This window comes from Antarctobacter jejuensis (genome assembly GCF_052266595.1).
Lineage (GTDB): Bacteria > Pseudomonadota > Alphaproteobacteria > Rhodobacterales > Rhodobacteraceae > Antarctobacter > Antarctobacter jejuensis.
Genome location: NZ_JBQQXJ010000007.1, coordinates 54,071 through 111,741, shown reverse-complemented (window position 1 = coordinate 111,741; position 57,671 = coordinate 54,071). Strand labels below are relative to the sequence as shown.

The 57,671-nt window shown below is 64.5% G+C and carries 26 protein-coding genes (2 of these 26 running past the window's edge); 20 read left to right on the top strand and 6 right to left on the bottom strand.

Features of this window, described 5'->3' with window-relative positions; all coding sequences use genetic code 11:
- On the top strand, positions 1–314 hold the 3' portion of the coding sequence (locus tag ACTXGA_RS11820; RefSeq protein WP_443393862.1) for a replication-associated recombination protein A. It extends 1,018 nt beyond the left edge of the window; 314 of the gene's 1,332 nt are visible here — the last part of the coding sequence; the start codon falls outside the window, past its left edge; its stop codon occupies positions 312–314.
- A 31-nt stretch (positions 315–345) separates the two neighbouring features.
- Here the strand turns inward: ACTXGA_RS11820 and ACTXGA_RS11815 are convergent, their stop codons facing one another.
- Positions 346–1,149 carry an alpha/beta fold hydrolase gene (locus ACTXGA_RS11815; RefSeq protein WP_443393861.1) on the bottom strand — a complete coding sequence of 268 codons (804 nt, stop codon included), beginning with the start codon at positions 1,147–1,149 and terminating at the stop codon, positions 346–348.
- A 112-nt stretch (positions 1,150–1,261) separates the two neighbouring features.
- Here ACTXGA_RS11815 and crcB point away from each other — a divergent pair, with 112 nt between their 5' ends.
- The 5 genes from crcB to ACTXGA_RS11790 all read left to right on the top strand — a co-directional run bounded on the left by crcB (position 1,262) and on the right by ACTXGA_RS11790 (position 5,257).
- Positions 1,262–1,636 carry a fluoride efflux transporter CrcB gene (crcB, locus tag ACTXGA_RS11810; protein WP_443393859.1) on the top strand — a complete coding sequence of 125 codons (375 nt, stop codon included), beginning with the start codon at positions 1,262–1,264 and terminating at the stop codon, positions 1,634–1,636.
- Entirely contained in the window at positions 1,633–2,685 is a 1,053-nt protein-coding gene (locus ACTXGA_RS11805; RefSeq protein ID WP_443393857.1) for an RluA family pseudouridine synthase, read from the top strand. The genes crcB and ACTXGA_RS11805 overlap by 4 nt, the downstream gene beginning before the upstream one ends.
- A complete protein-coding gene (locus ACTXGA_RS11800; RefSeq protein WP_443393855.1) occupies positions 2,682–3,356 on the top strand; it encodes an HAD-IA family hydrolase in 675 nt (224 codons plus the stop codon). The genes ACTXGA_RS11805 and ACTXGA_RS11800 overlap by 4 nt, the downstream gene beginning before the upstream one ends.
- Positions 3,353–4,063: an ATP12 family chaperone protein gene (locus ACTXGA_RS11795; RefSeq protein ID WP_443393853.1), complete on the top strand. Its 711-nt coding sequence runs from the start codon at positions 3,353–3,355 to the stop codon at positions 4,061–4,063. The genes ACTXGA_RS11800 and ACTXGA_RS11795 overlap by 4 nt, the downstream gene beginning before the upstream one ends.
- A gap of 180 nt (positions 4,064–4,243) precedes the next feature.
- Positions 4,244–5,257 (top strand): amino acid ABC transporter substrate-binding protein, encoded by a 1,014-nt coding sequence (locus ACTXGA_RS11790; RefSeq protein ID WP_443393851.1) that lies wholly within the window; start codon positions 4,244–4,246, stop codon positions 5,255–5,257.
- Between the two features lie 4 nt (positions 5,258–5,261).
- Here ACTXGA_RS11790 and ACTXGA_RS11785 read toward each other — a convergent pair whose 3' ends face one another.
- Positions 5,262–6,539, bottom strand: coding sequence for a DUF2330 domain-containing protein (locus tag ACTXGA_RS11785; RefSeq protein ID WP_443393849.1), 1,278 nt, complete (start codon positions 6,537–6,539; stop codon positions 5,262–5,264).
- A gap of 159 nt (positions 6,540–6,698) precedes the next feature.
- Positions 6,699–7,829 (bottom strand): class I SAM-dependent methyltransferase, encoded by a 1,131-nt coding sequence (locus ACTXGA_RS11780; protein WP_443393847.1) that lies wholly within the window; start codon positions 7,827–7,829, stop codon positions 6,699–6,701.
- A 458-nt stretch (positions 7,830–8,287) separates the two neighbouring features.
- On the opposite strand from ACTXGA_RS11780, the gene fabD reads away from it, so the two are divergent.
- The 11 genes from fabD to ACTXGA_RS11725 all read left to right on the top strand — a co-directional run bounded on the left by fabD (position 8,288) and on the right by ACTXGA_RS11725 (position 51,364).
- Positions 8,288–11,677 (top strand): ACP S-malonyltransferase, encoded by a 3,390-nt coding sequence (gene fabD / locus ACTXGA_RS11775; protein ID WP_443393845.1) that lies wholly within the window; start codon positions 8,288–8,290, stop codon positions 11,675–11,677.
- Positions 11,674–11,946, top strand: a complete 273-nt coding sequence (locus tag ACTXGA_RS11770) for an acyl carrier protein (RefSeq protein ID WP_443393843.1) — start codon at positions 11,674–11,676, stop codon at positions 11,944–11,946. The genes fabD and ACTXGA_RS11770 overlap by 4 nt, the downstream gene beginning before the upstream one ends.
- Before the next feature lie 3 nt (positions 11,947–11,949).
- On the top strand, positions 11,950–13,920 hold the full coding sequence (asnB, locus tag ACTXGA_RS11765; RefSeq protein WP_443393841.1) for an asparagine synthase (glutamine-hydrolyzing): 1,971 nt from the start codon (positions 11,950–11,952) through the stop codon (positions 13,918–13,920).
- Complete coding sequence (locus ACTXGA_RS11760; RefSeq protein ID WP_443393839.1) at positions 13,917–23,135, top strand: SDR family NAD(P)-dependent oxidoreductase; 9,219 nt, start codon at positions 13,917–13,919, stop codon at positions 23,133–23,135. Before asnB ends, ACTXGA_RS11760 begins: the two co-directional genes overlap by 4 nt.
- The gene (locus tag ACTXGA_RS11755; protein ID WP_443393837.1) at positions 23,132–45,733 is read left to right on the top strand and encodes an SDR family NAD(P)-dependent oxidoreductase; all 22,602 of its coding nucleotides are present in this window, start codon (positions 23,132–23,134) and stop codon (positions 45,731–45,733) included. Before ACTXGA_RS11760 ends, ACTXGA_RS11755 begins: the two co-directional genes overlap by 4 nt.
- Positions 45,734–45,749: 16 nt before the next feature.
- Complete coding sequence (locus ACTXGA_RS11750) at positions 45,750–46,457, top strand: HAD family hydrolase (RefSeq protein ID WP_443393835.1); 708 nt, start codon at positions 45,750–45,752, stop codon at positions 46,455–46,457.
- A 52-nt stretch (positions 46,458–46,509) separates the two neighbouring features.
- Positions 46,510–48,144: a cyclic peptide export ABC transporter gene (locus ACTXGA_RS11745; protein WP_443393833.1), complete on the top strand. Its 1,635-nt coding sequence runs from the start codon at positions 46,510–46,512 to the stop codon at positions 48,142–48,144.
- 118 nt (positions 48,145–48,262) lie between these two features.
- The gene (locus ACTXGA_RS11740) at positions 48,263–48,853 is read left to right on the top strand and encodes a YcjF family protein (RefSeq protein WP_443393831.1); all 591 of its coding nucleotides are present in this window, start codon (positions 48,263–48,265) and stop codon (positions 48,851–48,853) included.
- A gap of 121 nt (positions 48,854–48,974) precedes the next feature.
- Complete coding sequence (locus tag ACTXGA_RS11735; RefSeq protein ID WP_443393829.1) at positions 48,975–49,787, top strand: prohibitin family protein; 813 nt, start codon at positions 48,975–48,977, stop codon at positions 49,785–49,787.
- A 72-nt stretch (positions 49,788–49,859) separates the two neighbouring features.
- A complete protein-coding gene (locus ACTXGA_RS11730; protein ID WP_443393827.1) occupies positions 49,860–51,155 on the top strand; it encodes an ABC transporter substrate-binding protein in 1,296 nt (431 codons plus the stop codon).
- Between the two features lie 35 nt (positions 51,156–51,190).
- Positions 51,191–51,364, top strand: coding sequence for a hypothetical protein (locus ACTXGA_RS11725; protein WP_443393826.1), 174 nt, complete (start codon positions 51,191–51,193; stop codon positions 51,362–51,364).
- Here the strand turns inward: ACTXGA_RS11725 and ACTXGA_RS11720 are convergent.
- Positions 51,361–52,044, bottom strand: a complete 684-nt coding sequence (locus ACTXGA_RS11720; protein ID WP_443393824.1) for a 4'-phosphopantetheinyl transferase family protein — start codon at positions 52,042–52,044, stop codon at positions 51,361–51,363. The two genes, ACTXGA_RS11725 and ACTXGA_RS11720, sit on opposite strands and share 4 nt — an antisense overlap.
- A gap of 475 nt (positions 52,045–52,519) precedes the next feature.
- On the opposite strand from ACTXGA_RS11720, the gene ACTXGA_RS11715 reads away from it, so the two are divergent.
- Positions 52,520–53,674: a phosphoserine transaminase gene (locus ACTXGA_RS11715; protein WP_443393822.1), complete on the top strand. Its 1,155-nt coding sequence runs from the start codon at positions 52,520–52,522 to the stop codon at positions 53,672–53,674.
- 103 nt (positions 53,675–53,777) lie between these two features.
- Entirely contained in the window at positions 53,778–55,379 is a 1,602-nt protein-coding gene (gene serA / locus ACTXGA_RS11710) for a phosphoglycerate dehydrogenase (RefSeq protein ID WP_443393820.1), read from the top strand.
- A 60-nt stretch (positions 55,380–55,439) separates the two neighbouring features.
- Here the strand turns inward: serA and ACTXGA_RS11705 are convergent, their stop codons facing one another.
- Positions 55,440–55,895, bottom strand: a complete 456-nt coding sequence (locus tag ACTXGA_RS11705) for a GFA family protein (protein WP_443393818.1) — start codon at positions 55,893–55,895, stop codon at positions 55,440–55,442.
- Positions 55,896–56,076: 181 nt separating this feature from the next.
- Here ACTXGA_RS11705 and ACTXGA_RS11700 point away from each other — a divergent pair, with 181 nt between their 5' ends.
- Positions 56,077–56,856, top strand: a complete 780-nt coding sequence (locus tag ACTXGA_RS11700; RefSeq protein ID WP_443393816.1) for a metallophosphoesterase family protein — start codon at positions 56,077–56,079, stop codon at positions 56,854–56,856.
- On the opposite strand, the gene ACTXGA_RS11695 is transcribed toward ACTXGA_RS11700, so the two are convergent.
- Positions 56,833–57,671 carry the final stretch of a SulP family inorganic anion transporter gene (locus ACTXGA_RS11695; protein WP_443393814.1) on the bottom strand. 910 nt of this gene lie beyond the right edge of the window, so the window shows 839 of its 1,749 coding nt (coding positions 911–1,749); its start codon lies beyond the right edge, outside the window; it ends in the stop codon at positions 56,833–56,835. The two genes, ACTXGA_RS11700 and ACTXGA_RS11695, sit on opposite strands and share 24 nt — an antisense overlap.

Here is a 57,671-nt window from a genome sequence, read left to right as displayed (position 1 = left end):
TCGCGCTGGCGCCGAAATCGAACGCGGCCTACGCGGCCTACAAGGCCGCGCGCCGCTCCGCGAAACAGACCGGCAGCCTGATGCCGCCCAAACATATCCTGAACGCGCCCACCGGGCTGATGAAGGATCAGGGCTATGGCGCGGGCTATGCCTATGACCACGACGCCGAAGACGGCTTTTCCGGGCAGGACTATTTCCCGGAAAGCATGGAGCGCCCTGCATTCTACGAGCCGGTTGAACGCGGGTTCGAGCGGGATCTGCGCAAGCGGGTCGATTACTTCGCGCGTTTGCGCAAGCAACGCGGACAAGGCTGAGCGGCGTTTTTTCCGGGCGCACAGCTCCCGGTCAGGCGCTGTGCCATCCGTGATCCAGCCGCGCCAGCCAGTCGCGCAGCAGGGCCTGCAACAGCGCCGGGCGTTCAAAGGCCAGCCCGTGACCGGCGGCGTCCAGCACCGACAGGGTGGCGCGGGGGAACTGGTCGATCAGGTCGATGGCGTCACGATAACCTGACATGCTGTCCTGCCGTCCGGCCACGATAAGGCTTGGCCCGTCAAAGACTGGTGCCTCGCCGCGCTGGTGAAAGCTGAAATCGAAGGCCTGCATGACCCTCTTTTCCTGCGCCTCGTCCCACAGGGCGCGCGCGGGACCGGCGGTGCGGCGGGCCTTTTCGAGGATGTCGCGCCGTTGGACCACCATGAAATTCTCGAATCGCCAGACGTCTTCCTCTGCCAGTTCGGCCCGCATCGAGGGGTCTGGTTCGATCACCTGGTGGGGCGGCAGGCGGGACGGATCGCTGGACGGGCTGCCGCCGGGCAGCAACAGCGCGGTGCCCTTGATCCAGTCGGGGCGCAGATGGACCATGCCGCGCGCGATATAGCTGCCGCGAGACAATCCGATCAGGCCAAAGGGAGTGTCGGGCAGGCGCTGGGCGGCGAAATCCATTACGGCGGCCAGCAGGTCGTCCTGACTGCGAATTGTGTCGCGCGCCGGGCTTTGGCCATAGCCGGGCATGTCGGGATAGATCCGTTGCCAGCCGTCCAGACCGTCAAAAACCGGCTCGATCGCCTCCATCATGTAGCGATGGTCCAGCGGGGTGCCATGCAGGATCAGCAGCGGCTTGCCCTGACCGACGGTGACGTGATGCAGCATGGAGCGTTCCCTTGGGTTTGCCCGGTCGGCATTGCGCCAAAGCCGTGGCGCGGCGGACCGTCGTTTCCTGCGCCGCTTGACATCGCAAGCCCACACAGCCACATCCGCGCGCATGACACCCATTATACAGGTCGCCCTTGGCGGCGCCATCGGCGCTTCGGCCCGCTACATGACGGGCATTGCCGCCGCACGCCTTCTGGGCAAGGGGTTTCCCTGGGGGACCCTGATCGTCAATGTCCTTGGCTCATTCCTGATGGGCGTTCTGGTCGTGGCGTTGCTGCATCTGAACGGCAACCGCTATGCGCCGCTGTTGATGACCGGCCTGCTGGGCGGGTTCACCACCTTTTCGGCCTTCTCGCTGGATGCGGTAACACTGTACGAACGGGGCGAAATTGCGCCGGCGGTGCTGTATGTCGGGGCCTCGGTCCTATTGTCGATTGCCGCGCTCTTTGCCGGTCTCACGTTTGCTAGGGGAATGACATCATGAGCCGGGTTCAAACCGTAACCGTCGGGCCGGGTGACGGCGATCAGCGGCTGGACCGCTGGTTCAAACGGCATTTCCCGCATGTGCCGCAGGGGCGCATCGAAAAGATGTGCCGCAAGGGCGAGGTACGGGTGGATGGCGCCCGGGCAAAGGCCTCGACCCGGCTGGAGGTGGGCCAGCAGGTGCGTGTGCCCCCGCTGCCCGAGCCGGGCGAGGCGGGTAAGGCCGAGGTTGTGGCCAAGCCGCGTGTGTCGGCGCAGGATGCCGAGATGATCCGCGCCTGCGTGATCTACAAGGATGACCATATCATCGCGCTGAACAAGCCGCCGGGCCTTGCCACGCAGGGCGGCAGCAAGCAGACGCGCCATGTCGACGGGTTGGCCGAGGCGCTGAAGTTCGATCTGGAGGAAAAACCGCGCCTTGTGCACCGTCTGGACAAGGACACATCCGGTGTTCTGCTGCTGGCGCGCACCCGCGCCGCCGCACAAGGGCTGACCGCCGCGATCCGCCACAAGATGACGCGCAAGATCTACTGGGCTCTGGTGGCGGGCGTGCCGACGCCGTACCTTGGCGAAATCCGTTATGGTCTGGTCAAGGCGCCGGGCCATGGGCATCACGGCGAGGGCGAAAAGATGCTTTGCGTGCATCCCCGCGACGTTGCCCAGACCGAAGGCGCGAAACGCGCGCATACGCTATATGCCACGCTCTACCGCGTGGCCGGGCGCGCGTCCTGGGTCGCGCTGGAGCCGATCACCGGCCGCACGCATCAGCTGCGGGCGCACATGGCCGAGATCGGGCACCCGATCATCGGGGATGGCAAATACGGCGGGTCCGGGCAGGAAAACCTTGGCGATGGCTGGGGCGCGCAGCTGGGCGGGGATATCTCTCGCAAGCTGCACCTGCACGCCCGGATGATGCGTTTCGAACATCCCCAGACCGGCAAGATGCTGACCATCACCGCGCCTCTGCCCGAACACATGGCGCACAGCTGGAACACGCTGGGCTGGGAAGAGAGCTTTGCCGACGAAGACCCCTTTGAGAGCCTGCTATGAGCTTGCGGCTGGTGATTTTTGACGTCGATGGCACGCTGGTCGACAGTCAGGGCGATATCCTTGGCGCGATGTCGGCCGCGTTCGAGTCCGAAGGGATGGAGCGGCCCGCGCGGGAAACGATCCTGAGCATTGTCGGGCTGTCACTGCCGCAGGCGTTTACACTGCTGACGCCGGATGCGGATGCGGTGGTGCGCACGCGCCTTGTTGAAACCTACAAGAACGCCTACGCCGATCTGCGTCTGCGCGGCGGACCAGAGGCCTCGCCGCTGTATCCCGGCATTCCGGAACTGCTGGACCGGCTGTCGGCGGAGGACGAGACGCTGTTGGCTGTGGCAACGGGCAAATCGCGGCGCGGTCTGACGGCGCTGTTGCAGAGCCACGGGCTGACCAAACGCTTTGTCACCACGCAGGTGGCCGATGACAACCCGTCGAAACCGCATCCTGCCATGCTGTTCAACGCCCTGCAGGATGCGGGCGTCGAGGCCGAGCGCGCGGTGATGATCGGCGATACAAGCTTTGACATGGAGATGGCGCGCGCCGCCGGTGTCGCCCGGATCGGCGTCACATGGGGATATCATCCGCGCGAGGCGCTTACCGATGCGCAGGTCGTGGTGGACGATGCCACGGCGCTTGGCCGCGCTATCGATGATCTGGTGAGGAGAGAAACATGAGCGAATGGGCGCTCAAGCGGTTCTGGAAAAACGCCGAAGTGGCGCAGCGGGATGACGGATACACCGTCACGCTGGACGGGCGCGGGATCAAGACCCCGGCCAAATCGACGCTGATCGTGCCGTCCGAGGCGCTGGCGCAGGAGATCGCCACCGAATGGGCCGCGCAGCAGGAAAAGGTCGATCCGACGACCATGCCCTTTACCCGCATGGCCAATTCCGCGCTGGACAAGGTGACGCCGCAGCACGCGGCCGTGGCGGACATGCTGGCCGCCTATGGGGACAGCGATCTGCTGTGTTATCGCGCCGAAATGCCCGAAGGGCTGGTCGAGCGGCAGCGCGAGAGCTGGGATCCGCTGCTGGATTGGGCGCATACGCGTTATGGGGCACGACTGTTGCCCAGGGCCGGGGTGATGCATGTGGCGCAGGACAAGGCGGCGCTGGACCGTCTGTCGACAGAGGTCCATGGCCAGTCGCCCTTTCAACTGGCCGCCTTTCATGACCTTGTTTCCATGTCCGGATCGCTTGTTCTGGCGCTGGCCGTCGTCGAGGGACAGCGCAGTTCAGACGATGCCTGGATGCTGTCGCGCATCGACGAGACATGGCAGGAAGAGCAGTGGGGTGAGGATGAAGAGGCCGCGGAAATCGCCGCACGAAAACGCGCCGAGTTCCTGCACGCGGCGGTTTTTTTCGAACTGACAGGCGCTTAAGTCTCACCGTTCGGGAGGAAGGATTGCCGCCTTCGGGGCATCCTTGCTTGACCTTTGCGCAGGAATCCGCCCAAATTGGGGCCGAGTGGTGGGGCGGCGCTGTTGATCGTCCGGCTTTCGAAGCCCGTCACAGGAAAACGGGCCGTTGGCAAGAAAAGTGACCGAAAGTCAGAGGAAGGCATGCACAGGCTAATCTATTGCGCGGCGATCCTGCTTGCCTGTGTTGTCACGGCGGCCACGGCCGGCACGCTTGACGAGGTCAAGAAGCGTGGAACGCTGGAATGCGGCGTGAACTCTGGCCTGATCGGCTTTGCCTCCAAGGATTCGCGCGATCAGTGGTCGGGGTTCGACGTCGATCTGTGCCGCGCTGTTGCTGCCGCAGTTCTGGGCGACCCGACGGCGGTGAACTTCATCGAGACGACCAACCGCTCGCGCTTTACCCTGCTTCTGGGCGGTGAGGTCGATCTGCTGTCCCGCAATACGACGTGGAGCTTTTCCACTGATGTCGGGGTAAAGGTCGATTTCGCAGGTATCAACTATTACGACGGTCAGCGTTTCATGGTGCCCAAGGCGCTGGGCGTGACCTCGGCCACGGAACTGGACGGCAAATCGATCTGCGTGCAGCCGGATACCAAGGCGGCCATGAACCTGTCCGAATATTTCGGACGCAAGAACATCACCTTTGAACGGATCGAGGTTGAAAGCACCGCGCAGGCGCAGACCTTCTACCTTGAAGGGGCCTGTGAGGTCTTTACCGCCGATGCGTCGGAACTGGCGGCGATCCGCGCCACCTTTCAGGCGCCCGGCGATCACCTGCTTCTCAGCGACGTGATCTCCAAGGAACCGCTGGGCCCGGTGGTGCGTCAGGGCGATGACGATTGGGCCGATGTGGTGCGCTGGGTGCTGAACGCGCTCATTTCCGCCGAGGAACTAGGCGTCACTTCGGTGAACATCGACGAAATGCGTGAACGCACCGACAACCCCGAGATTGCCCGGCTGTTGGGCACCGAGGGGCTGATGGGCGAAATGCTGGGCCTTGACCCCGATTGGGCCGTGCGCGCCATCAAGGCGGGTGGCAATTATGGTGAATTGTTCGCCCGCAACATCGGTGAGACTACGCCGATCGGCCTGTCGCGGGGGCTGAACCTGCAATGGACCGAAGGCGGACTGCTGTACAGTCCGCCGTTCCGCTGACCCCTCAGCGAAACATTTCCGGGATCGTATCGCGGACCTTTTCCAGAACTTCGGCCTCATCCCACCCGGTCAGGCGTGCGATGGTGCGCGCCTCATCCCTAAAACGGTTGCGGGTCTGCAGCACATAGCCTTCGGCGGCATCACATGTCATGTCGCCCTCGAAGGGGTGGTTCATGACATAGCGGCCTTGGAAATTGCGGCGGTCACGCGTTTCCACGAACATCACGTCCTCGGGCATCTGGTCTTTGGTGTATCGCGCATGCAGGCGGGTGACGTAGACGTTCTGGCCCTGCTGGTTGTCGCCGTCGGGCAGCCAGTCGATCCCCAGTTCGGCCAATTCGCCATTGGTCAGCGGATCGGCGGCGCAGGGATCACACCATGCCATGTCCCACGCATATTCGGTGACGATGCCGCCCTCCTCCGGAGCGGCCTGCGCAAACAGCGCCTTGTAGAAGGGACCGAATTCCGCCTCGATATACAGCGGCACGTCCAGGTTGCTGGGCAGTTGCACGGGCGTGTAATTCTGCGGCTCCACCCGGCCGCTGCGCGACAGCATGAAGAACAGTGCATCCTGCGGGCCGTCGGCGTTCAGCTTGCCCAGTTGGATGGGCAGCATGAAATGGTCGGAGGTAAATGAAATCTGCAGGGGCGGCAGTTCCTTGGTTTCGGACGCGGCGTGACGTTCGAGGTTCACGCCGGCGACAAAGAACTTCATGCCGCCATCGATATAGTCCTTCAGCACGGGTTCCGCCCCTTCGGGGAGTTGATACCCCTCTGACGTCAGGAAATTGGCGAGGCCATCCGACTGCTCGGCCCCGAGGATCAGGATGTCATAGGTGCCGACGGCGTATTGCGCCTCGATGGTCACGCCGAGCGCCTTTGCCCGATCCTCGATATCGAGGACCCGGCCTTCGTTCACCACCGCACTCAGCGACAGCGTGGGCGACATCAGCATCGGCGGGTTGCAGGGATCGTGATCGAAGTATTCGACAAGACGCGGCGCGGTGTAGGCGTCCAGATGCTGCACGGTTTCAGCCTCGACCGTGCGGATTTCCTCCCGCAGCAAGACCCGTGGGGTGGGCACCACAAGGGCGAAATCCCGTGGTTCACCGCGATAGTCCGAGGACATGGTGATGACCGACCGGGTGCCATCCCGGACAAAGACCACCTTCGAGCTTTCGTTGAACAGTTCACCGTCGGCCTTGGCCACGTAAAAGCCGCAGAAAGCCTGCGCCGAGGCTGCGAAAAGGGAGAAGAAAAGGAAGAAGAATAACCGCGTCATGAAGGACTCCTGACAATGTGTCGTCCTTCAGACTAACACAGGGGGCGTTCAGACAAAGGAGTTTGCCCGCCGCCCGCACGGGGTGTCAGGGGCCTGACCCGTTCGGGGCCCGCTGCAGACCGGGTTGCTGTGAGGAGCGAAAGCGCCCGCCTTGATCCGTCAGGACGCGCGCGCCCGATCGGGAACATTCTGTTGCCTGTGCTCGGCCGGCAATGGCCGCAGCTTGTCGGCGCGCAGGATGTAGTAGGAACTTCCGGCTTGAACGACCTTCAGGTTCCCGGCCTCGGGCGGCAGGTAATTCACCGGCGCTTCGTCCAGCATCCACGAATTGGAGCTGGTCGAGGTGATGGTGCGGTAGAAATGCTGCCGTTCGATCCATGAACTGCCGCGCGCCAGTTGTTCATCCAGCAGAAAAACCGTTCCGCCGGTCTTGCAGACCCGGAACAGCTCGGCCAGCGCCTTGCTGCCCATGGCCTGTTGATTGACGCCGCCAAAGCTGGTCACCACGTCAAAACTTTCGTCGGCAAAGGGCAGGGCAACCGCATCACCCACGCGCAGGTCCAGCTTGGGGAATTGCGCCTGACCTGCCGCGACGCCGTTGGGGTTTGAATCGATCCCCGTCACGGTGCCGCCCGCGTCAACGATCCGGTCGGCAATATGCGCCAGAAAGGAACTCCCGTCGCCACAGGCGACATCCAGAACAGCGGGCTGTGGATCAAGCTCCAGCGCCGTGTCGGCGATTGCATGGCTGAGCGGTCGGCGGCTGAAGCCCTTGATGATCCCCGGGTTGACGTGCTGCCGGGCGCGGAACCAGCGGTCTACTTCGAAATCCATCAGAAAGGCATAGATCAGGCCCAGCCCCAATGCCTTGAGCCAGATGCCATCGGCGAGGAGCAAGAGTGCAAGCCCGCCCAGCAACATCCCGAATTGCAGCGCCTTTTGTGTCCACGCCACAAGAAGCATGCCCATGAACACCACGGGCATCATCACGTTGGAGCCATAGGTGCGCGACACGGTCATCCGGACGACCTGATAGATTGTCGGCAGGAAATGCAGCGCCAGTACTGCGGCCACGGCCAGCCAATGCCCCCAGAGCACAACCGTCAGCGCCAGCGCGACAAGGCTGCGCAGGATCCAGAATTCCAGGGCCCAGGTGCGGTGCGGGAAACACTGCCACAGCCATCCCTCATCGTGAAAGCCTTGCGGTCTTGAACCGCCGCCAAGCCGGGTTCGGATCGCGTCTTTCAGATTGGCGCGGAATTCGGCTGCTTTGCTTTCGGCTGCGTTCATCTGATTTCCTTTTCATCGGCAGAACGCGCCATCGACAAAAAAAGGCGGCACATCGGAGCGTAGGCGATACGGCAAGACGGGCCATCGGCTGGCCCGAAATCCGGCATCCCCGGTGCGCCCTCAGCTAAAGATGGATTCGCTTGGGTGTCAAACGAAATGACTCAATTTTTTGGTGAGTTAAATAGCAGGCAATACGCGCAATGCGATTGCAAATATAAATTGTTTTTGGTGAACCTTATTGACCGAATGGTTGAGCGGGTGCTACCTCAGTCTGAGGCTTTCCGTTGCGGCAGGGGGACGTGCTATCATGATATTTCAAGGTGTTGATGGCGGATGACGCAAGGTAACTCAGCCAGATGCATCCAGTCAGGCCGTGACCGCGAAACCGGTTGTCGTGCCGCTGTCCGGGCATTCAGTTCAAGGTACGATGGCAGGCCTGCAGGGGGTCGGCAAGCACGATGAATGCCCTTCCCTCCCGCGCGACAAAGGTGACCGATAGCGGCACCGCTTTCCTGTTTCCCGGGCAGGGATCCCAATATCCTCAGATGGGCCGGATGCTATTCGAAGGCGATCCGGTTTTTCGCGCCGCGATGACGCGGCTGGACCGGCACCTGATGTCCTTGGGAGAACCGTCCGTTCTTGATCGGCTGTATGCCCCGGGCGTGTCAAAGGAAGTGCGTCTGGACGATACCGTCCTGACACATCCGGCGATCTTCATGGTCGAGGTGGCGCTGGCCGAACGACTGATTGCCGGAGGGGTGCGCCCCGACTGCGTGCTGGGCAGTTCGCTGGGCGAATATGCGGCTGCCGTGGTGGCCGGCGTCCTGCCTGCCGAAGAGATGCTGGAATGCGTGCTGGGATCGGCGCGGGCAATAGCCGACACTTGCCCGCCGGGGGCGATGCTGGCGGCGATGGCCTCTATCGACAGGGTGATGCCGCTGGCCGAAGGGCTGACGGTCGCCGGTGTCTACGGTCCGGAAAACACGGTCCTTTCCGGCGCGCCGGACAGGGTCGCGGCGGCGCGCGCCCGTTTGTCCGAACAGCGCATTCTGGCTGTCGATCTGCCTGTCGGCCACGCCTTTCACGCGCCGGAACTGGACCCTGCGGCGGCCCGTGTTTCGGCGGTGTTTAAGGGGCGCAACCTGTCCGAGCCGACCATTCCGATGATTTCCTGCCGCACCGGAGCCGTGGTGCGCAGCCTGTCGCCCGAACATTTCGCGACCATCGGACGTGCGCCGATCCTGTTCCGCGAGGCGGTGCAGGCGCTGGGTGAAAAGACGCGGATCACCGCTGTTGTCGACGTTGGCCCCTCTGGCAGTCAGGCGACGCTGGTCCGACAGGCCGCCGGGCGCGATCCGGGCTGGAACGGGCATGCGATCCTGTCGCCCTATGCCGGTGCGGAGGCCGAATTGCGCCAGTTGCAAAAGGTCGAGCAAGCCTGCGCCCGGCCCGAGGCGCGGGCCGCCCGTCCGGTGGCGGTGTCCCTGCCAAAGACCGCAGTGGTTTTTGCCGGACAGGGATCGCAGTTCAAGGGGATGGGGCAGGCGCTTTTCGAACGCTTCCCAGAGCAGGTCGCGCAGGCCGACGCGATCCTCGGCTATTCGATTTCGGACCTTTGTCTGCAGGATCCCGAAGGGCGGCTGCGCGACACGCGTTACACCCAGCCCGCCATCTTTGTGGTCAATGACCTTGCCTGGCAGGCGCATCTGGAAGAGGGCGACGCGCCCGATATTCTGGCCGGGCATTCTCTGGGAGAGATGAATGCCCTGGTGGCCGGCGGGGCGATGGATTTCGCCACCGGACTGCGCGTGGTGCAAGAGCGGGCTGCCCGGATGGGCGAGGCGCAGGCCGGTGGCATGTCTGCGGTGCTGGGGCTGGGACGAGAGACCATCGCGAAGACGCTCGCCCAAGCCGGGCTGGATCAGGTCGATATCGCCAACATCAACACGCCCTCGCAGATCGTGATTTCGGGCGACGCCGCGCAGGTGAAGGCCGCCGCCGCGCCGCTGGAGGCGGCGGGCGCGAAGGCCGTGCTGCCCTTGCCGGTTGGCGGGGCGTTTCATTCGCGGCTGATGCAACCGGCGGAACAGGCCTTTGCCGCCTTCGTCAACGGTGTCGACCTGTCGGATCCCGGCATACCCGTCTTGTCCAACATTTCCGCCTGCCCCTACGGTGCCGGAGAGGTGGCCAGCGGCATGGTCCGCCTGCTGTCGCGTCCCGTCGACTGGGTCGGTTGCGTGACCTACATGCTGGAGGCTGGTGTCGACCGGTTTGTCGAGATCGCGCCCAAACCGGTGCTTGCGAACATGATCGCCGAGACGCGCAAGGGCTGGACCGGCGGCGGCGTTCCGGTGGCCGAGTTGCCCAGACCCGTTCCACGGCCGACACGCGCCGAGCCCATCGCCCCTGCGCCCGCCGAGCCTGTCAGCAGGGCTGTTCCGCGCGCCCCAGAGCCCCTGCGCGCCAAGACACAAACGCGCACGGCGCCAGCCCTGAACCTGCGGCTGGGCTTTGCGCCGGAAACGCTTGGCTCTGCGGCCTTTCGCAACGCGCACGGCACGCGCTATGCCCATATTTGCGGCGCCATGGTCCACGGCATTGCCAGCGTTGATCTGGTGTTGGCCTGCGGTCGGGCGGGTATCCTGTCGTTCTTTGGCAGCGGTGGGCTGCCGCCGGACCGGGTCGAGGCAGCGATCAAGCAGATTTCGAATGCGCTGGGTCAGGGCGCGCCGTGGGGCATCAACCTGCTGAACGGGTCGAACGAGGCGCAGAACGTGGCGCTGTTCCTGCGCCACGGTGTCCGCCGGATCGAAGCCTCTGCCTATATCAAGATCACCAAGGAACTGGTGCGTTACCGGCTCTCCGGGCTGTCGCGTGACGGTGACGGGGTGCGCATCGACAACATGATCGTGGCCAAGCTGTCGCGCCCCGAAGTCGCGCGCAATTTCCTTGACCCGGCGCCAGAGGCCTTGGTTTCTGAATTGCTGGCCGAGGGCGCGGTGACGCCGGAAATGGCCGAACTGGCCCGCCGCGTGCCGATGGCGGATGACATTTGCGTCGAGGCGGACTCTGGCGGCCATACCGATCAGGGAGTCGCCGCCGTGCTGGTCCCGGCGATCTGCCGTTTGCGCGACGCGGTGCAGGACGAACGCGGTTACGCCACGCCGGTCCGCATCGGCGCGGGCGGCGGGATCGCCACGCCAGAGGCAGCGGTTTCGGCCCTGATGCTGGGGGCCGAGTTCCTTGTGACCGGATCGATCAACCAATGCACGGTCGAGGCCGGGACATCGGATCTGGTCAAGCAGATGCTGTCCGAAGCCGAGGTGCAGGACACCGCCTATGCCCCCGCAGGCGACATGTTCGAGATCGGCGCCAAGGTGCAGGTCCTGCGCCGGGGGGTATTCTTTCCGGCGCGCGCCAACCGGCTGTTCGAATTGTATTCCCGCCACGACAGCCTTGACGAGATCGACAGCCGATCTCGTGCGCAGGTCGAGGAAAAATACTTTCGAAAGAGTTTCGGCGAGGTCTGGGAGGCCTGTTGCGACTACTGGCCCGCCGAGGCGGTGGCCCATGCCGAACGCACGCCCAAACAGAAGATGGCCTATGTCTTTCGCTGGTACTTTGGCCTGTCCGGGCGGATGGCCCTGCAGGGCAATGCCGAGCGCAAGCTTGATTTCCAGATCCATTGCGGACGGTCGATGGGGGCCTTCAACCAGTGGGTCGCGGGAACCTCCCTCTCGGACTGGCGCGCGCGCCAGGTCGCCAACGTTACGCTGCACCTGCTGGATGGCACCGCCAGACAGCTTGAAACCGCGATCACCCGCCTAATACCGGAGCACGCACAATGACCCAGACCTCTTCCCGGCGCGACGCCATCCGCAGCTATATCGAAGAGCAGTTTCTCGTGACCTACGGCGAGGATTTCGAAGGGGACACGAACCTGTTCCAGGCCGGTATCATGGACAGCTTTGGCTATGTTCAACTGGTGGGATTCCTGACAGACGAATTCGGCGTGACCTTCGACGACGATGCGATTTTCGGTGATGTCATGGTCAGCCTCGACCGCATGGTCGCGGCGGTCAACGATTCCGCCAGCCCGCTGGCCCAGGCCGGCTGAGCGATGTGCGGAATTGCCGGTGGGATCGGGGTGACGCAGACGCCCCCCGATCCGGAAACCATTGTCGCCATGCTGGGCCGGATTGGCCACCGCGGACCGGATGAGGCGGGCTATTACGTCGATGATCGTGTGGCGCTTGGCAATGTGCGGCTGAGCATTCTCGATCTTGCATCGGGTCAGCAGCCGATGGCGGACCCCGCCGAGCGTTTCTGGATCACCTACAACGGCGAAATCTACAACTATGTCGAACTGCGCGATGAGCTGATCGCGGCGGGTGTGCGGTTCCGCACGACCTGCGACACCGAGGTTCTGCTGGCGGCTTGGCGGCACTGGGGGGCGGACTGTCTGCCACGATTGAACGGCGCCTTCGCCTTTGCTATCTGGGACCGGGAAAAGCGCGAGTTGGTGCTGGCGCGCGACCGTTTTGGAAAGCGCCCTCTGTTCTGGATGCGCCATGGCGGCCGGATCTGGTTCGCGTCCGAAATGAAGGCCTTTCTCGAAGTGCCTGGCTTCGACTTTGTGCCGGACCGGGCGCAGGTCGCATCGATCCTTGCCGGATGGACGCCGTTGCCTGCGCAAAGTGCATGGCAGGGCATCGAGTCCCTGCCCATGGCGCAGCTGATGCGGGTCAGCGGGGATGGCAGCATCCAAACCAACACCTACGCGTCGCTGGACTTCGCCGACGACGGCATCGTGCGCAGCCGGGCCGAGGCCGTGGGACGCATCCGCGACGCGGTGACCGAGGCGGTGCGGCTGCGGATGCGCAGCGATGTGCCGGTTGGTGTCTACCTGAGCGGCGGGCTGGACAGTTCCATCGTGACCGAGGTGGCCTCCCGCTATTCTGACAGGCGGCTGTCGACCTTTTCGGTCGAATTCGAAGAGGCCTCGCTGGACGAGTCGCCCTACCAGCGGATGATGTCCGATCAGGTGGGCACCGACCACACCGCCTTGCGCATCACCGCAGCAGACCTGTGCGAGGCGTTTCCCCAAGCGCTGTACCACGCCGAGGTGCCGGTCTTTCGCACCGCATTCGTGCCGATGTTCCTGCTGTCGCAGGCGGTGCGCAACGCCGGCATCAAGACCGTGCTGAGCGGCGAGGGCGCAGACGAGGTTTTTCTGGGTTACAGCCTGTTCCGCGAGGTGATGTTGCGGAACGGCTGGCATGACATGACCCCGGCAGAGCGGAAGGCGCGCATTGCCGACCTGAACCCCTATCTTGGCCATTTCACCGAAGAAACCCACGGCCCGCTGATGGGGCTTTACAAGAATTACCTGACCGAAACGCAGCCCGGTCTGTTTTCGCACGAAATCCGTTTTCAGAACGGCCGCTTCGCGCTGCGCCTGCTGGCGGGGGACACGTCAGACGCCTTCGCTCCCTTGCAGGGGTTGGTGGCCGACGCACCGGAATACGCCGGGTTGAACCCGGTCGCGCGGGCGCAGTGGCTGGAGTTCCGCACGCTTTTGGCGGGGTATCTGCTGTCCACACAAGGAGAGCGGATGGGGCTTGCCCACGGGGTGGAGAACCGCTGCCCGTTCCTTGATCCCTCTGTTGTCGCGCTGGCGGGGTCGGTGAACCTCAAGCACGATGGCGGCTGGACGGAAAAGGGGCTGTTGAAAGAGGCGTTCCCGGAACTGCCTGAGCCCGTGCGAACCCGTCACAAGCACCCCTACCGCGCGCCGGATTCCGCGTCGTTCATGGCCGAACGGCCCGATTACATGGAGCTTTTGCTGTCAGATGCAGAGCTGGAAAAGGATGACCTGATCGACGCCCGTTTTGCTTCGGCGCTGGTGCGCAAGATTTCCAACCAGCCGCCTGAGCGGATCAGCGTCCGGGAAAATCAGGCTTTTGTCTACCTGCTGTCCCTGCGTCTGTTGCAGCAGCAATTCGCGTCTCGTCCGGTTCGGCGCGCGCCTCTGCCGCAGGATGTGCGGGATCGCATGACTGTCGCCCGCGATGAACGGTGCATGGCATGAGTCCCCGCGCCCAGCCTGTTGCCATTGTTGGCCTCGCTCTGCGGGTTCCGGGGGCCGAGACACCGGATCAACTGTGGCAGATTCTCTCCGAGGGCCGCTCTGCCATCACACCCCTGCCCGAAGCCCGGCGGACCGCCGGTTTCCCGCCTGATCTGGACTGCTGGGGCGGTTTTATTGAGGACGCAGATGGGTTCGAGCCCGGCTTCTTTGGGATCTCGCCCCGTGAGGCGAGCAGCATGGACCCGCAACAGCGTTTCCTGCTGGAACTGTCGTGGAACGCCATCGAAAACGCCGGTCTGACGCCGGATGCGCTGGCCGGACCCCGGACCGGCGTTTTCATGGGGGCCTGCCACTGGGACTACATGGAGATGATGGGCCGTTCTGGCGACCCACCGGACGCCTACATGCCCACCGGCGTTGCGCCGTCGATCCTGGCGAACCGGATATCCTACCAGTTCGATTTTTCGGGCCCCAGCGTGTCCAATGACACCGCCTGTTCCAGCGCGCTGGTCGCCGTTCATCAGGCGGTTCAGGCCCTGCGCGAGGGCACTTGCGATGCGGCGCTGGCGGGGGCTGCGAACCTGATCTGGTCCCCCGACCATTTTCAGGCCTTCACCCGCAACGGCATGCTGTCCAAGACCGGGCAATCCCGCGCGTTCGACGCCGGGGCCAACGGCTATGTGCGCGGCGAAGGCGGCGTGGTCGTTCTGCTCAAGACACTGGACCGGGCCGAGGCCGATGGCGACCCGATCCACGCGGTGATCCGCGCCGTGGGCACCAACCACGGAGGCCGTTCCAGCGGGCTGACCGTGACCAATCCACGGGCGCAGGCTGATCTGATTGTCGCGGTGATGACAGAGGCCGGTGTCCGTCCCGACAGATTGGACTACGTCGAGGCGCATGGCACCGGGACGCCGGTGGGGGACCCGATCGAAATCGTGGGGCTCAAGCGCGCGTTGACGGAACTCGCCGCGCGCAGCGGACATGCGCCGGGCGAAGGCCGTGTCGCTGTCGGTTCGGTCAAGACCAACATTGGACATCTTGAAGGGGCGGCGGGACTGGCGGGCATTGCCAAGATCCTTTGTGCCATGCGCGCAGGGACTTTGCCGGCCAATGCCGAGTTCGAGCGCCCCAACCCGCTGTTGCGCATTGACGGATCGCCGCTGCGCATTGCCTCGGAACCGAAATCCTGGGTGCCGGGCAAGCGACCTAGGATCGCGGCTGTCAGTTCGTTCGGATTTGGCGGGACCAATGCGCACGCGGTTCTGCAGGATTACCGCGACAGTCGCAAATCGCCCAAGGTAAACGACCTGCAGATCGTTCCGCTGTCGGCGCGGGATGAACGCGGTTTGCAGGCGCGGGCGCGGGCGCTGCTGGCCGATCTGGATGCAATGCCGGATGTGTCGCTGTCCGCCATCGCCTGGACCCTGCAGATGGGCCGTGTGCCGATGACGACCCGTGCTGCCATCCTGTGTCGGGACGTGGCAACTCTGCGCACCTGTCTGCTGGCATGCGCCGAAGGACGCCCTGCCGAGGGCCTGCTGACCGCCGCGTCGGAGCAGGAGGCGGCCGAAACCGCGCCGGATCTGAAAAAGCTGCGCAAGTGGGTCAGGAAAGCGGCGCTGCCAAAGATCGCCAAGGCATGGGTAGCCGGAGCCGACGTCGACTGGGATGAATTGGGTGACCCGGTACCGCGCCAGCACCTGACCGGCTATGGCTTTGCCCGTGAGAGGCACTGGTTCCCGTCGGCCACGCCGGTTCTGGAATTCGAAGTGCGCAACCGCTCTACACTGGATCGGACCGTCTTTACCCTGACGTTGCCGATCTCCCATCCCTTGCTGCGCGACCATATCATCGGTGGGCGGCCTATCTTGCCGGGCACTGCGATTCTGGAGGCTGTCCGCCAGGCGGGCGAACAGGCCTTGCCGGGCGAAGGGGCGGTTGCGCTGACCGATGTGGTTTGGTTGCGCGCGGCAGAACCCGCCGAGGATGGCGTGACATTGACGGTCAGCCTGATCCCAGATCCAGAGACTGGCCAGATCGCATTTCGGGTGGAAACAGCCGCGCAAGAAGTCTGTGGCAAGGGCCATGTGTCGCGTGCGGCGATGCCGGAAAGCGCTGCAGTGCCTGATCCCGCCGGGTCGGCGCAGGGGACGGAGGATAGCTATAAACGTCTTGCAGCAGCCGGGATCCAGCATGGCGCAGTGTTCCGTGCGCTGACAGCCTGCTGGGCTGAGGGCGAGAGCATCGTTGCAGACCTGACCTTGCCAGAGGTCGCGGGGCGGACGACGGACCAGCCGGGCCATCCGGTCCTGTTGGATGCGGCCTTGCAGGCCATCGCGGCGCTGCCCGGGGAAGAGACACCCGGCATTCCCTTCGCGGCGGATCGAGTTGTCTATGGCGCGCCTGTCACGGACAAGATGCGCGCACAGGTTCGCCGTACTGGTCCGCGTCGGTTCGACGTGGACCTGTGGCGTGAGGACGGGACCCTTGCGGTCGCCATGCGCGGCCTTGTCACCCGTGCCATCGGCGGCACCTCGGCAACGCAGGCGGGCAGCGCGGATGCTGTGCAATTGGCCGCACCGGGCTGGGGCGCGGAGACGCCGGATCCCTTGGCGCAATCTGTTCCCTTCGACCTGATCCTGTGCGTCGACACCGGCGATGCCTCGCAGCGCCCGGCGGCACTGCAGGCGGCGGGCTATCCCATCCATGCGCTGACAGCCGATAGGACGTCCGACCCGGCCTTGGCGGCGCGCAGACTTGCCACCGATCTTACGGCAGTTCTGGGCAAGATCCCGTCGGCGGGTGCGCCGATGCGGATTCTGGCGGCCCTGCCGCTGAACGATAGGCTGGGCCGGATGGTATCGCCCCTTCTGCATAGTCTGGCCTTGGAAAACCCGCGCTTGTACCCGCGGGTGATCGAAACGGATGAGCGCGACCTTGCACCACGTATTGCGCGCGAAGCCGCGTTTGGCGGTGCCGAGGACGTCCGGATTAGTCCGGACGGTCTGCGCCTGCAGCGCAGTTTTGCCCCGCTGGCGGCACCGGCCATCAGCGAAAACCCCTGGACCGCGCGCGGGGTCTACTGGATCACCGGCGGCAGCGGTGGTTTGGGGCGGATCATGGCCCGCCACCTGCTGGACCGGGGCGCCAGTACGGTCGTTTTGAGCGGGCGGCGTAAACCTGATGCGCCTGATCTGCCGGGATGTGTCTCTTTGCCATGTGACGTGACGGACCCGGTGGCGCTGGCTGCGGCGCGTGCGCGGATCGAGCAAACCCATGGTCCCCTGCACGGGGTGATCCATGCTGCGGGCATCTTGCGGGATGGGCTGGCCGCGACCAAACGGCCCGATGACATTGCCGCGGTCTTTGCGCCCAAGGTCGAGGGGCTGGTGGCGCTGGATGCGGCAACATCGGACTGTGACCTTGAACTGTTTGCGGTGTTCTCCTCGATTGCCGCAGTTCATGGCGCGGTGGGTCAGTCGGACTATGCCGCCGCCAACGGCTTTATGGACGGTTTTCTGGAACGGCGGCGGGCCGCCGTGGCACAAGGCAGGCGCAAAGGCCGCAGCCTGTGCATGAACTGGCCGCTATGGTCCGAGGGCGGCATGCAGGTTGACGACCGTGCGGCGGGGGCGATGACCGCACGGATGGGCGTCCGTCCCCTGCCCACGACGGTCGGACTGTCGATCTTCGATGATATGGCGCGGGGCGCCCTGCCGGAACATCTGGCGATTGGATACGGCGATGCCGCCCGGATCGGCGCATTTCTGAGTGTTGGCGATCGCAACGCCGCCGTACCTCCGGCGCATGGTCAGCCAGACACAAACGATACGACCGCAGGACAACAGTTGGTCAATGAGGGCGACCTGCGCGCGCCCCTGCTGGACCGGTTGCGCGGTTTCTTTGCCGAGGTTCTTGCGCTGTCACCGGACAAGGTCCGGACCGATACGCCCTTTGACACCTACGGGTTCGACTCCATCATTGCGGTGGACATGATCGAGCGCATAGAGGTCTGGCTGTCGGTCAGCCTACCCAAGACACTGTTCTTTGAACATGTGGATCTGAACGGGATTGCCGATGCCTTGCTGGCCTCCGAAGGGTCGGCGCTCACGGCCGTCCTGGTGCCGCCACAGGCACCCGTGCCGACCGTGGCAGAGGGGCCCGCTGCCCCCTCTCATCCGGTCGTCGAAGCGGCTGCGGTCGAAGGTGCGCCGCAGTCCCCCGTTGCGGCATCAGCCATGGCCGCGCCACAGGTCCAGACGGGGCGGGACCGGCATGAGATTGCCGTGATCGGGATCGGCGGACGCTATCCCGGCGCCAAGGATCTGGATGGGTTCTGGCAGATGATCCGTCGCGGCGACCATGCCTTTGGTCCGATCCCGGGAGACCGTTGGCCGCATGAGGAAATCTATTATCCCGAACGGTCGGTTCTGGGAAAATCCACCATGCTCACGGGCAGCTTTCTGGAGGGAATAGACCAGTTCGACCCGCGCTATTTCAACATGTCGCAGGCAGACGCCGAGGTCATGTCACCCGAGGTGCGGCTGTTGCTGGAATCGGCTGTCCAGACGTTCGAGGATGCGGGCTATTCCCGCGAAGCCCTGCACCAGCAGATGGATGCAGACGTGGGCGTGCTGGTGGGCACGATGAGCAACCACTACAACCTGTACGGCGTGCAGAACATGCTGACACGTGGGTCGCGGGCGTCGGGCAGCTATACCGGGACCATGCCCAACATGATCTCGTATTTCTACGGGTTGACCGGGCCGTCCCTGTTTCTGGATACGATGTGCTCTGCCTCGTTGACGGCGCTGGATCTGGCGGTGCGGCTTCTGCGCGAGGGGCAATGCCGCATGGCGCTGGCGGGTGGCGTGAACCTGCTGTTGCACCCCTTCAACATGATCTCTTCCTCGCAGGAACATTTCACCACCAACCGCGCTGAGGTGATCCGCAGCTTTGGCGAAGGGGCCGATGGCACGATCCTTGGCGAAGGGGTGGGCACGGCGCTGCTGAAACCCCTGCGCGAGGCAGAGCGTGACGGCGACAATATCCAGGCGGTGATCCTGGGCACGGCCATGACAAATGCCGGAACACGCAACGGGTTCACCGTGCCGCGTCCGGGCATGCAGGCCAAGGCGGTGCGCGACGCGCTGACCGACGCGGGCGTTGCGCCCGAAACCATCAGCTATATCGAAACCCACGGTTCAGGCACCAAGCTGGGCGACCCGATAGAGATTGCCGGTCTGCACGAGGTCTTTGGCCGTACGGGTAAATGCGCGATCGGCTCGGTCAAGTCGAATATCGCGCATCTGCTGGCGGCGGCGGGCATCGTCGGATTCACCAAGGTCCTGATGCAGATGCGTCATGGCGAGATTGCGCCCTCGCTTCATTCGCAATCGCTGAACCCGGCGATTCCGTTCGACCAATCGCCGTTTGCCGTCCAGCAGGAACTGACGAGTTGGGAACGTCCCGTCGATGCGGCCGGGCAGCCGATCCCGCGCCGTGCGGGCCTGACCTCGATCGGGGCAGGCGGCATGAACGGTCATATGATCCTGCAGGAATATCGCGCCCCCGCATCGCCCCGCCGGGCATTGCAGGCGCGTCCGGTCGTCCTGTCCGCCTTCAACCCGAAGGCCATGCCGGATGTTGTCGCCGGGTTGCTGGACTGGATCGGGGCGAACCCCGACGCCGATCTGGATGCCGTGGCCCATACGCTTGCGGTCGGGCGCACGGCGCTGCGCTGTCGCTTCGCGTGTGTCGCGACCGATCTGGAGGAACTGGCCGCTATCCTGCGTCGATGGCAAGACGGGGAACCCGGTGGCTGGCGCCTGACAGAGGACGTTCTGGCAGTGGCCGAACAGGGTGCCGCGCCCGCGCCAACCGATGCAGAAACCGCCTGCGCCGCTTTCCTTGATGGGCAAAAGGTGGATTGGTCGCAGATCTGGCCTGATCCTCCGGCGCGGATTTCGCTGCCAACCTACCCGTTCCAGCGCGTGCGCTGCTGGGTCGAAGTCTTCGATGATGCGCCCAGCGTGTTGCGCCCCGAGGCGTTTCGCCGTCGGTTGCATCCCTTGATCGGGCAGAACGTGTCCGACCTTGACGGGGTCGGCTTTCGGACCCGGGTGCTGGTTGACGATCTTCTGGACTACACCAGACGCGTCGGCGGTCGATCGGTGCTGGAACCCTTGGCGCTGCTCGATGCGGCGATGGCGGCGTTCGATCTGGCCAAGGCCGGGACGCAGGGGGTGTCTGAGGCCCTGTGGCACGGGCAGGACTTGGCACAGGTGGAGACGCTGGAGGTCCGCGTCGCCGAACACGGCGCGGACCACCGGGTGACGTTTTCAGCCGATGGCGCACCACTCTTTTCCGCAGGATCGTCGTTGGCCAGTGCTGCGCCCGCTGCGCTTCCGGTCTGCCAAGGCGATGCCGGGGCTGTTGATCCAGCGGCTGTCTTCGCAGAGGCGGCGGTGGAATTCCTGCCCTATGGCCAACCGCTGGCCTCCTTCGCCTGCGACGCCCAAGGCCTGTGTCAGGCCCGCCTTGGCGAACCGGGTCTTTTGCAGGATCACGCCGCGCGCAATGTGACCCTGAAACCCGAAGTGTTGCTGGCTCTTTCGCAACTGGTGCAACTGTCAGCGCGCCAATGCGGGCTGCAGGAGTGGACCGAGGTCGCGCTTCACCGGGTGGCGGAGCTTGGCGTTGCGGGCCAGCATGGACCGGTGACGGAACTGCGCGGCCAACTGGACCTGCGGGACGGGCGATTGACTGGACAGGTCCAACTGCTGGACGGGCAGGGGCGTGTCGCGGGCTGGTTGCATGGAATCGAAACTTTTCTGCCCGCCGGAACCGAAGCGGAGGACACCACGGGCGGCGCGGACACCGTGTTGGTGCTTCGCGAAATGGTCGCCGGAATGCAGAAGTTCGACCTTGCGGAGGTAGACACGCAGACCAGCTTTCAGGCGCTTGGATTTGACAGCATCGGGTTGGCCGCGTTGACCGACGCGGTGAACACGCGGTTTGGCGTGAACCTGACACCGGCGGTGTTCTATGACGTGGAAACCATCGCGGCGCTTGCCGGGGCCCTCGGACCGGCGCAGCCGAGGCGGCTGAACATTGATCCGCCAAGGCAGGCGGGGACCAGCGTTCCGGAGCCATCCGGTGTGGCCACGGCCTCCGGCGCCACGGCGGAGGGGCCGACAGCACGGCGAACCCCGGGGGAGAGTGCAGCCGCGCCTGACCGTGCTGCAGCCGCGCCAGTGGTCTCGCCACACATGACGGCCTTGGCGGGGCCCGATCCAGAGGCCATGCCAATCGCGATCACAGGCATGTCGGGCCGCTATGCGCGCGCCGCCGATCTGGAGGCGTTTGCCACGTTGCTGCGTGGTGGCGGGCTTGGGCTGTCGCCCTTGCCGCTGCACCGTTATTCGCCGCGCTACGCAGAGCGTCTGCGCGCCGCCGGGTTGCCCCAGGAAGGCGGGTTTCTGGAGGATATCGCCGGCTTTGACGCCGAGTTCTTTCAGATGTCCCGAGCCGAGGCTGAAGTTACCGATCCGCAGCACCGGATGATGCTGGAATGCGTCTGGCAAGTGCTGGAGGACGCGGCCCGCCCGCCTGCTGCGCTGGACCCGCGTACCGGCGTGTTTCTTGGCGTGTCCGCACAGGATTACAAGGACCTCATGCTGGCCGAGAGTGTGCCGCCGGGCGGCTACATGGCCACCGGCACGTCGCATGCGATGCTGGCGAACCGGGTTTCGCATCTGCTGGACCTGAATGGCCCAAGCGAGGCGATCGATACCGCCTGCTCCAGTTCGCTTGTGGCGGTCGACCGCGCGGTGCGTGCCCTGCGCGGGGGCGAATGCACGATGGCAATTGCGGGCGGCGCCAACCTTGCGCTCAGCCTCGAACCCTTTGCCGGGCCGTTGGGGGCGGGAATGCTGAGCCCGACATCACGTTGCCACACCTTTTCCGCCGAAGCGGACGGCTATGTCCGGGGCGAAGGCGTGGGGGCGGTGCTGTTGCGACCGCTGGCGGATGCGGTGCGGGACGGCGACGTGATCCACGCGGTGATCCTGCACAGCGCAACCAACCATGGCGGGCGCGCCAGTTCGCTGACGGCGCCGCGCACCGGTGCGCAGGCCGCGCTGATAGAGGCGGCCATGGACGGGATCGATCCGGCCTCGATCCAGTATGTCGAAGCGCATGGCACGGGAACCCCGCTTGGCGATCCGGTCGAGGTAGATGCCTTGAAGCGCGCCTATGGTCGGCTTGCGCAGGCGCAGGGTCGGACGCTGAACCCGGGCAGTATTGCGTTGGGGTCGGTCAAGACGTCGATTGGCCACCTTGAGGCGGCGGCCGGCATCGCCGGGTTGCAGCGAGTGGTTCTGGCGATGCGCGAAAAGGCCCTGCCCGTCAGCCGTCTGGACGGGGCCGTCAATCCCTATCTCGGCTTGGAAAACACTCCTTTCCGCCTGAACACCCGGCCAGAGGCATGGCCTGACCCCGGTACCGGACACCGGCGGCGGGGGGCTGTCAGCAGTTTTGGATTTGGTGGCGCCAATGCGCATGTCGTGCTTGATGCGGCACCAGAGCGGTCCGCCGCTGTGCCACTGCCGGAGGTCGATCAAGTGATCGTGCTGTCCGCGCGCAGCGGGGCGGCCTTGCGTTCCCGGGCGCGTGCCTTGCTGGACGCCTGCGCGGATTTGGACGGACCCGGGCACCTGTCACAGATCGCGTGGACGCTGCAATCCGGGCGTGAGGCGATGGAACACCGCGCCGCATTCATCGCCCGATCCATGGAGGACCTGCGTCACAACCTTCTGGCCCTGTCCGAGAGTGAGACGGACCGGCCCGGTGTTTGGCGCGGCACGATGCGCCGCAGTGGCGGCTTTGCGCAGCAACGCGACGCCGTTTTGGCGGATCCCGCCGCAGATATCGAGACGCTGGCCCGCGATTGGACAGCCGGGGCGACGGTGGATTGGTCGCGATTGCATACGGTTCGCCCGCCCCGCTGCGTGCTGCCCGGCTATCCGTTTGAGCGACAGCCGCACTGGTTCAGCGCGGCCCAGCCTGATCCCGGTGACGCGCTTTTGCCCCGGCCTGCCTCAACCGGCGGCACCAGCAAGGCGCTGGCCGTGCTGGGCGATCTGGTGGCGGGGCGCACCGATGTCGCCGAGGCCGGCCGACGGCTGGCAAAAGAAAGGTCTGAGACGTGAGGGAACATAACCTGCAACTTTTCGCACCTCTCTGGCAGCGGATCGAGGCCGATGTCGCGCGACCATCGACCCGCGAACGTGAAATCCTGATCTGTGGCGGACTAGGTCACGCCGTCCCGTCAGCGGCGCAAGTTATCCGGTTGTCGGGCCGTTCCGCGCGGGAGCTGGGCTATGACCTGCTGCGCCGCTGCCAGATGCGCGCCACCAACGTGCAGGCCGGGCCAGAATGGCAGATTGCGACCTGTGACCCGGTTTTTGCCCAAGGGGCTGCGGCGCTTTTGCGCAGCGTTGCCCAAGAGGGAACGGACCTGCGTGCTCAGGTTATCCTGATCTCACCGGATTGCGCCAACGTGATGGAGCGTCTTGCCACTTGCCCAACAGGCGCGTTTGTCGATCTTCGCGGGGCATTCCCGCTGGTTCGGCGCTTTGTTCCCATCACGCCACAGACCGGTCCGCTCTGGCGGTCGGGCGGGCGCTATGTGGTCTCTGGCGCGCCCGGAGGTGTGGGGCGGTTGCTGCTTGCCGATATGGCGGCACGCGGGACCGATGTGCAGGTGCTTGGGATGGGCCGGTCTGAACCGGACCCGACCGAAATTGCGGCGTGGCGCGCCAAGGGGCTGCGCCTCGACCACGTGCTTTGCGACGTTGCGGACGGTTCTCAGGTGGCCCGCGCGGTTGGGGATTGGCGTGATCAGGGTGGCCCCGTGACCGGGGTGTTGCACCTTGCCGGCGTCACCCGCGACGCGCTGTTGCACAATAAGCGCGAGGCCGACGTGCAGGCGGTTCTGGCGCCCAAGCTGGACGGATTTGCGGCCCTTGATGCCGCGACGACCGAGGACCGTCTGGACTTCTTCGTCGCCTTTTCCTCGCTGGCCGGGATCACCGGCAACGAAGGGCAAAGCGACTATGCGCTGGCCAATGCGTTGATGGACGCCGAGGTCGGGCTGCGGGCCGAGGCGGTTCGGCGGGGGCAGCGGCACGGTCGGACACTTAGCGTCAACTGGCCGTTCTGGGCGGATGGCGGCATGACGATTGCCGCAACCGGACAGGCCGCCTTGCAGAGCGCGGGACTGTTTCCGATGACCTCCGTTCAGGGGCTGTCGGCGCTTGGTCAGGCGCTGGCGTCGGACGCGGATCAGGTCGCGGTGGCCTGCGGATCGATGCAGGACGTCGCGGCGCATCTGAACGCGGATCCCGCGACAGACAGCGCGCCGCGTCATGGACCCGCCGCGTCCGCCGGTCCGGGGCTGGCCCCTGTCGCGCCGCTGACAGCGCTGATTGCCGAGGTGACAAAGCGCGATCCCGACCTGATTGACCCTGAGGACCCGTTCGCCGTGTACGGCATCGATTCCCTGATGGTGGTCGAGATATGCCATCGCCTGCGCCCGGTCTTTGGCGATCTGCCGCGCGCCTTGTTGTTCGAACATCGCACCGTGGCGGCCCTGGCCGCCCATCTGGCTGAGCGCGACCCGGAGGCCTGCGCGCGCTGGACAGGGGAGGCAGGCATCGCCCCTTCGGTAAAACCCGTCCCCGCGCAGCCCGCTGTTCGCCCGCCGCGCCGCGCTGACGATGACATCGCAATCATCGGGATGAGTGGCCGGTTCCCCGAGGCAGACAATATCGATCAGTTCTGGGCCAACCTGCGCGATGGAAAGGACTGCATCGGGACATGCCCGCCGGACCGTTGGGCACAACAGGGGTTTTTCCATCCGACGCGTGAGGCCGCGCTGGCGCAGGGTGGCAGCTATAGCAATTCGGGCGGATTCATCCGGGATTTTGCCGGGTTCGACCCGCTGTTTTTCAACATCGCGCCGCGCGACGCCTTGGAAATGGATCCGCAAGAGCGGCTGTTCCTGCAGGCGGCATGGCACGCGCTGGAGGATGCGGGGCTGACCCGCGCGCAACTGCGCGCGCGTTTCGAAAACCGGGTCGGCGTTTTTGCAGGCGTTACCAAGTCCGATCACACGCGGCTTGGCCCGCGCCGACACGCCGATGGCTCGGTGTTGCATGCGCGCAGTTCGTTCAGCTCCATCGCGAACAAGGTCAGCTTTTTCCTCGATCTCTCCGGCCCGAGCCTGCCGGTCGATACGATGTGTTCAGCCTCGCTCACCGCTGTGCACATGGCCTGTGAGGCGTTGCGCGACGGTCGATGCGACATGGCGCTGGTGGGCGGGGTGAACCTCTATCAGCATCCCTCTTCCTATGCCGAACTCTGCCGGTCCGGCATGCTGTCCACGGACGGGCGTTGCCGCAGTTTCGGCGCCGGGGGCGACGGTTTCGTACCGGGGGAAGGCGTCGGCTGTCTTGTCCTTGTCCCGCTGGCGCAGGCGCGCGCGGCGAAGGACCGGATCGATGCGGTGATCGCCGCAAGCGCGGTCAATCACGGCGGGGCCGCCAATGGCTATACCGTTCCCAACCCGGCGGCGCAGCGCGCATTGGTTCGGACCGTGTTGGACGAGGCAGGAGTGGACGGCAGCGCCATCGGTTATGTTGAGGCGCATGGCACCGGAACGGCGCTGGGCGACCCGATCGAGGTCGAAGCGCTGACCGGCGCGCTGGCCACCGATGCACCGCGTTCAGACCGTTGCGCGCTGGGGTCCGTTAAGTCCAATATCGGTCATTTGGAAGCGGCTGCCGGTGTGGCCGGGGTCATCAAGACGGTGTTGCAGTTGCGCGATGGCTGGCTCGCCCCGACCTTGCACGCGGCGCAGACAAACCCGGACATCGATTTTTCCGAGACTCCCTTCGAATTGGTGCAGAGCGGTCGCGTCTGGGGCGGGCCACGGATGGCGACGGTCAGCTCTTTCGGTGCGGGTGGGGCCAATGCCTGCGTGTTGTTGAAAGCGCCAGAGGCTGCCGCTGTACCAACGCGCAAATTGGCGACAGGGCCGGATCTAGCGGTTCTTTCCGCGCGCACGGATGTAGCGCTGCGACGGCAGGTTGCCGCTCTGGCGGCGTGGTTGCGCGATGGCGGGCAGGCGGTGTCAACTGCGCCAGCCGAGGCGGTGGCCCGTCTGCTGGGGGTCGATCCGGGTGAGGTGCCCACGGATGTGCCTCTGGGCGAGTTGGGTCTGACGGCGGATGAGTTGCGCGGGTTGGCGCAGGCGCACACGGTCACATTGGCCACCTGCGTCAAGGATATGGGGTCGTCTGAGAACGCCGTGCGCCCCGTGGACCTTGGCGCGCTCTGCCAGACCCTGAGAGGCGGCCGCGAACAGTTTGCGCATAGGGCGGCCTTTGTCACCACGTCCGTTGCCGATCTGTTGCAGCAACTAGAGGCCTGGCCGGATGACAACGCTGCCCTGCGCGGCGAGGTGACGGCCAGCAAGGTTGACCTGCGCAGGCTGAACGAGGATCCGGACGTGCGCACGGCGTTGGCCGAACTGGTACACAACCGCGATCTGACGCGGATCGCCGGGCTCTGGTTGCAGGGGCTTGAAATCGATTGGTCCGCGCTTGCCTCCCATAGCCCGCCGCTCTCCCTTCCCGGTTACAGTTTCGAAAGCCGCCGCATGTGGATTGGCGATCTGGACCCGGCGGAACCGACCTCCGCCCGCCCTGTACCTCAGACCAACTCCGATAGAGGGCAGCCCATCATGACCGGGACGCAAATCGAGACACCGCAGCCGACTCCGGCGCGGCATTCGGTGGTTGAGATTGCCGACAGGGTCAGGGAGGTTTTTCTCAGGGTGATGGACCTTGAGCCCGGCGATATATCTGACACGCAGCCCTTTGCGGATTACGGACTGGATTCGATCCTTGGCGGGCGCTTTGTGCAGGCGATCAACGCCGCGCTGGGCACCGACCTGTCGCAGGCGGCCATTTTCGATCATGCCACGATTCGGAGACTGGCGGCGCATGTGCAGCCGCTGGTGCCGGAGACGGCACCGGTCGCTACCGTGAATCGATCCGAAACGCCGGTTCTTGCCCCCGTGCAGCCCGCACAAACGGCGACGCCGCGCCTGACCGACGAACCCATCGCCATCGTCGGCATGAGCGGGCGTTACCCCGGCGCGGAAACGCTGGAGAGGTTCTGGCAACGGCTGGAAGCGGATGACGAGATGCTGACCCCGGTCACGCGCTGGAGCCTGCCTGAAAGCGTCACGTGCCGCCGCGGCGGATTTCTGGACGGGATCGCGGAATTCGACGCGCTTTTCTTCAACATCTCGGGCACCGAGGCCCGGCACATGGATCCGCAGCAGCGGATCTTCCTGGAGGAATGCTGGCACGCGCTGGAACACGCGGGTCACGCGGGCACGGGCATTTCCGGCCGCAATTGCGGCGTCTACGTCGGCTGTTGTGCGGGCGACTATCAGGATCTGTTTCCGGGCAAACCCACGGCACAATCCCTGTGGGGCAATATGGCCTCGGTCATTCCGGCGCGCATCGCCTATTACCTTGACCTCAAGGGGCCTGCGCTGGCGCTGGACACCTCCTGTTCCAGTTCCTTGGTGGCGATCCATGCCGCCTGCGCGGCGCTGCGCAGTGGCGAGGTGGACATGGCGCTGGCGGGCGGCGTTTTCGTACAGGCGACGCCCAAGCTGTATCTAGCGGCCGGCAAGGCGGGAATGCTGTCGCCAAATGGCCGGTGCCACAGCTTTGACGCGCGGGCGGACGGCTTTGTGCCGGGCGAAGGGGCGGGCGTTCTGGTGCTGCGTCCCCTCAGCGCGGCGCTGGCCGATGGCGACACGGTCCACGCTGTCATCGCCGGCAGCGCGATCAACCACGACGGCATGACCAACGGCATCACCGCGCCCAGTTCCACCTCTCAGGCGGCGCTGATGCGCGGGTTGTATGACCGCGCGGGCATTGATCCCGCGCAGGTGCAGTTGCTGGAGGCGCATGGCACGGGCACCCAGTTGGGCGATCCCATCGAGTTCGAAGCCTTGCGCGCCGTCTTTGGCAGCGAGGGTGAGGGGCATTGTGCGCTGAGTTCGGTCAAGACAGCCATCGGCCACGGCCAGTTCGCCGCCGGGGTCGCGGGGGTTCACAAGGCCGCGCTGGCGCTGGCACATGATCGACTGCCGGGCAGCCGCAACTTCCGCTCTGTCAACGACAAGATCGCCATGCGGGGCAGCCCTTTCCGTGTCGTGACGCGGACTGAACCTTGGCCGCGTGTGCCCGGGCGGCTGGCTGCGATCAGTTCCTTTGGCGCAAGCGGTACGAACGCGCATGTGCTTTTGGCGGATGCGCCGGAGCAGGGACAGGGAGTGTATCAGTCCGACCGCTACCCGGTATTGCTGTCGGCCCGCAGCCCCGAAGCGCTGCGTGGCTTGGCCGAAGCGCTTGCAGACTGGTGTGACACGGGACCGGATGCGGCATTGGGTGACGTCGCCTTCACGCTGATGACCGGGCGCGCGCATCTGGAACACCGCACCGGGTTCGTCGTGCACGATTTGGGCGATCTTGCCGCTGCTCTGCGTGGCTGGCTGTCCGGTGGGAGCGCTACGGCCGCCTCTGAGGATAGGTCCGAGGCCGGTCGCGCGCTTGCGGCCTATCTGGACGGCGCGGATCCCGATCCCCTCGTTTTTGACGGTGACCGTCCCCGGCGCCGTCCCTTGCCGCGCACGCACTTTGAACGGGATGTTTATTGGGTCGATGAACACGCCCCGCAGGACAAGCCTGCCGGAGAGCCGCTGTTCTCCGTCACCCGCGAGGAAGGGAACCTGTTTCGGGTTCGTATCGACCCGGACGGTGTCCTGATGGCCAACCACCGTGTTGCCGGAATGCCCATTCTGCCCGGCCTGACGGTTCCGGCCATCGCGCATAAGGCTTGGCTGGCCTCCGGCGTGCAGGCGGGTCCGGTCGAGATCCGGGATCTGACCTGGTTGCTGCCGGTCGATGGCGCCGCCTTGACGGATCTGACACTTTCGCTGTCGCGCCGCGCAGATGGGGCGGATTTTGTGCTGTGCAGCGACGGTCGGACCCATGCGCAGGGGTATATCGGGCCAGTCGCGGGCGCGCTGCCGCCCGCCTTGACCGATCCCGGTGCCGGAGAGGCGATCTCACCGCAGGAATGCGAAGCCGCGCTCTGCAAAGGGTCTGTGATCCACGGGGCTGAACTGCTGGCCATTACCGGCGGGACGCGTGCCGGGGATCGGGCGCGTGTGTCGCTTGAGCGGCCCTCTGCCACGCCACTGGCGCTGGACCCGGTGATGCTGGATGCTGCCGTGCAGGGCTCGGTCGTCTTTGCCGAAGCCGAAGCACCGGCGACCGTGCCATACAGCGTCGCGCGGATCGTGATGAACAGCGGGTGCAGCGACCGGATGACGGCACTGCTGAGCGCGCCAAAGGTATCGTCGGATGGCACGCGCACCGGTCTGGACGTGGACCTGTTTTGCAAAGGCGAGGCGGTGCCCGCTGTGCAAATGCGCGGCATCACGGCCCGTCCTTTGAGACGCAATAGCGGCGCAACTGAACCTGCGGTCGACGTGCCCTCATCGGTTCTGTCCGTCTCTGTCCCGGTCTGGCGCAAGGTGACGCCGGACACGGTCGCGTTTGATCCCGGGCATGTGGTGGTTCTGGGGGCCAGTGCTGAGCATATGGCACGGGTCAGCCGGGTCTGGCCCACGGCCCGTTCCGTGTCGACGCCGCAGGAGATCGGAGAGACCCCGGATACCATCGTGTTGATGGTGCCGGACAGCGGTCCCGTCAGTCCGCAGGACGTGATTTCAACGGCAAAGGCCCTGACCCATGACGCGCTGGACCTGATCCGCACCGTCGTCGCGCAGGGCGGCGAGACGCGGGCGCTGAACTGGCTGATCTGCACCGAGGCCAGCCTGTCGACCGGTCGCGGTGAGGCGGGGCAGGGGATTGGGGCCGGTCTGGTCGGGCTGTTCGGGTCCATGGCGCGGGAATACCCCCATTGGCGCGTGCGCATTGCCGATGCCGAAACGCTGGACGATCTGCCGCTGGCCGAACTGGCGGCGCTGCCCGGCATGGGGGATGCCCCGGTCTTTGCCCGGCGCAGCGGGCTCTGGCTGGAGCAGGGGCTGAACCGGATGCCCGAAGGGCTGCCCGGGCAGGACGCCTCTCAGACGGCAGGCGGCGTGCATGTGATCGTTGGCGGCGCGGGCGGTGTCGGTCGGATCTGGTCCGAACATCTGACGCGCACTGCCGGTGCACAGGTGGTCTGGATCGGGCGCCGTGCGCCTGATGATGACATCCGGGCGGAACAGGACCGGATCGGTCGGCTTGGGCCGCGCCCGGTTTATATTCAGGCCGACGCGCGCAATCCCGAGGCGCTAGCCCGCGCGCGAGCACAGATCCTGTCCGATTTCGGCGGCATCGACCTTCTTGCACATTCCGCCATCACACTCGCCGACGCGACATTGGCGCGGATGCAGCCAGACGTTCTGGAAGACGCGCTCTCGGCCAAGGTCGACACGACGGTCAACATGCTCAACGTCTTCGCCGGTGACGTGCGAAGGGCCGTCGTGTTCTTTTCCTCGGTTCAGTCCTTTGCACGCATGCCGGGGCAGGGGAACTATGCCGCCGGGTGCACATTCAGCGATCACTTTGCCCGTATGGCGGGTGCGCGTCTCGACGTGCCGATACGCATCGTCAACTGGGGTTACTGGGATCAGGCCGGCATTGTCGCAACCGACGAATACCGCGACCGCATGGCTCAGGTTGGTCTGGCGGGGTTGGACGTGGGCGCTGCGATGCAGGCGCTGGACGCGGTCATCGATCAGGATCTGGCGCAGGTTGCACTGGCCAGTCTGGACGAGGGCGGCACGCTGACCGGTCAACGCGCCGACGTGCAAACCGTTTTTGCCCCGGCCGTCCCCGATATGCGCAAGGCGATGCAGCTGCCGCCGCAAGCCCCAGCCGTCAACGAGATCAGCTCGGTCGTCGGCCGCCAGATGGACCGGTTCGATACGCAGATGGCGGGCCTTGTCGCGGTGGCCTTGGCCGACGTGGGCGTGCTGACCGCATCGGGCCTGACCGATGCCGTGCCCAAGGGCGCGCCGCCCATCTATGCGCGCTGGCTGGACGAGACGCGCCGCGCCTTGCACCGGGATGGCATCCTTGATGCCGAGGGCCATGTCGTAGCGATCGCCCTGCCCACCCGGCCCGAAGCCGAACGCGCCTGGGACAATGCCGTCGCGGCTTGGCGGACAAGCCCCGATCTTGGCCCCCATGTTGCCCTCGCAGAGGCCATGCTGCGCGCATTGCCGGAGATATTGGCGGGATCGGTCGAGGCGACATCGGTGATGTTTCCCGGTGGGGCGCTCGACCTTGTCAGCGGCGTCTACAATGGAAACAGGGTAGTCGACTATTTCAACAAGGTCCTCTGCGACGTGCTTGAAAACGCGGTCCGTCAGCGGATCGCGGAGGATCCGGACGTCCGCCTGCGGCTGATCGAAGTCGGGGCGGGCACTGGCGGGACCGCGAACCGCGTCTTTGACCGGCTGGCGCCCTATGCCGCCAATATCGTCGAATACCGGTATACCGACCTGTCGCGGTCCTTTCTGATCCATGCAAAGCAAAGTTTTGGTCCGCGCGCGCCCTATCTGGAGACGGCGCTGTTCGACGTCGGTAAATCGCCGGACGATCAGGGCCTTGCGACTGGGCGCTATGACATCGCAATCGCGACCAATGTGCTGCACGCGACGCCGGATGTGCTGACCAGCCTGCGTAACGTCAAGGCCACGCTGGCGCGCGGCGGTCTGATTCTGTTGAACGAATTGACCGAGAACGTGCTGTTCAGCCATGTCACCTTTGGCCTGCTTGACGGCTGGTGGGCTTATGACGATGCCGATCTGCGGTTGGAGGGCACGCCCGCGCTGTCGCCCGAAATGTGGCGTGCCGCGCTGGAGGCCGAGTCCTTCGATACGGTCAGCTTCCCTACGCCCGAAGGGCGTGTGCTGGGGCAACAGATCATCGCCGCACGCAGCGACGGCTTGATCCATCGGGTGTCAATGGCGCGCGGGGCGGTCCCTGTGGCTGCAACCGTCGAAACAGCCGCACCAAAAGTGACGGTGCCGCTCGCGACGAGCGACCCCGCGCCTGAAACCGAAACCGCCGAAGCCGGTCTTTCGCGGGACACAGCGATGGATGCCGTGCGCTCCATGATCGCCGAGGCCATCGACATTCCCGCTGCACGGATCGCCGATGAGGTGTCGCTGGCGCGCTACGGGGTGGATTCGATCCTGATCCTGCAGATTGTCGCGAACATGCGCGACGCCTTTCCGCAGATATCCTCGACCCTTCTGTTCGAGATGGACACTGTCGCGGCCTTGACCGACCACCTGATCGAAAGCGCACCCGCCCGGATGCAGGCCCTGTTGGGCGCGCAGGCACCTGCCCCGGCAAAGGCGGCTTCGCCGCCCGAACCACACGTAGCGAACGCCGCAGAGCCCGCGGTGCCGCCGGCGGAGCCATCGCCACCCACAATAGCGGAAGTGTCTAAATCTGCCCCTGCTGGGGATGAGGACCGCGCCATTGCCATCATCGGCCTGTCGGGCCGCTATGCTGGGGCGCCGGACCTTGACGCTTTCTGGCAAGTGCTGAGCGAGGGCAGGGACTGCGTAACGGATCGCCCCGGCGACGGACGTCCATGGCCCGTTGAACAGGGGCAGACCCTGCCTGCGGGATACATGGATGGGGTCGACCGTTTCGATCCGCTCTTTTTCCAAATCGCCCCTGCCGATGCCGAGCGTATGGACCCGCAGGAACGTCTGTTCCTGCAGGCCGCGCACAACGCCATCGAAGCCTCGGGCTATGACCCCGAGCGGTTTGGCCGGAACCAGCGGGTTGGCGTCTATGCGGGCGTGATGAACGGGCACTACCCGACCCGCGCCGCCTTTTGGTCGGTGGCCAATCGCGTGTCCTACCTGTTCGATTTCACCGGTCCCAGCCTTTCGGTAGATACCGCTTGCTCCTCGTCATTGACGGCGCTGCATCTGGCGGTGGAAGGGCTGCGTGACGGGCGTTGCGATGTTGCGCTGGCCGGTGGCGTCAACGTCATCGCGCATCCGCGCCATCTGAACACGCTCAGGGATCTGGGCATGCTGGCGCCCGGAGGGCGGGCGCGCGCCTTTGGCGCGGACGCCGATGGCATGGTCAGTGGCGAAGGCGTGGGGGTCGCTGTTCTGAAACCGCTGCACAAGGCGCTGGCCGATGGGGATCATATCCACGGCGTGCTGCTGGGCAGTGCGCTCAACAGTGGTGGACGCACGCGCAGTTACACCGCGCCCAGCCCAAAGGCCCATGCCGATGTGATATCTTCCGCCCTGCGCGACGCGCGGGTAGAACCGTCGCAGGTCAGCCTGATCGAGGCGCACGGGACCGGCACCGCCTTGGGGGATCCGGTCGAAATTGCCGGGCTGAACAGAGCGCTGGACGGGGCCAAATCGGTCAGGGTCAGTTCGGTCAAATCCAATATCGGTCATTGTGAGAGTGCCGCCGGAATCGCCGGCGTGACCAAGGTTCTGTTGCAGATGCAGAACCGTCAGGTCGTGCCGAGCCTGCATGTCCAACATCTCAATCCGGAGCTGGACCTGAGCAGCGGAATGATCGAGATCGTTCGAGAGCCGCAGCCTTGGACGGCACAGCGCCGGATCGCCGGGGTCAGTTCGTTCGGTGCCGGTGGGGCCAACGCGCATGTCATTCTGGCGGAGGCGCCGGAACAGACCGCGCGCAGGGCGGTGGATGGCCCACAGCTTGTGGTGCTGTCGGCGAATGATGCCAGGGGACTCTCGGACCGCGCGCGCGACCTTGCCCAAGCCCTTGGTGGTGTCGATGCTCCCCTCGGCGACCTTGCCTATACTCTGCAGACCGGGCGCACACCCATGCGTCATCGTTTGGCCTTTGTCGCAAGCAGTGCCGAGGAGGCCCGCGCCCGGCTGAAGGACTATGCCGAGGGCCGCGAAAGCGGCGTCGAGGTAACTGCCGAAACCCGACCTGAGGAAGGGTTGACCGATCTGTTGCGGCGCTGGGCCGGGTCCGGGGATTGGGCGAGGATCGCGGAACTATGGCTGCGCGGCTTTGTCATCGACTGGGAGGACCTGTGGATCGGCAAGGACGTTCGACGCATTCCGTTGCCGGGCTACCCTTTCGCCGCTGAAAGCTACTGGCTGACGGAACCGGACGCAGCACCGGCCACAGCCGTCCCCGTGGCGACGCCGAAAACCGTAATGCCCGAAGATGAGCCCGAAGACGCATTGCTGACAGCGCAGGCGCATCTTGTCCGCACGGTCTCGGAGACGCTCAAGATCGCGGCCGAAAGGCTGGACCTCGACGCGCCGCTCGACGGTTATGGGCTCGATTCCGTAATGGTCCTGCGCCTTTCGGACCGACTTGAGGCGCGTTATGGCGCATTGCCGTCGACGCTTTTCTACCAGTTCCGAACCTTGCGCGCACTGGCCGAGCATCTGAGCGGTCTCTCCCCCGTCGTGGCGGAACAGCCTGCCGCATCGGTGGCGGAGGCAGTTGCACATGCACCGGCCATCACCGCCGCGCAGCCGAGGGAACAGCTTGAAACTGATCGGACCCACGACATTGCTATCATAGGCGTCGCGGGCCGTTATCCGGGCGCACCGGATCTGCAGTCGTTCTGGGAGTTGTTGAAGGACGGGCGCGACGCGATCACCGAAATCCCGCGGGACCGCTGGGATCACGATCCTTACTATTCGCCGACCCGTGCACCGGGCAAGACGCGCAGCCGGTGGGGCGGGTTCCTCGACAATGTCGACGCCTTTGACGCGCCCTTCTTTGGCATCCTGCCCGCCGATGCGGAACAGGCCGACCCGCAGGAGCGGCTGTTTGTCGAGACTGCTTATCACGCGGTGCAGAACGCGGGGCATACGCCGGGAAGCCTGCGCGCCGGTGGCGCGGTCGGGGTCTTTACGGGCGTGATGTATGAGGACTATCAGCTCTGGGGTGTCGAAGAGACGCTGCAGGGCACGCCGGTGGCCCTGTCGGGCAGCCCGGCCTCTATTGCCAACCGCGTTTCATGGCTTTTCGATTTCCGCGGGCCCAGCCTTGCCGTCGACAGCATGTGTTCCTCGTCCCTGAGCGCGCTGCATCTGGCGGTGCGCGCGATCCGCGCCGGGGAATGCGCCAGTGCCGTGGCGGGGGGCGTCAACCTGACCCTGCATCCCAACAAGTACCTCATGATGGGTCGGGGCGGATTCGAGTCGACCACGGGGCGCTGCACCAGCTTTGGTGCGGGCGGGGACGGCTATGTGCCGTCCGAGGGTGTGGGTGCCGTGGTGTTGAAACCACTGGCACAGGCCTTGGCTGATGGTGATCCTGTCTGGGCCGTCATCAAGGGGTCGGCGCTCAATCACGGCGGGCGGAGCAATGGCTACACCGTGCCGGACCCCGTGGCCCAAGCTGAGGTCATATCGGCGGCGCTGCGCGACGGTGGGGTCGCCCCCGAAACCCTCAGCTATGTCGAGGCCCATGGCACCGGAACCGCGCTTGGCGACCCGATCGAAGTGGCCGGGTTGTCCACCGCGCTGCATGGCAACGCCAGCTGTGCCCTAGGCTCCGTCAAGTCCAACATCGGCCATTGCGAAAGCGCTGCAGGCATTGCCGGGTTGACCAAGGTGCTGATGCAGATGCGTCACCGCCAGATTGTTCCCAGCCTGCATTCTTCGACCCTGAACCCGCATCTGGACTTGGCGCAGACCGCGTTCCATGTGCCGCAGGCCCTTGAAGACTGGACGGGCACGGGCGCGTTGCGTGCCGGCATCAGTTCCTTCGGGGCGGGCGGGTCGAATGTGCACCTTGTGGTCGAGGAAGCACCGAGCCGCGTGATGCGGCGCGACAGCGGGCGGCAGGTGCCGTTGATCCTGTCGGCGCGCACCGATACCCAGCTGAGGCAGATGGGGCGGGACCTTGCCGCGCATCTGGAAGGCACAGAGGATGCGCTGGACGACGTGGCCTACACCCTGCAGGCCGGGCGCGAAGTTCTGCCCAAAAGAACCGGCTTCGTCGCGGCTGACCGGCCCTCAGCCATTGCCGGGCTGCGTGCATTGTCCGAAGGGCGGATGCCGGCATCTGTCGCCGATGACCCCGCCGCAGCGTGCCTGACGGCCTGGCTGTCAGGTGAGCCGGTCGATTGGGACGCGTTCTGGCCAGAACAGCGGCAGAGGATCGCCTTGCCGGCCTATCCCTTTGAGCGGCACAGCTATTGGGGTGTTCCGCGCAAAACGACCCCGGCAACCGCTTCAGGTGACACACGCACAAGCTTTGACGTGATCTGGGTGGAGCGTGACCGGATCGAGGATCAACCCGACCCGCAGCGCCGATGCGTGATGACGGTCGGCCTGCCCGCGCCCGACGATGCGGACGCGACCTGCATTGCACCTGAGCTGCCGTCGGACGCCACTCAGGCGATGGCGGTTCTGGCGGCCTTCATCGGCCGGGTGCAGGAGGTCTGCCGCGGTCCGGAGCGTGCCGACATGGTGCAGATCATGTTGCCGTCAGATGCCGGGTCGGAGTTGGTTGCCGCATTGGCGGGGGCGGTAGGCGCGGTGGCGCAGGACGTGCCGGGATGTCGTGTGCAACTCGTGCAGGCACCGGTTGATGCGCCTGCGCGCGCTTTGGCGCAAGAGGCGCGCTGTTCCGACCGGGTCATCCGACATCAGGCAGGACGGCGACAGGTACGCCGGATCACCCGCGCCGACACAGTGGCAGGGGCCCCGTTCTGGCCGTCGGATGGGGTCGTGGTGATCAGTGGCGGTGCCGGTGGTCTGGGGAGGATCCTTGCCCGTCACGCCATGGCGCAGGGCGCGCATGTTGCGCTGCTTGGCCGTTCTGCCAAGCCTGAAGGCCTGGAAGACTTGCAGGCAGCGCATCCCGGTCGCCTGACGTATCTTTCGGTCGACATCTGCAATGGTCCGGCCTTGGCGCGGGCGCTCGAAGGGGTGCGTGCAGAAGGCAAGGCGATCAGGGCAGTCATCCACGCCGCGGGCCTGCTGCGCGACGCCTCTGTTCTGCGCAAAAGCCCGCAGGATGCGATGCACGTCGCATCGGTCAAGATCGCGGGGCTGGAGATGCTGGATGCGGCCACCGCGCAGGATCCGCTGGAGTTCTTCCTGTGCGCCTCCTCGCTTGCGGGTTTGACCGGCAATGCCGGGCAGGTCGATTACGCCTTCGCCAACGGCTGGCTGGACGGGGAGATGGCCGCGCGCGCGGAGCGTGGCGGACGCGGGCGAAGCCTGTCGGTCAACTGGCCGTTCTGGAGCGGTGGCGGCATGACACTCAGCGATGCGGCGCGCCGCGCAATGCAGCGGGACTACGGATTGGTGGCGATGCCAGATGCAGAGGGCATTGCCGCGCTGGGTGAGGCCCTGGCCTCGCAGGCCACGCAGCGGATTGTGACCTTTGGGCGCGCCGAGGTGATCGAACAGAGGTTGGACGGCGGCGCGGTTGAGGCGGCTCGATCCATGCCGGTTGTCAGGGCGCCGGCGATGGACGACGCGCCCGATTTGACGGCCCAAACGGACTCACCTGCCGACATTCTGGAGGGACTGCTGGACCTGGTGGCCGAAGTCTTGCGGATTGATCCCGGCGAAGTCGCGCCCGACCATCCGATGGTGGACTACGGGTTCGACTCGATTTCCTTTACCGATCTTGCCGATCGCTGCAGCACGCGGTTCGCGGCAGCGGTCACGCCGGACGTCTTCCTGTCATTCAGCACCCTGACCGAAGTCGCGGAGCATCTGGCGACACTTTTGCCAAGCCGCATTCCCCCGCAATCACCGGCCGCTCCGTTGCCCGTGCTCACCGAGGACAGGTCTGCCCCCGCGATCCACGGCACCGACAATCCAGTGTCCGATCTGGTCGCCATCTGCGGGATGAGCGCGGCCTTCCCCGGAGCGCCCGACATCGAAACCTTCTGGCGCAACCTCAAGGCCGGGCGTGACGCAATTTCCGAAATCCCGTCGGACCGCTGGGACTGGCGCGCCTATGACGGGGACCCGGGGACCGAGCCGGGTAAAACCGATGTCAGCTGGGGTGGCTTCATGTCCGGGCTGGCGGATTTCGATCCGATGTTCTTTGGCATCTCACCCCGCGACGCGGAACTGATGGACCCGCACCAGCGGCTGCTCATGACCCATATCTGGCATGCGATAGAGACGGCAGGCCTGTCTCCGCAGGCGCTTGCCGGCACCGACACGGCGGTGTTTCTGGCCACCTCCGCCAGTGACTATGCCGCCCTTGCGGCACAGCACGGCATCATTCTGGAACAGCGCACCGCCAACGGTATGGTTGGATCTATCGCGCCCAACCGGATCAGCGCCCTGCTGAACCTGCACGGCCCCTCCGAACCGGTCGAGACCGCCTGCTCCAGCAGCCTTGTGGCGCTGCACAGGGCGGTCGAGGCGATCCGCTCAGGCGCGCCCGCCGCGATCATCGGCGCGGTCAACACGATCCTGACACCCAACGCGCATATCAGTTTTGCGCGATCGGGAATGTTGTCGCGGACGGGCCGGTGCAAGGCCTTCTCGGACACTGCGGATGGATATGTCCGGTCTGAGGCTGTCGGGGCGATGCTCCTGCGCCCTCTCGACGCGGCGCTGGACGCCGATGAGCCGGTTCTGGGCGTGATCCGGGCGACAGGCATCAATCACGGCGGGCGCAGCGGGTCGCTGTTCGCCCCCAATGCCGAAGCGCAAAGCGCAGTTATTGCCAAAGCACTGCACCTCTCCGGTCTGGACCCGCGTGACATCACCGCAATCGAGGCGCACGGGACCGGAACGCCACTGGGCGATCCGGTGGAATTCGAAGGGTTGCGCCGCGGTTTCGAAGCCGCGCGGATCCGTCGAGGCGCAACGGGCACTAGGGATGGACGACCGCATCGCTGCGCTGTCTCCTCGGTCAAGACTCACATCGGTCATACCGAGATGGCCGCCGGATTCGCCGGGTTGGTCAAGATGGTCCTGCAGATGCGCGAGGGCACTCTGATTGGCGATCTGCACCGGGATCGGATCAACTCGCGGATCAACCTTGCGGATGGTCCGTTCCATCTGGTCGACGGGACGCAGGACTGGCCGCGTCTGACGGATGCTGCGGGCAATGCCGTACCGCGCCGGGCGGGGGTCAGTTCCTTCGGGTTTGGCGGCGTGAACGCGCATGTGGTGCTGGAAGAGGCGCCCCAGCCAACCCGACAGCCAGCGCGCGAAATACCGGCTCCGGAGTTGGTGGTCTTGTCTGCCATGTCAGAGGACCGGTTGCGTCAGAGCGTGGTTGATCTGCGGGCTTGGCTGGACAGCCCGGCGAGTGAGGGAGCCACCCTCGCAGAGATAGCGCATACCCTGCAGACCGGGCGCGTGGCGCAACGGCAGAGATTGGCGCTGATCGCTAAGGATCGTGGCGATCTTCGGCGCAAGATGGACCGCTGGCTGACAGACCCAGCGTGGGACGGAGTTTTTGGCGGTAAAGCTGCCCGGCGCGACCCGCCGTCGGCCCCGGCGCATGACGCTGCGTTGGATGTTGTCGCCCGGGCCTGGGTTGGCGGAGCTACGCCGGATTGGGTGTCGCGGCGTCAGGGCGGCAGCGTACCGCGCCGCATCAGCCTACCCACCAGCGCCATGCGGATGGCGCAGCACTGGATCATTCCCGGGAAAACGGTGCCTTCCGCCGTTGCGGGGGAAACGGCTGCGGTGCGGTCAGGGTTCCTCGGGCAACCCGTGATCGACGGAGAACGCCAGACATACCCCGTGTTCTTGGATGAACAGGTCTTTTTCCTGCGCGATCACAAGGTCAACGGCGAACCCGTCTTGCCCGGCGCGGCACATCTGGAACTGGCTCGTGCCGCGCTGGCCGCGCAGGCCGGGCATGATGACTGTCTGCCTTTGACCCTGCACGATGTGACCCTTGAAAGGATGGTCGGACGGGCTGCATTGGCGGCCGGTCTCCGCGTCGTGGTTCAGCCGTTCGCCGACCGGATGACATTCGAGATCACCTCTGGCGAAGGGGCGGCGCGACAGGTGCATTCCCGCGGGACCGCAAGCCGCAAAGCCTCTGGCCCGGCGAGCCTGCCACTGGATCAGTTGCGGGCGCAGCCTTTGCAGGAACTCACGCCCGAGACCTTTTATCAGGCCTTTTCCGGGCTTGGGCTGGACTATGGAGCCAGTCACCGTGCCATCCGTTCGGCAGAGGCCCGGTCGGATCTGGTCCTGACCCGCGTGAGCCAGTCTTTGCCGCCGGAAACGCTGGGTCCGGACATGGTGTTGCCCCCAAACATGGTGGATGCCGCGTTGCAGAGTACGCTGGGTCTTGGCCTGATCGACGGCGCAGGTCCATTGACACCCGCCGTCCCGGTGCGCCTGACCGAAGTTGTGGTGCGCGCGCCCATCGGTCGTGATGCGGTGGTCGTGGTGCAATCGGACTCCGCCGCAGGCCGTCGCGGTGTCGATGTGGCCATCTGTGACGCCGAAGGGCGGGTTCAGGTTGCACTCAACGGCTTTGTCACCGCGCCGTTGCCAGCGGCACGGACGCAGACTCATCTGCTGCGCCCCTGCTGGCGCGCGGCGGGTCCCGGGGTTCCCCTGTCCTTGACGCGTCATGTTGTCTTTGACCTGACGGCCAAGGGGCTGGAAGCCGCCGAAACCCCGGTGGAGGCGCACGTGCTTCGCTTCGCCCCTGATGAAGCGCAAGATGCACTGCTGACAGTGCTGCGCGCCCTGCGAGATCAGGTCACGGCTTTGCCGCGATCAAAGCAGGGTGCAGGCGCGGCCATTCAGGTACTGGTTGACGATGCAGATGCACCTCTGTCCCGGGCGCTTGCCGGGGCATTGCGGTCCTTGCGGATCGAATGGCCGGCCCTGACGGCGCAGGTGGTTGCGTTTGGAACCCATGCCACCTCATCCCGTCTGCGGGACGCGCTGGCGCAGGGAGGCGAAAGCCTTGTGCGCGAAGGCGCGGAACTGTTTTGTCTGGGTGTCGAGGAACTAATTGCTGATCGACAAACCTGCCCGTGGCACGACGACGGCATCTACCTGCTAAGCGGCGGGGCCGGCGGTCTGGGCCGGATTCTTGCCCATGACATCGCGGCGCGCGCCAACAACCCCACTGTGGTCTTGCTTGGCCGCAGCCTTGCCAGTCCCGATACCGAGGATTTGCTCGCCGCGCTGGAGGCGCTGGGCGCAAAGGCCGAGTATCATGCGGTTGACGTCACGCGGCATGAACAGGTTTCGGCTTGCGTGTCGGATGTCACCCGCCGATTGGGGCCTTTGACCGGCGTCATCCATGCCGCCGGGATCGCGCTGGATGCCTGGCTGACGGACAAAAGCGACGACGTTATGGCGCAGGTGCTGGAACCCAAGATTGCAGGCGCGCGGGCACTGGATCTGGCCACGCGGAATGCCCCACTGGAGCTTTTCCTTTGCGCGTCGTCGATCGCGGCGGTCTTTGGCAATCAGGGGCAGGTGGATTACGCGCTGGCCAACGGCTGGCTGGATGGCTTTGCCGCCACCCGCAATGCGCTGCAGCGAGAAGGCAAACGCGCGGGCCGTGCGGTTTCGGTCAATTGGCCGCTTTGGCGGGACGGCGGTATGCGGGTCGATCCGGCAACCGAACGCCAGCTACGGACACGCTTCGGCGTGGTGCCGATGCCGACGCGCGATGGATTGGCCGCACTTGATCAGGCTTGGGCGAGCGGTTTGGATCAGGTTGTGGTTCTGCATGGTGAAAGCGAAAAGCTGCGCCAATGGGTGCAGTTTGACGGGACCGAGCCTACCGCCAGCCCTGCGCCGCCTCTTTCTGCGGCGCCGCCACCTGCGGCCACCGCGATTCCGCGGACCGGGCCGAACCAAGAGGCAGTGACTGCAGAGTTGAGCGCCATCGTCGCCGACCTGTCCTCAATCTCGGTGGGGGACATCGACCCGGAGGCTGATTTCGCGGAATACGGGCTGGATTCGATCCGGATGACGGAACTGGCCGCGCAGGTGAGTGAGGCTTTCGGCGTCACGCTCAGCCCGACGGCCCTGTTCGAATTCCCGACGGTAGAGGCGCTTGCAAGACATACCGCGCAATTGGCCGCCAGCCTGCGGCCCAAGGTCGAGGTTTCGCCGGAGCCTGTTGCACGGCCTGTGGTCCAGCCCGGCGCAGGCATCGTTGAAGAGTTGACTGCCATGGTCGCGGATCTGGTCAAATTGCCGATCAGTGACATAGACCCTTCCGAAGAGTTGAGCGAATACGCGCTGGATTCCATCGCGTTTACCGAGCTTGCCGGTCAGGTTTCCGCACGCTACGGAATCGACGTATCGCCTGCGGCCTTCTACGCCCTGCCCACGCTGGAGGCGATAAGTGTCCATATCGCCTCCGAAACGTTGCAGCCTGCGGTCCCCGGTCCCTCAAACGATGTGACCCCGGAGCCCACTCAGTCCGTTTATGCAAAGGAATCGACGCCGACACCGCAGCCGCATTTGACTGCGAAACCCAAAGGCGCGGCGACCGAGGGCTTTGCAATTATCGGCATGACGGGCGCGTTTCCCGGCGCGCCCGACCTTGAGCGTTTCTGGCAAAATCTGGTCGAGGGGCGTGACGTGATCTCTCGCCCGCCTGCCGCACGCTGGGACTGGCAGGCCATCGACGGCGATCCCCGCGTGGAGCAGGGCCGTTGCAACGTCCATTGGGGCGGCTTCATGGAGGGGCTGGATCGCTTCGATCCGGAGTTCTTCGGCATTTCGGCGGGCGAGGCAGAGGTCATGGACCCGCAGCAGCGTTTGCTGATGACACATGTCTGGCGCGTGCTGGAGTCCAGCGGCTATGCCCCGCGCAGCCTGTCCGGAAGCCGGACGGGGCTGTTCGTCGGCATGAGTGCGTCATCCTACAGCGGCATGGTCGCTAAGGCCGGACGCGATATCGACCCGCGCTGGGTCACCGGCAACGTGGCCTCGGTGGGGCCAAACCGGATCAGCCATCTGCTGGACCTGCAAGGCCCCAGCGAACCGGTGGAAACCGCCTGTTCCAGCAGCCTTGTTGCGTTGCACCGGGGGCTGGAGTCTTTGCGGTCAGGCGAAAGCGACATGGTGATCGCCGGTGGCGTGAACATCATGCCGGACGAAACTCTGCACGTGGCCTTTGCCGCCGCTGGGATGCTGGCGCAGGACGGTCGTTGCCGCAGTTTTGCCGAAGGGGCCAGCGGCTACGTGCGCGGCGAAGGGATCGGTCTGGTTGCGGTCAAAAGACTTGCGGATGCCGAGGCCGACGGCGATGAAATCCTTGCCGTGATCCGCGCATCGGGCGTGCGCCATGCCGGTCGCGCGGTGTCGTTGACGGCGCCGAACCCGGCGTCTCAGGCCGCGCTGATCGCCGAAGTGCAGCACCGCGCCGGGGTGGATCCGCGCCAGATCACTTGCATCGAGGCACATGGCACCGGCACGGCGCTGGGGGATCCGATCGAGATTGACGCGCTGAAGACCGCCTTTGGACAAGGGCCTCATGGCCCGGGCGAGCCTGCGCATTGTGCAATTAGTGCGCTGAAATCCCATATCGGGCATCTCGAATTGGCCGCCGGTGTCGCGGGCCTGATCAAGTTGGTACTGCAGATGCGCCACGGCGTGCTGGCCGGGAACCTGCATTGCGAGCAGGTGAACCCGCACATCCGCCTCGATGGCTCTCCCTTCTACATTGTGCGCAAAACCATCGACTGGCCCCGGCAGCTGGATGCCGCAGGACAGGAACAACCACGGCTTGCCGGGCTAAGTTCCTTCGGCTTCGGCGGGGTGAACGCACATCTGGTGCTTGAAGAGTATCCTGCGCAAGCCTCGCCGGAGCCGCCCGCTGACGCTGCGGCGATCCTGATTTCAGCGCGGACGCCGGAACAACTGGCGGCAGCGGTCGTAGACCTGCGCGACTGGGCTGCTGAACGGAACGGCGATGCGGCGCTGCTGCACCGTGTTGCGCATACCTTGCAGGTCGGTCGGGACCGGATGGCCTGTCGGCTTGGTTTTGTTGCGGGGGACTGGAGCCGGTTGGTGGCAACACTGGAACGGCTCGCCGGGGGAGAGACACCTCCCGGCGTCGAGCGCAACGCATCGGGTGATGCGCAAGTGGCCGGGGTGCTGGACGACGACGATCTGGCCTCGGTCGTGGCGGGGTGGGCGGCGCGCGGCGATCTTGCCCGCATGGTCAAAGGCTGGGTCGCAGGGTTCGGCATCGACTGGGCCACTGTCCGGCAGGGGCCAGCGCCACGGCGGATCGCCCTGCCGACCTATCCCTTCGCCGAGGATCGCTACTGGATCAGGACCTCTGGAAAGCAGCCTGCACCTGTTCCGGTCGCAAAGCCTGAACCGGCGCCGCTCCCGCCGAAAGGCACGGCGGATGAGGGGATCGCGGATCTCGTCACCGGCACGCTTGCAGAGTTCCTCGCCGTTCCGGCGGAAAACCTGACACCGGATACGCGATTCCAGGACGTCGGGGTCGACTCGATCGGTCTGCTGACCCTGTCCAGTCGCGTCGCGGCCAGATTGCCGGGCCTGAACCTTGACGCCTATGGCAGCCGGATGCTGGAGGCGCCGACGCTTGGCGCATTCTGCGCGGTTCTGGATCAGGCCAACGGGACCGCGGCCGCACCTGTGACATCCGGCTCTGCCTTGGCCGAGCCTGCGTCACCCGACCCGCAGCACCCTGATAATGTTCCGGCAGTGGACAGGAGTGCATCGCAAAATGGCACGGTGCGGCTGGATATGTACGGAAGCTCGCTCAAGGCGGACCCCCTCGATCTGGTGATCGCGCGGTTGCATCTGGTCTCCAGATCCCCGCTTTCGGCCGAAGCCGAATTGGTGGTGAACGAGGCGCATCCCTTCTTCTTCGATCATCCCCTTGATCACGTCTCGGGCATGCACCTCTGCGAGGCCATGTGTCAGTTGACCCGCGCCGTGCATGCTTTTCGGCACCGGCTCGAAGGGCCGGGGATCTTTCATCTTGTGGACCTGCGTTTCGAATTTCCGAACGTCTGCTCCAAAACCGTGCCCGCGCTGGTGCAAACCGAATTGAAGCAGGACGGTCCGGAGGCCGTCTATGCCGCGCGCGTCGTTCAAGACGGCCGCGTGGTGGCCGAGGCGCAACTGGTGTGCAGCGATCGGCCCGTGTCGGAACTGGTGCCGGGCAAGGCACCCGGCGGAGGACGGCGCACTGACCGGCGCTGGGTCAACAAGACGAACCCGGCCAATGTGCTGCTGGCGGGGCTACGCGCTGTGAACGACGGTCTGGAAGCGCGGCTGAGCATCCATCCACAGGCAAGTTTCTTTGCCGATGCGGCAACCGGGACGCTGGACGCGATCGTTCTGGCCGAGGCCGCGCGACAGTTGACCCGCGCCGCGCCCCGCCTGTTGCCCGCGACCCCAGCCAAGGACCGCACCACCAAGGTGGAGGCTCCCGCGATCGGGCTGCTCAAACATCTGGCTGTGACGCTGGACGCGCCCTTGCAGAGAGAGGCGCCGATCCTGCTGCGCACCGAACACTGCGCGCCTGTCGCGCTGGGCGGGGCGGCCATGCTGGCGCTGGACGGATACCTCGACTGTGCGCTGACGGGCGCACGGCTGGGCTCTTTCTCGACCAAGGTCATCAGCGTGACCGAGTCCCTCAAGAACAGCTGGGATCGCCAGCGCCACCAAGCTGACAAACCCTGAAACAAAAGAGGCCGCTGTGCTGAGCACCCTAAAAGTCATCGCCGTCGATCTGGACGGGCCGCTGTTGATCGACACCTTTGCGCCGCTCTTGCGCAAGTCCTGCGAGTTTTACGGCCTGCCCTACACCCGCGAACTGGAAAGCGGGATGTTGTCGCGCAATCGCCGTGAGGCGGTTCAGTTCATGCTGTCGCAGTTCAGCGGCGATCTGCCCGAAGACCTGCAAGGCAAAAGCCACGAGGAAATGACCGCCGGCTATTTCGCCTTGCGGGCCGAGTATCTTCGCGACAATCCGCTGCGCTTGTCGGACGGGGCGGAGGACCTGCTGGCCTTGTTGGCAACCCTGCCTGTCCGGCTACTTTGCTATGGCGGTCTGGACGAGGACTATTTCCGCCGCGAAATGGGAGAACATGCGGATCTCTTCGAAGCTTTCATCTGCACGAACAGCTTTCGCCCGGGCATGAAGGAAATCGTCCACGACATAGCGGGCGTCGATCCGACCGAGGCGCTGTTCATCGATGACGTGAATTTCGCCGCAACCCATGCCCGCGCCGTGGGCACAGGGTTTATCGGTGTGCCATCGCAAGAGGATTGGTGCTGGCAGAAAACCGAGATGACCGATGCCAACCTTCCCTTCATCGTCCGCAATGTCGGTGAAATCGACCTGCCCATGCTGCAAAGCATTGATCATCTTCAAAAATCCGGTCAGTTCTGGAACGCGGCATGAGCCTGTGCTTTCGGCTCCGCCCGACGAATGTCACCAAGTGAGGATTGCCTGAGTGCCCCTGTTGAAGCTTTTGCGAAGCAAGGATGCGGCGACGCTTCGTTGGATCGTCATTCTGACGCTGATTTCCGGCGCGGCCAATGCGGCGCTGGTGGCGCTGATCAATTCGGGGGCAGCCGCGGTCTATTCCAGCGAAAGCGCGACCCGGCAGTTCATGCTCTTTCTCGCCTGTTTGCTGCTGTACCTCTACACCAAGATGCATGCCGAAATCGGCGGCAAGAAGCAGTTCGACGACGCGATGACAGAACAGCGTCTGCGCATCATCGACAAACTGCTGAAGACGCGCGTTTCATCGGTCGAGCGGATGCGCGAAAGCGATGTGATCACGCGCAGTTCACGCAACATCGGGCAGATCATCCAGGCCTCGGACACCATCGTCTACGGGCTGCAGTCGATGTTCATGCTGCTGTTCTGTTTTGCATACCTGTTCACGATTTCGCCCATGGCCTTTGCCGCGGTGCTGGGCGGGCTGGTCCTTGTGGCGGTCTACCGCCACATCCGGAACGAGGACAACCGCGCGAACCTTGACACGCTGATCCGACGCGAAAGCCAGATTTCGGAAATGGTGCATGAGACCTTTCTGGGCTTCAAGGAAGTCAAGCTGAACGAAAACAGGCGGTCCGATCTGCACGCCGCCTATGACGCGCTGGTGCTGATGACCAGCGTCGAAAACGAGGTGCCGACCCGGCGCTATATCCAGTCTCGGGCGCTGATCCAGGGCGTCTTTTACGTCATCATTGCCGCCATCGTCTTTGTGATTCCGCGGGTGTCGAACGTCTATGCATTCGACGTTCTTGAAATCACGGCGGTGGTTCTGTTCATCATCGGCTATCTGGCCGGGTTTTTGGACATCATCCCTGTGGTGGCCCGGACCAATGCCGCGCTCGACAGCCTGGCCAAACTGGAGGCCGAATTGGACGCGGCCGCCGAACCGGAAACGGTCACGGGCGCAAGCGTGGCCGAGTCACCGAAGTTTGCGGAGTTGGAACTGCGCTCCCTGAGCTATTCCTACGCCGAGCCGGACGGCAGCAAGGGGTTCACCGTGGGGCCCGTCGATCTGACGCTGCCGCGCGGCAAGGCGCTGTTCGTGATCGGTGGCAACGGCAGCGGAAAGTCGACGCTCATCAAGCTGATTTCCGGGCTCTACACGCCGTCGAGCGGGACAATCCTGCTGAACGGCACGCCCATAGGGGCCAATGATCTGCCCGCGTTGCGCCGCAACTTTTCACTCATCATGAGCGATTTTTACCTCTTCGACCGGCTGTACGGCTATCAGGACGCCGACCCGGAGCGGGTGGCGGCGCTGATCGATAGAATGCAACTGTCCAGCAAGGTCAGTTTCAGTGACGGGCGGTTTTCGACCCGCACCCTGTCGACAGGACAGCGTAAACGGCTGGCGATGATTGTTGCGTTGCTCGAAGATCGGGAGATCTGCATTTTTGACGAATGGGCCGCTGATCAGGACCCGCAATTCCGCCATTTCTTCTACGAAGAACTGATTCCGGAACTGTGCCGGGAGGGCCGGACCGTCATCGCCGTCACGCATGACGATGCCTATCTGCACTGTGCCGACAGCGTCCTTCGGCTGAACTACGGCAAAGTCGTCCCTTCACAGGCAGAAATGGCGTAATATCAATCAATTTTCGGTAGTTTTTCGGGTTTTCAGTTTCCCGCAAGACGTGAACATGGTAATCAAACCCATTGGCAGCGCAGGGTTTTGCTGCCTCGGCTGAAAAGGGACATTCTTTATGGCGACCTCACGAACAACGACGAAAACGGAAAAAGATGCCGCACCCGAATCCGAGCGTGCAGCGCCCGAAACCGAGGTCGCAGAGATCGAAATCAACGATATGGAAGTCCGCGCAATCATCGACCGGCACGTGCTGATCGCATCGGGTGTCGGGCTTGTTCCGATCCCGCTGGTCGATCTCGCCGGGGTCGCGGTTGTGCAGATTAGCATGATCAAGAAACTGGCCGAGCTGCACGGGGTGGATTATTCGCAACGCCGCGCGCGCAGCATCATCTCTGCGCTGATCGGTGGATCGATCCCGGCTGTCGGTGCTCTGCCGCTCTTTTCCCTGGCCCAGTCGATTCCTGTGATCGGCTGGACAGTCGGCGCTGGCGCGGCTTCGATCCTGTCGGGCGCGTCCACTTATGCCGTGGGTCACGTGATGGCTGGACACTTTGCCAACGGCGGGGACGTCAACGATTTCAACGCCGAAAAGGCCAAGGCCTCGTTCGGTGAACTGTTTGAGCGCGGAAAGGATCGCGCCTCCCGACTGGCAAGCCGGAAAAAGGCTGAAGGCACCGATGGCGCCGAGGCCACAGCCGCGACCTGACCACTGCACGACGAGCAGTGACAAAGCAGCCAGACCAACTTGATCCATGCCGGGGACTTGGCGGATAATGAAGGCGTGGCGGCGAAATATCCATCGCCACGTCCCGGAGTACTGAGGCCCTATGCGATCCTATGCCCCTCAGATCATCACGAGTCTGCTGCTCGGCCTGATCCTGTTCATCTATTTCATCCCCGAAACCTTTATCACCGTCGGCCCCGGTGAGCGGGCGGTGTTGTGGCGCCGGTTCTTCGGTGGGACCGTGACCGAACGGGTCTACGGCGAAGGGTTGCAGATCATCTTTCCGTGGGACGAACTGTACGTCTACGACGTACGCCTGCAGGAAGTCGAACGCGAGATGCAGGTCCTGACAAGCGAAGGGTTGATGGCCACGCTGCTGATCTCGATCCGCTTTGCGCCTGACAAGGATCTGCTGGGTCTGCTGCACCGTGAGGTCGGGCCCGAATACACCGCCAAGGTGGTCATTCCAGAGGTCCAGTCGGCCGTCAGAAAGGCGGTGGGGTCCCTGGTGTCCGAAGAATTGTATACCCAGAGCCGGGACGTCATTCAAAACGCGGTTGTCGTTTCTCTGGAACAGACGGCACAGAACTTTGTCGCCATCGATGACGTCATCATCCGTCGCATCACTCTGCCGGAGCAGGTTCAGCAAGCGATCGAGTTGAAGATCGAACAGCAACACATCGCGGATTCCTTTGTATACCGGCTGGAGACAGCCCGCCAGGAAGCCGAACGCAAGCGGATCGAGGCGCAGGGCTACGCCGATTACAACACGATAATCTCTGAGACGCTGACCGTTGACCTTCTGAAATGGGAGGGCGTGCGCGCGACAGAGGCCCTGTCGGAGTCCGACAACTCCAAGATCATCATCATGGGCAATGGCAAGGACGGTTTGCCGGTCATCCTGAGCGCCGAATGACGATGGTGCGGCAGGTGATCAGACTGAAAGTAGTCGGCGGCGCGGCTGCCAGCGATGAGAGACGCGACCAGCATGGATAAGTTCATCTATGCCGTCTACCTGGTTCTGTCTGCCGTCGGGCTGTCCATCGGTCTCAGGATCATCTGGGCTTTCGCGACCGGGCGGAAAATCAATTTCGGCCCGCTGATGACCTTTCTGGCGTTGGTCGGCGTGGTCGCGGCCTATTACTTCTGGCAGCGCGAGGACGTGTATTCCCGGCTACAGCAGGACCGGATCGCTCGTGCGGAAGCCGCTGACAGCCCAGTCTATGTAGCGGCGGTCTGGCCAGCGGATGAACCGGAGTTCTTTGACGGAATGCGCCGGGCTGTCGACCGGCTGAACGCAGAACAGGGGGTCCGGGTCCGCGATGCCGCCGGAGAAGAGGTGACGCTGGCGGTCAAGTTGCTGGAGTTTCGTCAAGCCGAGGAGAATGATCGCACCTATCTGAAGGTGGCCGAAAACGATCGCATCATGGCGGTCGTGGGCCATCGTTCGGAAACCGAGGCCATCCTTGCATCGGCGGCCTATCAAGAGGCCGGAGTGCTATACCTTGCGCCGACAGTCTCCCGTCCCTCATTTTCCGAACACAGGTTTGACCGGGTGTTGCGGTTGGTGCCCGACGACGAGGTGATTGCAAAGGAAATTGCAGACTTCATCTGGTCACGCGGGTATCGCGACATCGTTGTTCTGACGCCCCGGACCGAGGCGGGCAAGAACATGGCGCGCTACCTGTCCTACATCCTGGGATCGGAAACCGCGAGCAAGAACCGCGTCGATACTCCGCGTGTGAGACTATACAGGTCGTATGATCCCGCGGCTCGTCACTTTCACGAACTGGTCACCGAGGTGGAGGAAAAAGACCCCTCCGCCATCCTCGTCGTGGACGGTGCCGTGGGAACAGCAAGGGTGGTCCGCGAAATGCGCATTCGCAATGTCGATGCCCCCATCGTGGCCTTTCCCATGATCGAGGTGCAGACCTTCTTTGAGATCGCAGGCAGTTTCTCGGATGGTGTCGTGATCCCGTCGTTGATGCCTTTCGAGGATGCCGACCCGGACCCGGCGTCGCGACAGACCGTGGACGATGCAGACTCTGGGGAGCCGACCGGCTTTGTCGAGGCGCAGGCCAACGAGGCGGTCATGCTGCTTGGCCGCGCCTGGGAACGGGCCGCAACGATTGAGCCGGGCGCAACCGCCGCCGTCCTGCGCGGAATCAAGGGGTGGGAAGGCCGCTTTGGAAGTTATGATTTCCTGCCGAACGGGGACATTTCCAACCGGCAAATTCAGTTCAAACAGTCAAAGGCGGGGCAGTTCCACGCCATTCAGGACTAACTGCAACCGGCCTGACGCGGCCTAGGAGAGATATCATGCACCTGGCTCCCATCGTTTATCTCAGCCTGTGTCTTGCGATCGGTTTGTTCGGCACAAACCGAAAAATGGGGTTCTGGGGCTACTTCTTTGCATCGATGGCTCTGACGCCAATCCTGGGCCTGTTGTTGCTGCTGGTCTCCGATCCACGGCGCAAGCGCACCGGCCCCTAGTGGGGGCTGTCGTCTTCGGACCAGGCGACAACAGCCTCAGGCAGTCCGTCGGACTGCAGTGCCGCCAGTTGCCAATCGCGCCCGGCAAAGGCGATGCGGCTGAGCGGCTGGCCGTCAGGCGATAGGACCGCCACGCTTGTAGGTTCGCCGGAAAAGCCGAGCCCGGCGGCCTTCAGCAATGCCTCTTTGCGCCGCCAGAGATCCAGAAAGATCTGGCTGCGCTCTGTATCCGAGACGCTTTGTATCCAGGTCCGCTCCTCTTTCGTACACACCATGTGGGCGAGACGGCTCGCCTCCGCTTCGCGCCCGGTCGGCGATTCCTCCAGATCCAGCCCGATCTGGCCCGTGCCAAGCAGCGCGCAGCCGATCCATCCTCCGGAATGCGTCAGGCTGAAATCCACCGTGCGACCGGCGGTTATCAGACGGGGTTTGTGGTTCGTCGGGGCGTGGAGGTTGATGGCCGTAGGGACCGTTGCCAGAACGGCGCCAAGCAATGCCCGGACAAGTCCCCGTGCTGCGACGAATTCGTCCCGTGCCTGCGCCACCCGAAACGCAGCCGCGCGTTGCCGCTCGGACTCGCAAAGGGTGTCACCGTCAAGCAGGGGCCATGTCGCCGGATCCGACAGCGCACCAATGATGACGCAGGGCAGACCGGCGCGAACCGCCGACGCGGCCTGCATAGCCGTTTCCCTGCCCTGCCAGCGCAAAAGACAGACAGGGGGGGCGCCAAGTTCTACAGGCAAAGAGCCACCACAGACCACCAGATGGGCAAGGCTTGCGGGCGCGAGAATCCGGGTCTCGCGGCTTTGCCGTTCATGGGCGGGGCGTGAAAGGCCATTATCGGCAGTCCTTTGCAGTTTTTTGCATTGTGGAAGGGGAGGGGCGGTTCTTGTCAATGGCTGCCTTGTTGCCCGACCCGCGATGCCCGCGGTCGAAACGTCGGCAATCCTTCTCCCAGTCCAGCCCCCTCAACACCTTGGCGGGCCGGATTTGCTCCAATCGGAAACTTCCTCGGTCACTTCGTGCAGATCTCGCCACCATTTCCCGGCATCATGGGCGTTTTTGCCTGTTGCATGTAATTCCGGGACTCGGGTATCCAGCGCGTGGGACACCCCTCCCCAACGAGGGGCATCTATCTGGAAGGTTAGGTCAGACATGGCTACCCAAGCACCGGCAACGCGGCCGGCTAATCCGCGTTTTTCCTCGGGCCCCTGTGCCAAGATCCCCACATTTACGCTCGACAAGCTGTCCGATGCCGCATTGGGCCGTTCGCACCGCGCCAAGATCGGCAAGGACAAGCTGAAGGCCGCGATCGAAGAGACGCGTGAACTCCTGAATATTCCTGCCGACTACCGGATCGGCATCGTGCCCGCCTCGGACACAGGCGCCGTCGAAATGGCGATGTGGTCGCTGCTGGGCGCACGCAAGGCCACCATGGTCGCCTGGGAAAGCTTTGGCGCGGGCTGGGTCACAGATGTGGTCAAGCAGTTGAAGATCGACGCCGAGGTCAAGACCGCCGAATACGGCGAGATCGTCGACATGGCGGCGCTGGACTACAACACCGATGTTGTCTTCACCTGGAACGGCACCACCTCGGGCGTGCGGATGCCTTCGGGCGACGCGATCCCCGCTGACCGCGAAGGTCTGACCATCTGCGACGCGACCTCTGCCGCCTTTGCGACGGACCTGCCCTGGGACAAGCTGGATGTGACCACCTTCTCTTGGCAGAAGGTGCTGGGCGGTGAAGCGGCACACGGGATGCTGATCCTGAGCCCCCGTGCCGTCGAGCGTCTGGAAAGCTACACCCCCGCATGGCCGCTGCCCAAGATTTTCCGCCTGACCAAGGGCGGCAAGCTGATCGAGGGCATCTTTGTCGGTGAGACGATCAACACGCCGTCGATGCTGGCGGTTGAAGATTACCTTGTGGCGCTGGACTGGGCGCGCTCTGTCGGCGGTCTGAAGGGGCTGATCGCGCGGGCCGATGCCAATGCGCAGGCGATCTGGGATTTCTGCGCGGCGCGCGACTGGATCGACAACCTTGCCAGCGATCCGGCGACCCGTTCGAACACGTCTGTCTGTCTGAAGTTCACTGATGAGCGCATCACCGACGGGGCCGCATTCGCCAAGGCCGTGGCAAAGCGGCTGGAAGCCGAAGGCGCGGCGCTGGACGTGGGCGCCTATCGCGATGCCCCTGCCGGTCTGCGGATCTGGTGCGGCGGCACGGTAGAGACCTCGGACATCGAGGCGATGCTGCCCTGGCTGGAATACGCCTTCCACGCCGAGATCGCGGCGCAGGCCCAAGCAGCCTGATCGGTGCGGCGGGTGATTCCCGCCACGCCCTCTTTCCTGACGTTTCAACTTGCGTAGGGCGGGGTTCACCCCGCCTCTCCCCGCACATCCAAAGGACCAAGACATGGCCCCCAAAGTTCTCATCTCTGACAAGCTGTCGGACGCCGCCGTCCAGATTTTCCGCGACCGCGGGATCGACGTGGATTTCCTGCCCGACGTGGGCAAGGACAAGGAAAAGCTGGCCGAGATCATCGGCAAGTATGACGGTCTTGCCATCCGTTCCGCCACCAAGGTGACGCCGACGATCCTTGAGGCCGCGACCAACCTCAAGGTTGTTGGCCGCGCGGGCATCGGCACCGACAATGTCGACAAGGAAGCGGCGTCCAAGCATGGCGTGATCGTCATGAACACGCCCTTCGGCAACATGATCACCACCGCCGAACATGCCATCGCGATGATGTTCGCCGTGGCGCGCCAGATCCCCGAAGCCAGCGCCAGCACCCACGCGGGCAAGTGGGAAAAGTCCAAGTTCATGGGCGTCGAGCTGACCGGCAAGACGCTGGGCGTGATCGGAGCGGGCAACATCGGTGGCATCGTCTGTGACCGGGCTCGTGGTCTGAAGATGAAAGTTGTCGCCTTCGACCCGTTCCTGTCGCAGGAAAAGGCGGACAAGATGCAGGTCGAAAAGGTCGAGGATCTGGACGACCTGCTGAAGCGCGCGGATTTCATCACGCTGCACGTGCCGCTGACCGATGGCACCCGCAACATCCTGTCGCGTGAGAACCTGGCCAAGACCAAGAAGGGCGTGCGCATCATCAACTGCGCCCGTGGCGGACTGGTGGACGAAGAGGCACTGGCCGACATGCTGAAATCCGGCCACGTCGCCGGTGCCGGTTTTGACGTCTTTGCCGTGGAACCGGCCAAGGAAAACCCGCTGTTCGGTTTGCCCAACGTGGTCTGCACCCCGCACCTGGGCGCATCGACAACCGAGGCGCAGGAAAACGTTGCCCTGCAGGTGGCCGAGCAGATGGCCAACTACCTGCTGACCGGAGCCGTTGAAAACGCGCTGAACATGCCGTCGGTCACCGCCGAAGAGGCCAAGGTCATGGGCCCCTGGATCGACCTTGCCGGGCATCTGGGCAACTTCATCGGCCAGATGTCGGATGCAGAGCCGATCAAGGCGATCAACATCCTCTATGACGGCGAAGTGGCCGAGATGAACCTTGAGGCGCTGAACTGCGCACTGATCGCGGGCATCATGAAGTCGGTCAACCCGGACGTGAACATGGTCTCGGCCCCGATGATCGCGAAGGAACGCGGCATCAAGGTTTCGACCACCAATCAGGAACAGTCGGGCGCGTTCGAGGGCTATATCAAGGTGACCGTCGTGACCGCCAGCCGCGAACGCTCGATCGCGGGCACGGTGTTCAGCGACGGCAAGCCGCGCTTCATCCAGATCAAGGGCATCAACATCGATGCCGAGGTGGGGGCGCACATGCTGTACACCACCAACAAGGATGAACCGGGCATCATCGGCGCGCTGGGTCAGACCATGGGCTCGATGGGCGTGAACATCGCGAACTTTACCCTTGGCCGTGCCAAGCAGGGCGGTGAGGCCATCGCGCTGCTGTACGTGGACGCGCCTGTCCCTGCCGAAGCCCGTGCCAAGCTGGCGGAAACCGGTCTGTTCAACCAGATCAAGCCGCTGGTCTTTGACGTCGCCTGAACAACGGTTTGACGTGATGCGAAACAGGCCCTCTCCCGGCGCGTCCGGGAGAGGGCTTTTTCATAACTGGGCCGCGTATTCCGCGATCAGCGCCTGAAAGTTGTCCATGGGCGGCCATTCCTCGTACCGGTGCTTTGCCGGGGTCGTGACCCAGGGCAACCTGGCACTGGTCATCGTTTCGATGAAGGGCACGAACCACGAGGTGTCGTCGAACATCGTGGGCCGGACATTGACGAAGGTATCGACACCGGTGATGCGGGTGAACATCCACGACATGCAATATGGGCAGGCCATGTGGTCCTGATCGGGGCCGTGGGTGCCGCATTCGACGGGTTCGCCCTGCGTCACGTCCAACCCGCTTTTCGGGATCATCGCGGTCAGAGAGAAGGCGCTGGAAGACATTTTCTGACAGCCCCGGCAGTGGCAGGCGGCGGTCATCAGCGGTGGCTTGGTAATCCGGATCCGGACGCGGCCGCAACGGCACGATCCGTCAAGAGGCAGGGCAGGCGCGGGCATGGAAACTCCTTTTGGCGGGATGTGCCCGACGTTATGCGATGCCGTCGGATTCGCAAAAGATCATCAGGCGCGATCCAGCGGAGCGCTTCCGCGCGCTCTTTTTCAGCATGTGGTCAGGCGACGCTCCGCTCAGGCCTGACGCGCTCTGGTTGCCGGATGGCAATCGTGCTAACCGGCGCATATGACGGATACAATTTACGCAGTTGGCGATATTCACGGCCAGAAATCCATGCTGGACGACATTTTGGACCGCATCGCGCGGGATGGCGGCGGGCGCGTGATCTTTTTGGGCGATTACGTGGACCGGGGGCCGGATTCCAAGGCGGTGATCGAGACCTTTGTGCAGGGACAGGCCGAGGGGCGCGATTGGATCTTTGTCAAAGGCAATCACGACCGGATGTTCGAACGATTCCTTGATTCAGCCGAAACAGCGGATGCGCAGATCAAATCGGGCAAAGGCTGGTTCCACCCCCGTTTGGGCGGGGACACCACTATGGGGTCTTACATGGATCTGCCCGCGTATCTGGACGCCAAGGGCGGGGGACAGGCTGCGCTGGATCCCTATGGCGTCGATCCGGTTGCCGATGCCTTCATGTGCGAATTGATGGCCGAAGCGCGGGAGGCAGTGCCAGAGACGCACCGGGCGTTCCTGAAAGGCCTGAAGCTGCACCATCAGGAGCCGGGCCGATTATTCGTGCATGCAGGCATTCGTCCGGGCTTGCCAATCGGGTTTCAGGAGGAGGAAGACCTGCTCTGGATACGCGATGAGTTTCTGCACGACACCCGCGATCACGGGGCGCTGGTGGTGCATGGCCATACGCCGGTGCCCACGCCCGATTTGAGGCTGAACCGGCTGAACCTCGATACCGGAGCGGGTTATGGTGACCCGCTCTCGGTTGCTTTGTTCGAAGGACCGGAGATTTCGGTCCTGACCGGGTCAGGCCGCGTTCGGCTCAACTGATCCCGGGGTGCCGCTGAGCGCGGTCCATGCGTCGTACTGGGCGAGGAAGACCTTGCCGCTGAGTTCATCAAGGAAGTGCGAGCGGTAGAGGCGGTCCATCACCGGGCCCTTGACCTCGGACAGGTGCATCTGGATGCCCATTTCCTTCAGGCGGCGGTTCATCTCTTCCAGCGTTTCCAATGCGCTGAGATCGACCTCGTTTACCGCGGTGAACTGCAGCACGATATGCTTGATCGGTTCGTCACAGGTCACGCGCTTGAGGATGTAATCCTCAAGAAAGCGCGCGTTGGCGAAATAGAGGCTTTCATCGACGCGCAGGGTGACAAGGTGCGGACGTGTCTCGACCTTATGCCGCAGGATGTTGCGGAAATGCTGGGTGCCGGGGACCAGCCCCACCTCGGCCACATGGGGGCGCGAGGTCTTGTAGAGGTGCAGACCGATAGAGATCAGAACCCCTGCCGAGACGCCGATTTCCACGCCAAAGCCAAGCGTCAGCACGATGGTCGCAAAGACGGCGGCGAAGTCGATCTTGGAATAGCCCCATGCCTTTTTGAGGATCGAGAAATCCACAAGGCTGAGCACGGCGACGATGATTGTCGCGGCCAGCGTGGCCTTGGGGAGGAAATACAGCAGCGGCGTCAAGAGCAGCGTGGCAATGGCGATGCCCACGGCGGTAAAGAGCCCGGCGGCGGGTGTGGCGGCACCTGCATCGAAGTTCACGACCGAGCGGGCAAAACCGCCGGTGACCGGATACCCGCCCGAGACTGCGGCGGCCACGTTGGAGGTGCCAAGACCGATCAACTCTTGGTCGGGGT

Excerpts from the sequence above, each read along its gene's own strand:
- ACTXGA_RS11815 (WP_443393861.1), bottom strand. The coding sequence starts at position 1,149 with ATGCTGCATCACGTCACCGTCGGTCAGGGCAAGCCGCTGCTGATCCTG.
- crcB (WP_443393859.1), top strand. The coding sequence starts at position 1,262 with ATGACACCCATTATACAGGTCGCCCTTGGCGGCGCCATCGGCGCTTCG.
- ACTXGA_RS11805 (WP_443393857.1), top strand. The coding sequence starts at position 1,633 with ATGAGCCGGGTTCAAACCGTAACCGTCGGGCCGGGTGACGGCGATCAG.
- ACTXGA_RS11800 (WP_443393855.1), top strand. The coding sequence starts at position 2,682 with ATGAGCTTGCGGCTGGTGATTTTTGACGTCGATGGCACGCTGGTCGAC.
- ACTXGA_RS11795 (WP_443393853.1), top strand. The coding sequence starts at position 3,353 with ATGAGCGAATGGGCGCTCAAGCGGTTCTGGAAAAACGCCGAAGTGGCG.
- ACTXGA_RS11790 (WP_443393851.1), top strand. The coding sequence starts at position 4,244 with ATGCACAGGCTAATCTATTGCGCGGCGATCCTGCTTGCCTGTGTTGTC.
- ACTXGA_RS11785 (WP_443393849.1), bottom strand. The coding sequence starts at position 6,539 with ATGACGCGGTTATTCTTCTTCCTTTTCTTCTCCCTTTTCGCAGCCTCG.
- ACTXGA_RS11780 (WP_443393847.1), bottom strand. The coding sequence starts at position 7,829 with ATGAACGCAGCCGAAAGCAAAGCAGCCGAATTCCGCGCCAATCTGAAA.
- fabD (WP_443393845.1), top strand. The coding sequence starts at position 8,288 with ATGAATGCCCTTCCCTCCCGCGCGACAAAGGTGACCGATAGCGGCACC.
- ACTXGA_RS11770 (WP_443393843.1), top strand. The coding sequence starts at position 11,674 with ATGACCCAGACCTCTTCCCGGCGCGACGCCATCCGCAGCTATATCGAA.
- asnB (WP_443393841.1), top strand. The coding sequence starts at position 11,950 with ATGTGCGGAATTGCCGGTGGGATCGGGGTGACGCAGACGCCCCCCGAT.
- ACTXGA_RS11760 (WP_443393839.1), top strand. The coding sequence starts at position 13,917 with ATGAGTCCCCGCGCCCAGCCTGTTGCCATTGTTGGCCTCGCTCTGCGG.
- ACTXGA_RS11740 (WP_443393831.1), top strand. The coding sequence starts at position 48,263 with ATGGCGACCTCACGAACAACGACGAAAACGGAAAAAGATGCCGCACCC.
- ACTXGA_RS11735 (WP_443393829.1), top strand. The coding sequence starts at position 48,975 with ATGCGATCCTATGCCCCTCAGATCATCACGAGTCTGCTGCTCGGCCTG.
- ACTXGA_RS11730 (WP_443393827.1), top strand. The coding sequence starts at position 49,860 with ATGGATAAGTTCATCTATGCCGTCTACCTGGTTCTGTCTGCCGTCGGG.
- ACTXGA_RS11725 (WP_443393826.1), top strand. The coding sequence starts at position 51,191 with ATGCACCTGGCTCCCATCGTTTATCTCAGCCTGTGTCTTGCGATCGGT.
- ACTXGA_RS11720 (WP_443393824.1), bottom strand. The coding sequence starts at position 52,044 with ATGCAGGCCGCGTCGGCGGTTCGCGCCGGTCTGCCCTGCGTCATCATT.
- ACTXGA_RS11715 (WP_443393822.1), top strand. The coding sequence starts at position 52,520 with ATGGCTACCCAAGCACCGGCAACGCGGCCGGCTAATCCGCGTTTTTCC.
- serA (WP_443393820.1), top strand. The coding sequence starts at position 53,778 with ATGGCCCCCAAAGTTCTCATCTCTGACAAGCTGTCGGACGCCGCCGTC.
- ACTXGA_RS11705 (WP_443393818.1), bottom strand. The coding sequence starts at position 55,895 with ATGCCCGCGCCTGCCCTGCCTCTTGACGGATCGTGCCGTTGCGGCCGC.
- ACTXGA_RS11700 (WP_443393816.1), top strand. The coding sequence starts at position 56,077 with ATGACGGATACAATTTACGCAGTTGGCGATATTCACGGCCAGAAATCC.